This is a genomic window from Streptomyces thermoalcalitolerans, assembly GCF_039525155.1.
In the GTDB taxonomy this organism is placed as follows: Bacteria; Actinomycetota; Actinomycetes; order Streptomycetales; family Streptomycetaceae; genus Streptomyces; species Streptomyces thermovulgaris.
This window is the reverse complement of record NZ_BAAAHG010000042.1, coordinates 1-56,576: the sequence shown is the minus strand read 5'-3', so window position 1 is coordinate 56,576 and position 56,576 is coordinate 1. Positions and strand designations below refer to the sequence as shown.

Annotated in this window: 45 protein-coding genes, 3 tRNA genes and 4 pseudogenes; 30 read left to right on the top strand and 22 right to left on the bottom strand. The window is 72.2% G+C overall.

Annotated features, from left to right (window positions below; all coding sequences use genetic code 11):
* Window positions 1-247: pseudogene (locus tag ABD224_RS21785) on the top strand (histidinol-phosphate aminotransferase family protein); the annotation flags it as partial.
* A gap of 18 nt (window positions 248-265) precedes the next feature.
* Here the strand turns inward: ABD224_RS21785 and ABD224_RS21780 are convergent.
* On the bottom strand, window positions 266-919 hold the full coding sequence (locus ABD224_RS21780; RefSeq protein WP_344052440.1) for a DUF4360 domain-containing protein: 654 nt from the start codon (window positions 917-919) through the stop codon (window positions 266-268).
* Between the two features lie 293 nt (window positions 920-1,212).
* Here ABD224_RS21780 and ABD224_RS21775 point away from each other — a divergent pair, with 293 nt between their 5' ends.
* The 6 genes from ABD224_RS21775 to ABD224_RS21750 all read left to right on the top strand — a co-directional run bounded on the left by ABD224_RS21775 (window position 1,213) and on the right by ABD224_RS21750 (window position 10,054).
* Window positions 1,213-4,173 (top strand): glycoside hydrolase family 35 protein, encoded by a 2,961-nt coding sequence (locus ABD224_RS21775; RefSeq protein ID WP_344052438.1) that lies wholly within the window; start codon window positions 1,213-1,215, stop codon window positions 4,171-4,173.
* Between the two features lie 153 nt (window positions 4,174-4,326).
* The gene (locus ABD224_RS21770) at window positions 4,327-5,574 is read left to right on the top strand and encodes a DUF6545 domain-containing protein (RefSeq protein WP_344052436.1); all 1,248 of its coding nucleotides are present in this window, start codon (window positions 4,327-4,329) and stop codon (window positions 5,572-5,574) included.
* Window positions 5,575-5,672: 98 nt separating this feature from the next.
* Window positions 5,673-6,176: a toxin gene (locus ABD224_RS21765; RefSeq protein WP_344052448.1), complete on the top strand. Its 504-nt coding sequence runs from the start codon at window positions 5,673-5,675 to the stop codon at window positions 6,174-6,176.
* Window positions 6,173-7,342: an MAB_1171c family putative transporter gene (locus tag ABD224_RS21760; RefSeq protein WP_344052434.1), complete on the top strand. Its 1,170-nt coding sequence runs from the start codon at window positions 6,173-6,175 to the stop codon at window positions 7,340-7,342. Before ABD224_RS21765 ends, ABD224_RS21760 begins: the two co-directional genes overlap by 4 nt.
* Window positions 7,343-7,445: 103 nt before the next feature.
* Window positions 7,446-8,621 carry an MAB_1171c family putative transporter gene (locus ABD224_RS21755; RefSeq protein ID WP_344052432.1) on the top strand — a complete coding sequence of 392 codons (1,176 nt, stop codon included), beginning with the start codon at window positions 7,446-7,448 and terminating at the stop codon, window positions 8,619-8,621.
* 26 nt (window positions 8,622-8,647) lie between these two features.
* Window positions 8,648-10,054, top strand: coding sequence for an NAD(P)/FAD-dependent oxidoreductase (locus tag ABD224_RS21750; RefSeq protein WP_344052430.1), 1,407 nt, complete (start codon window positions 8,648-8,650; stop codon window positions 10,052-10,054).
* Window positions 10,055-10,168: 114 nt separating this feature from the next.
* On the opposite strand, the gene ABD224_RS21745 is transcribed toward ABD224_RS21750, so the two are convergent.
* Complete coding sequence (locus tag ABD224_RS21745; RefSeq protein ID WP_344052428.1) at window positions 10,169-11,014, bottom strand: SMP-30/gluconolactonase/LRE family protein; 846 nt, start codon at window positions 11,012-11,014, stop codon at window positions 10,169-10,171.
* Window positions 11,011-11,475 carry an IclR family transcriptional regulator domain-containing protein gene (locus ABD224_RS21740; RefSeq protein WP_344052426.1) on the bottom strand — a complete coding sequence of 155 codons (465 nt, stop codon included), beginning with the start codon at window positions 11,473-11,475 and terminating at the stop codon, window positions 11,011-11,013. The genes ABD224_RS21745 and ABD224_RS21740 overlap by 4 nt, the downstream gene beginning before the upstream one ends.
* Window positions 11,476-11,746: 271 nt before the next feature.
* Here ABD224_RS21740 and ABD224_RS21735 point away from each other — a divergent pair, with 271 nt between their 5' ends.
* From ABD224_RS21735 to ABD224_RS21715, 5 genes are all read left to right on the top strand, one after another.
* Window positions 11,747-12,346: a hypothetical protein gene (locus tag ABD224_RS21735; RefSeq protein WP_425581030.1), complete on the top strand. Its 600-nt coding sequence runs from the start codon at window positions 11,747-11,749 to the stop codon at window positions 12,344-12,346.
* 322 nt (window positions 12,347-12,668) lie between these two features.
* Window positions 12,669-14,135 carry an acyl-CoA synthetase gene (locus ABD224_RS21730; RefSeq protein ID WP_344052422.1) on the top strand — a complete coding sequence of 489 codons (1,467 nt, stop codon included), beginning with the start codon at window positions 12,669-12,671 and terminating at the stop codon, window positions 14,133-14,135.
* Window positions 14,128-15,495, top strand: coding sequence for a carboxyl transferase domain-containing protein (locus ABD224_RS21725; protein ID WP_344052420.1), 1,368 nt, complete (start codon window positions 14,128-14,130; stop codon window positions 15,493-15,495). Before ABD224_RS21730 ends, ABD224_RS21725 begins: the two co-directional genes overlap by 8 nt.
* 129 nt (window positions 15,496-15,624) lie before the next feature.
* Window positions 15,625-16,662 carry a rod shape-determining protein gene (locus ABD224_RS21720; protein ID WP_344052418.1) on the top strand — a complete coding sequence of 346 codons (1,038 nt, stop codon included), beginning with the start codon at window positions 15,625-15,627 and terminating at the stop codon, window positions 16,660-16,662.
* A gap of 174 nt (window positions 16,663-16,836) precedes the next feature.
* A complete protein-coding gene (locus ABD224_RS21715; protein ID WP_344052416.1) occupies window positions 16,837-16,998 on the top strand; it encodes a hypothetical protein in 162 nt (53 codons plus the stop codon).
* 201 nt (window positions 16,999-17,199) lie between these two features.
* Here the strand turns inward: ABD224_RS21715 and ABD224_RS21710 are convergent, their stop codons facing one another.
* Window positions 17,200-17,673: a MarR family winged helix-turn-helix transcriptional regulator gene (locus ABD224_RS21710; RefSeq protein ID WP_344052414.1), complete on the bottom strand. Its 474-nt coding sequence runs from the start codon at window positions 17,671-17,673 to the stop codon at window positions 17,200-17,202.
* Window positions 17,674-17,824: 151 nt separating this feature from the next.
* Here ABD224_RS21710 and ABD224_RS21705 point away from each other — a divergent pair, with 151 nt between their 5' ends.
* Together ABD224_RS21705 and ABD224_RS21700 are read left to right on the top strand one after the other, a co-directional pair.
* Window positions 17,825-19,039 carry an MFS transporter gene (locus ABD224_RS21705; RefSeq protein ID WP_344052412.1) on the top strand — a complete coding sequence of 405 codons (1,215 nt, stop codon included), beginning with the start codon at window positions 17,825-17,827 and terminating at the stop codon, window positions 19,037-19,039.
* Window positions 19,040-19,197: 158 nt separating this feature from the next.
* Window positions 19,198-20,025, top strand: coding sequence for an aldo/keto reductase (locus ABD224_RS21700; RefSeq protein ID WP_344052410.1), 828 nt, complete (start codon window positions 19,198-19,200; stop codon window positions 20,023-20,025).
* Between the two features lie 228 nt (window positions 20,026-20,253).
* Here ABD224_RS21700 and ABD224_RS21695 read toward each other — a convergent pair whose 3' ends face one another.
* Together ABD224_RS21695 and ABD224_RS21690 are read right to left on the bottom strand one after the other, a co-directional pair.
* Complete coding sequence (locus tag ABD224_RS21695; protein ID WP_344052408.1) at window positions 20,254-21,318, bottom strand: Lrp/AsnC family transcriptional regulator; 1,065 nt, start codon at window positions 21,316-21,318, stop codon at window positions 20,254-20,256.
* A 136-nt stretch (window positions 21,319-21,454) separates the two neighbouring features.
* Window positions 21,455-22,309: an enoyl-CoA hydratase/isomerase family protein gene (locus ABD224_RS21690; protein ID WP_344052406.1), complete on the bottom strand. Its 855-nt coding sequence runs from the start codon at window positions 22,307-22,309 to the stop codon at window positions 21,455-21,457.
* A gap of 295 nt (window positions 22,310-22,604) precedes the next feature.
* Here ABD224_RS21690 and ABD224_RS21685 point away from each other — a divergent pair, with 295 nt between their 5' ends.
* Together ABD224_RS21685 and ABD224_RS21680 are read left to right on the top strand one after the other, a co-directional pair.
* A complete protein-coding gene (locus ABD224_RS21685) occupies window positions 22,605-23,240 on the top strand; it encodes a TetR/AcrR family transcriptional regulator (protein ID WP_344052404.1) in 636 nt (211 codons plus the stop codon).
* 338 nt (window positions 23,241-23,578) lie between these two features.
* Window positions 23,579-25,072, top strand: a complete 1,494-nt coding sequence (locus tag ABD224_RS21680; RefSeq protein WP_344052402.1) for an MFS transporter — start codon at window positions 23,579-23,581, stop codon at window positions 25,070-25,072.
* 464 nt (window positions 25,073-25,536) lie between these two features.
* Here the strand turns inward: ABD224_RS21680 and ABD224_RS21675 are convergent, their stop codons facing one another.
* From ABD224_RS21675 to ABD224_RS21660, 4 genes are all read right to left on the bottom strand, one after another.
* On the bottom strand, window positions 25,537-25,746 hold the full coding sequence (locus tag ABD224_RS21675; RefSeq protein WP_344052400.1) for a hypothetical protein: 210 nt from the start codon (window positions 25,744-25,746) through the stop codon (window positions 25,537-25,539).
* A 748-nt stretch (window positions 25,747-26,494) separates the two neighbouring features.
* Window positions 26,495-26,568: transfer RNA gene (locus ABD224_RS21670), tRNA-Ile, on the bottom strand.
* 252 nt (window positions 26,569-26,820) lie between these two features.
* Window positions 26,821-26,893: transfer RNA gene (locus ABD224_RS21665), tRNA-Asn, on the bottom strand.
* Between the two features lie 5 nt (window positions 26,894-26,898).
* Window positions 26,899-26,971: transfer RNA gene (locus ABD224_RS21660), tRNA-Asn, on the bottom strand.
* Between the two features lie 145 nt (window positions 26,972-27,116).
* Between ABD224_RS21660 and ABD224_RS21655 the strand changes: the two genes are divergently transcribed.
* The 4 genes from ABD224_RS21655 to ABD224_RS21640 all read left to right on the top strand — a co-directional run bounded on the left by ABD224_RS21655 (window position 27,117) and on the right by ABD224_RS21640 (window position 32,976).
* Window positions 27,117-27,428, top strand: coding sequence for a YtxH domain-containing protein (locus ABD224_RS21655; protein ID WP_344052446.1), 312 nt, complete (start codon window positions 27,117-27,119; stop codon window positions 27,426-27,428).
* 188 nt (window positions 27,429-27,616) lie between these two features.
* On the top strand, window positions 27,617-29,071 hold the full coding sequence (locus tag ABD224_RS21650) for a xylulokinase (RefSeq protein WP_344052398.1): 1,455 nt from the start codon (window positions 27,617-27,619) through the stop codon (window positions 29,069-29,071).
* Between the two features lie 243 nt (window positions 29,072-29,314).
* On the top strand, window positions 29,315-31,048 hold the full coding sequence (locus ABD224_RS21645) for an ABC transporter ATP-binding protein (protein WP_344052396.1): 1,734 nt from the start codon (window positions 29,315-29,317) through the stop codon (window positions 31,046-31,048).
* Window positions 31,048-32,976, top strand: a complete 1,929-nt coding sequence (locus ABD224_RS21640; RefSeq protein ID WP_344052394.1) for an ABC transporter ATP-binding protein — start codon at window positions 31,048-31,050, stop codon at window positions 32,974-32,976. Before ABD224_RS21645 ends, ABD224_RS21640 begins: the two co-directional genes overlap by 1 nt.
* A gap of 60 nt (window positions 32,977-33,036) precedes the next feature.
* Here the strand turns inward: ABD224_RS21640 and ABD224_RS21635 are convergent.
* The 4 genes and pseudogenes from ABD224_RS21635 to ABD224_RS21620 form a co-directional block, all read right to left on the bottom strand.
* Window positions 33,037-34,286 (bottom strand): annotated as a pseudogene (locus tag ABD224_RS21635) (RNA polymerase sigma factor).
* Window positions 34,287-34,403: 117 nt separating this feature from the next.
* Window positions 34,404-36,320: pseudogene (gene dnaG, locus ABD224_RS21630) on the bottom strand (DNA primase).
* Window positions 36,321-36,375: 55 nt separating this feature from the next.
* On the bottom strand, window positions 36,376-37,641 hold the full coding sequence (locus ABD224_RS21625) for an NAD(P)/FAD-dependent oxidoreductase (RefSeq protein WP_344052392.1): 1,266 nt from the start codon (window positions 37,639-37,641) through the stop codon (window positions 36,376-36,378).
* 156 nt (window positions 37,642-37,797) lie between these two features.
* Window positions 37,798-39,216 carry a deoxyguanosinetriphosphate triphosphohydrolase gene (locus ABD224_RS21620; RefSeq protein WP_344052444.1) on the bottom strand — a complete coding sequence of 473 codons (1,419 nt, stop codon included), beginning with the start codon at window positions 39,214-39,216 and terminating at the stop codon, window positions 37,798-37,800.
* A gap of 195 nt (window positions 39,217-39,411) precedes the next feature.
* Between ABD224_RS21620 and ABD224_RS21615 the strand changes: the two genes are divergently transcribed.
* On the top strand, window positions 39,412-40,098 hold the full coding sequence (locus tag ABD224_RS21615; protein ID WP_344052390.1) for a SanA/YdcF family protein: 687 nt from the start codon (window positions 39,412-39,414) through the stop codon (window positions 40,096-40,098).
* Window positions 40,099-40,136: 38 nt separating this feature from the next.
* Here the strand turns inward: ABD224_RS21615 and ABD224_RS21610 are convergent, their stop codons facing one another.
* Both ABD224_RS21610 and ABD224_RS21605 read right to left on the bottom strand, forming a co-directional pair.
* Window positions 40,137-40,541, bottom strand: coding sequence for a PIN domain nuclease (locus tag ABD224_RS21610; protein ID WP_344052388.1), 405 nt, complete (start codon window positions 40,539-40,541; stop codon window positions 40,137-40,139).
* Complete coding sequence (locus ABD224_RS21605; RefSeq protein ID WP_344052386.1) at window positions 40,538-40,789, bottom strand: type II toxin-antitoxin system VapB family antitoxin; 252 nt, start codon at window positions 40,787-40,789, stop codon at window positions 40,538-40,540. The genes ABD224_RS21610 and ABD224_RS21605 overlap by 4 nt, the downstream gene beginning before the upstream one ends.
* 360 nt (window positions 40,790-41,149) lie before the next feature.
* On the opposite strand from ABD224_RS21605, the gene ABD224_RS21600 reads away from it, so the two are divergent.
* Window positions 41,150-43,363: a molybdopterin oxidoreductase family protein gene (locus ABD224_RS21600; RefSeq protein WP_344052384.1), complete on the top strand. Its 2,214-nt coding sequence runs from the start codon at window positions 41,150-41,152 to the stop codon at window positions 43,361-43,363.
* On the opposite strand, the gene ABD224_RS21595 is transcribed toward ABD224_RS21600, so the two are convergent.
* Window positions 43,266-43,760 (bottom strand): gamma-glutamylcyclotransferase family protein, encoded by a 495-nt coding sequence (locus tag ABD224_RS21595; RefSeq protein ID WP_344052382.1) that lies wholly within the window; start codon window positions 43,758-43,760, stop codon window positions 43,266-43,268. The genes ABD224_RS21600 and ABD224_RS21595 overlap by 98 nt on opposite strands.
* 207 nt (window positions 43,761-43,967) lie before the next feature.
* The gene (locus tag ABD224_RS21590; protein ID WP_344052380.1) at window positions 43,968-44,573 is read right to left on the bottom strand and encodes an ATP-binding protein; all 606 of its coding nucleotides are present in this window, start codon (window positions 44,571-44,573) and stop codon (window positions 43,968-43,970) included.
* Here ABD224_RS21590 and ABD224_RS21585 point away from each other — a divergent pair.
* From ABD224_RS21585 to ABD224_RS21570, 4 genes are all read left to right on the top strand, one after another.
* On the top strand, window positions 44,505-44,849 hold the full coding sequence (locus tag ABD224_RS21585) for a Scr1 family TA system antitoxin-like transcriptional regulator (protein WP_344052378.1): 345 nt from the start codon (window positions 44,505-44,507) through the stop codon (window positions 44,847-44,849). The genes ABD224_RS21590 and ABD224_RS21585 overlap by 69 nt on opposite strands.
* 2 nt (window positions 44,850-44,851) lie before the next feature.
* Window positions 44,852-45,046: a DUF397 domain-containing protein gene (locus ABD224_RS21580; RefSeq protein ID WP_344052376.1), complete on the top strand. Its 195-nt coding sequence runs from the start codon at window positions 44,852-44,854 to the stop codon at window positions 45,044-45,046.
* Window positions 45,047-45,296: 250 nt separating this feature from the next.
* Window positions 45,297-45,833 carry a hypothetical protein gene (locus ABD224_RS21575; protein ID WP_344052374.1) on the top strand — a complete coding sequence of 179 codons (537 nt, stop codon included), beginning with the start codon at window positions 45,297-45,299 and terminating at the stop codon, window positions 45,831-45,833.
* Window positions 45,834-45,952: 119 nt separating this feature from the next.
* Window positions 45,953-46,573 (top strand): class F sortase, encoded by a 621-nt coding sequence (locus ABD224_RS21570; protein ID WP_344052372.1) that lies wholly within the window; start codon window positions 45,953-45,955, stop codon window positions 46,571-46,573.
* A 66-nt stretch (window positions 46,574-46,639) separates the two neighbouring features.
* Here ABD224_RS21570 and ABD224_RS21565 read toward each other — a convergent pair whose 3' ends face one another.
* A complete protein-coding gene (locus ABD224_RS21565; protein ID WP_344052370.1) occupies window positions 46,640-46,810 on the bottom strand; it encodes a hypothetical protein in 171 nt (56 codons plus the stop codon).
* Entirely contained in the window at window positions 46,807-47,013 is a 207-nt protein-coding gene (locus tag ABD224_RS21560; RefSeq protein WP_344052368.1) for a hypothetical protein, read from the bottom strand. The genes ABD224_RS21565 and ABD224_RS21560 overlap by 4 nt, the downstream gene beginning before the upstream one ends.
* 247 nt (window positions 47,014-47,260) lie before the next feature.
* On the opposite strand from ABD224_RS21560, the gene ABD224_RS21555 reads away from it, so the two are divergent.
* Genes ABD224_RS21555 through nirD form a run of 3 tightly spaced genes read left to right on the top strand, consistent with a single transcriptional unit; the run spans window position 47,261 to window position 51,455 of the window.
* Window positions 47,261-48,481 (top strand): NAD(P)/FAD-dependent oxidoreductase, encoded by a 1,221-nt coding sequence (locus ABD224_RS21555; protein WP_344052366.1) that lies wholly within the window; start codon window positions 47,261-47,263, stop codon window positions 48,479-48,481.
* Complete coding sequence (gene nirB, locus ABD224_RS21550; protein WP_344052364.1) at window positions 48,481-51,084, top strand: nitrite reductase large subunit NirB; 2,604 nt, start codon at window positions 48,481-48,483, stop codon at window positions 51,082-51,084. The genes ABD224_RS21555 and nirB overlap by 1 nt, the downstream gene beginning before the upstream one ends.
* Entirely contained in the window at window positions 51,081-51,455 is a 375-nt protein-coding gene (gene nirD / locus ABD224_RS21545) for a nitrite reductase small subunit NirD (protein WP_344052362.1), read from the top strand. Before nirB ends, nirD begins: the two co-directional genes overlap by 4 nt.
* Before the next feature lie 71 nt (window positions 51,456-51,526).
* On the opposite strand, the gene ABD224_RS21540 is transcribed toward nirD, so the two are convergent.
* Both ABD224_RS21540 and ppdK read right to left on the bottom strand, forming a co-directional pair.
* Window positions 51,527-52,453 (bottom strand): oxidoreductase, encoded by a 927-nt coding sequence (locus tag ABD224_RS21540; RefSeq protein ID WP_344052359.1) that lies wholly within the window; start codon window positions 52,451-52,453, stop codon window positions 51,527-51,529.
* 156 nt (window positions 52,454-52,609) lie between these two features.
* Window positions 52,610-55,375 carry a pyruvate, phosphate dikinase gene (gene ppdK / locus ABD224_RS21535; protein ID WP_425581028.1) on the bottom strand — a complete coding sequence of 922 codons (2,766 nt, stop codon included), beginning with the start codon at window positions 55,373-55,375 and terminating at the stop codon, window positions 52,610-52,612.
* Window positions 55,376-55,994: 619 nt separating this feature from the next.
* Between ppdK and ABD224_RS21530 the strand changes: the two are divergent.
* Window positions 55,995-56,576, top strand: a pseudogene (locus ABD224_RS21530) (hypothetical protein); the annotation flags it as partial.

The window sequence follows — 56,576 nt, the reverse complement described above, 5'->3', positions numbered from 1 at the left end:
CCCGGCGGCCCAGCAGATGCCGGCGCCGTCCCCGGCACCCGCACCGGCTCCGCAGCCGGCTCCCGCGCCCGCCGCGAGCGGTCCCACCCCACCGGGCGTCCCCGCACGCGGCGGCCTCACGGCCGCCCAGGTGCGCGGGATGACCGCCCCGCCCTCGGACAACCCCAATCTGACCCCGGCCCCGGCCACGGGCTGGCCCAGCCCGCAGAACTGGCCGAACGCGGCGGGAATGGGGCAGGTGGGTTAGCCGGGGCGGGGCACCGCCTCAGGACGTCGGGCACTTCTGCCAGGCCAGGTGGTAGACCGTGCTGATGTCGCCGTCCGTGGAGTCCATGGTCATGAAACTGACCTTGTCGGGGGAGGAACCGGCGGTCACCCGCAGCTCGGTGTTGATGTTGAAGTTGCGGAGGACTCCGCAGGGCGCCCAGACCAGCTGGGCCCACTCGGTCTCGTCGGTGGCCTGCCAGTCGTCGTTGTAGGGCCCCTTGAAGGAGTGGTTCTTGAAGACGGTCTCCGGGGAGCCCTGGAAGTAGTACGAGGCTCTCTGCAGGCCGGTCGCGCCGGGCTGGAGCGAGGCGAAGCCCCGGTAGTCGGCGCTGGCGATGGCGTAGGTGAAGCCCTGCGGCACGTGCACGACCAGGTTGAGCTGACAGTTCTTGCGGAACGCCGTGGGGTCGGAGTTGCCGCCGGCCTGGGCGAGGTAGTCGCTGTAGGTGACCGTGAAGGCGGTGTTGTCCGGGGAGACGGCGACGGCCGCGGTGCCCTTGCGGCAACCGGAGCCGTTCACCGTAGCAATGTCGATGACGATCTTGTCCTGGGGCGGGTCGGTCACCACCGGGGAGGGGTGCGCGGGGAGCGCGGGGAGCGTGGTGGTCAGCAGCGCGGCGATCGCGCTGCTCATGAGCAGTCCACCTGCCATGGTTCTCCGTCCATTGCCTGGGGGATGAGGGATTTGTGGCATGTACCTGTCAATCCAGGCGCATCGTAGGGAAGCTTCCGGCAGGGCGAGAAGAGCGCTCTTCGGCCATTCACACCGGCCCCCGCGTCCACACGGCCGCAGGCGCCCCTGCCATATGCCGAACTGTCGCTCCCGCAAATATCCCTGCCGCGGCGCCCGTTCGCGCCCTGCTTCTCGCGCGTCCGCGGTGCATCGGGCCTCGAGGAGAATGACGGCAGCCGCGCCCCGTATGATCGCCGCCCGGGAGGACACCTTTGGCGCTCAGCAGACGTTCATTCAGCGCCCTCGCGGGCACGGCCGTGCTCGGACTCGCCCTGAGCGGCGCCCGTCCCGGGACGGAGGGCTCCTGGCCCCACGTCGCACGCTTCGCCCCCACGGGTCCGCCGCCGCAGCCGCCGAGAGCCGACGGGCGGCTGCACACCGTCGGTTTCGACCGCCACTCGCTGCTGGTCGACGGCAGACGGCTGGTGCTGTGGTCCGGCGAGATGCACCTCTTCCGGCTGCCCAGCCCCTCCCTGTGGCGGGACGTGCTGCAGAAGATGCGCGCATACGGCCACAACGCCGTCAGTGTCCAAGTGGCCTGGAACTACCATTCCCCCGCCCCGGGCCAGTACGACTTCACCGGTGTACGGGACCTGGACCTGTTCCTGCGGACGGCCGCCGAGACCGGCCTCTACGTCGTCCTGCGGCCCGGTCCCCGTCTCGACGCCGGGATCGACGGGGGCGGCCTTCCCGGCTGGCTGACGGCCGCTCAGGACCGCGCCCGGACCCCCGATCCCGCGTATCTGAGGCACGTCGACGAGTGGCTGGGCCGGGTGAACGCCATCGCCGCCCGGCATCTGTTCACCCGGGGCAGGGGCACGGTGCTGCTGTACCGAATCGACGACGGGTACGACGGGTACGACGGCGTGGACGAGCCCGCCGGGCGCGCCTACCTGCACCACCTGTACGAGAAGGTGCGCGCCGACGGCATCGACGTACCGCTCTTCCGCAACGACCAGGGCGGAAAAGGCCACTTGCTCCCCGGGACCTTCTCCTCCGGCGACCAGCAGGTCGACTGGCTGCACGGCTTCGACGGACCCGCCTCGCCGGACCAGTCCCCGCCCGTCCGGGAGTACCCCGGGACGGGCAGAAGGACCGGCGGGGCGAGCGCCGGCCCCCGTACGCCCGGGTCCGCACCGGCGTCCCGGGGCGACGACCGGTCCGACGCGCGGGGCGGGTGGTACACCGGGGTGCGGCGCCCCCGGGACGCGGCCCACGAGCGGCGGCTCCACCTGACCCACCTCGCCCACGGCATCACGGCCCATCAGGTCCGCACGGCCTTCGGCGGCACCTCCTGGGGCTGGCTGCCCGCGCCGTCCGTCCCCGCGTCCTACGACGACGGGGCCGCCCTCGACGAGAGCCGGCGGCCCACCGAACGGCTGGTCCCGGTGCACCAGATCGGGCACATGCTGCAACGCATCCCCGACTTCGCCAGGCTGGAGCGGGCGAACGGGGCGAAGGTGCCCGGCCTGAAGACGTTCCATCTGCGGAACCCGGACACCGGCACCCGGGTCCATGTGCTGCGCAACGACGGCGACCGGGAGGTCTCCTCGACGCTGCGCGCCGCCGGCTCCGACCTGCCGGTGACCGTGCCGGCCCGGGACGCCCGGCTGCTGGTCACCGGACTGACGCTGGGACGGCACAGGGTGCGCTGCTCCACCGCGCAGCCGATGCTGTTCCTGGCCGCCGGACGGCAGGACGTCGCGGTGTTCTGCGGACGGCGGGGCGAGATGGCGCGGGTGCTGCTGGAGTACGCCGAGGAACCGCGGGTCGACCGGCTGAGCCAGCAGGCCGCGTACGTCTACGACCGGGGCCTGCTGCGGGTGACCGTTCCCCTCGGTGCCGGGGGGCTGATCGGGGTCCGGGTGGAGGACGCCGCCGCCGAGCGGCCGCTGCTGCTGCTCTTCGCCGACGAGGCGACCTCGATGCGTCTGTGGCCGTACGACACCCCGTCGGGCTCCCTGCTGGTCCACGGCCCCGCGCTGCTGCGCACCGCCACCGTGCGCGGCTCCACCCTGCATCTCACCGGTGACACGGTCGCCGGGAGCCCGCTGGAGGTGTGGGGGCCGCACGGCATCAGCCGGCTGACGTGGAACGGCCGGGCGGTGCCGGCGTCGGTCACCGGCTCGGAGAGCCTGCGCGCCCACGCGCCGCTGCCCGGTGTGCCCGAGGTGCGGCTGCCCGAGCTCGACGGCTGGCGGATGCGCACGGAGAACCCCGAGGCCGGGCCGGGTTTCGACGACTCGGACTGGCAGGTCGCCGACCGGACGTCCTCCCTCGGGGCGACGCCCGTGCCGAAGGGGCAGCCGGTGCTGTTCGCGGACGACTACGGCTTCCCCTACGGGGACGTCTGGTACCGGGGCACGTTCACGGACGCCACCGGCATCGGCTCGGTCTCGCTCACGTACGACGCGGGCCCGCACGGGCTGCTCATGGCCTGGCTGGACGGCCACCCGCTGGGCACGCACCGGATGCCCGGGCCGGACATGAGCACGCTCCCCGAGGGGAGTGGGACGGGCACGGCGGTCTTCCCGGTGGATCCGCCGCTGCGCACGCCCGGCCGGCACGTGCTGTCGGTGCTGGTGCGGCGGACGCGGCACGACCGGGACGGCACAGCGCACGGCACCCGCGGGGCGGCGCGCGGGCTGGCGGCGGTCTCCTTCGGCGGGGGCACACCGAGGGTGCGGTGGCGGCTCCAGGGCACGGCGGCGCCCGACCCGGTGCGCGGGCCCCTGAACAACGGCGGGCTGTACGGGGAACGGGAGGGCTGGCACCTGCCCGGCTTCCCGGACCACGACTGGGAGCGGGTCGGCTTCCCCCGGGCCGTGCGGCGGCAGGGCGTGACCTGGTACCGGACCACCTTCGCACTGGACGTGCCCCCGGACGTCGACGCCTCGGTCGGGCTCACCCTGGACGACGACCGGTACCGCTCCTACCGTGTGCAGATCTTCCTCAACGGCTGGAACATGGGCCAGTACATCAACGGCACGGGCCCCCGGCGCACCTTCGTCCTGCCGAACGGCATCCTGCGCACCCGGGGCACCAACACCCTGGCCCTGGCGGTCCTTTCGGAACTCACCACGCTGTCGGGGCCGGGACGGGTGCGGCTGAGGCTGCTGGGCGCGGCGGCGGGCGGGGTGCCGGTGGAACCGGTGGACTCGCCGGGGCGCTGAGCCGGACCGGCACCGTGTGCGCGGAACGCGGCGGGCCGCGGTCGTTTCCGCTCAGGTCCCGGTCACCGGATCACCTGACGCGAGCAGCTCAAGCCGCGTAGGCTCGAACCGTCCGCCCAGCGGGAGGCACCGGAAGGAGCAGGGAGTGTGGTCATGGACTTAGCCGGGGCGGCCACCGGGCCCGTCCGGCTCGCCCTGGATCCCGCCGTGCTGGCCGGCCAGTCCTCCCTCTCCTTCTGGATCGCGGCCGCGGTGCTCACCGCCGCGCTGGTGATCAAACTGCCCACGATCATCCGGCTGTGGCAGGACCCGATGCTGCGCGCGGTCGGCGGACTGCTGCTGCTCGCCTGCGCGGTGTTCGTGTTCGTGGCACCGTCGACGATCCGCTGGACCAACCGGGTCACGGGGGTGCCGAACATCTCGGCGCCCTGGGTGTACTCGCTGCTCACCGCGTTCTGCGGGGCCTGTCTGCTGCTGATCATCGCCTGGCGGAACGGGCTGTCCGACCGTTCGGCCGCGACCCGGCGCGCCACGCGCTGGGTCGTCTCGGCCTACTCGGGGGTGATCGTCGCGCTGTGGGTGCTGTTCGCGTTCGCCGACGTGCCCGTGGAGCGGCTGCGGGACCTGGACACGTACTACGCCAACACGCCGTATCTGCGCGAGATGATCGTGCTCTATCTGCTCGCGCACTGCGTGGCCGTGCTCATCACCTCGCGGGTGCTGTGGAACTGGGTGCGCACCGACGGACTGGACGTCTGGCTGCGCTGCGGCCTGAAGTCGCTCGGCATCGGCTACGGCCTCAATCTGCTGTTCGACGCCTCCAAGTTCACCGCCGTGGCGGCCCGTTGGACCGGGCACGACCTGGACTGGCTGAGCACGGACGTGGCACCGCCCGTCGCCTGTGTGTCGGCCATCATGATCGCGGTGGGGTTCATCCTCCCGCACGCCGGCCAGTATCTGCACGACCGCTGGCATGTGCGGCTCGCCCACCACGAACTGCGGCCGCTGTACCTGCTGATGCGGACCGTGAACGGCCGGGGGCCGGCCCGGCTGCCGCGCGGCGGCCCGGAACTCAGGCTGACCCGGCGGGAGACGTTCATCCGCGACGTGCTGCTGCCGCTGGCCCGCCGCATCGACGAGGAGCTGCACCGGCGGGCGCACCGGGCCGCGCTGGAGCTGGGGTTCGCTCCCCAGGAGGCCAGGGCGCTGGCCGCCGCGGTGGCGATCCTGGACGTCGTGGAGCGGCGGGAGCGCCTGCCCGAGGACGACGGCGACCGTGACACCACGGAGCTGCTGCGGGAGATCGGCGCCGTCTCCCGGGCACTGCGCCACCCCGACCGTATCGCGGCGGTACGGCAGCGGGCCTCGGCACCGGCGGGGAGTGTGCCCGTCCATGAGTGAACGCGCTGCGCAAGCCTTTTCTCCGCACCCGGCACCCGGGAATGATGGGGACAGGCGCAAGAGAGCGACGGGGGAGGACGGTGCGTAGGAAGAGGGAGATGCGGCGGCTGGCCGATGCGCTCATCGACCCCATCCGGGTGCCGGTTCCCGCCGACCCCGAGACACTGTTCGCCGCGCTCGTCGACTCCGTCGGCGCCTGGCGGGGCCGCCCGGTCGTGGTCCGCCGGGAGGTCTTCCCCCCGCACACCGCCAGCGGGTTGTGGCTGGAGGGCGAGACACAGGACGTGGTCGTGGTGGACCAGCGGGCCGCCGTGTGGCACCAGATCGTGATCTTCTGCCATGAGGTGTGGCACATGCACCGACGGGCCGCCGGGGCGGACACCGCTCCCGTCGCGGGGCCGCCCCGGCCGGTGGCGGCGCGCACCGACTTCAGCCTGGCGGACGAGCAGGAGGCCGACCGGTTCGGCATGCTGATGGGCCGTCGGCTGCGGACCTGGCTGGAGGAGCCGGCGGACTCGGGGTCCGTCGGCGCCGACGGTGCGCAGGACCTGGCCGGACGCATCGGGGCGGCGCTCAACTACCGCGGGACTCGGGGAAGATGAGCGGCCTGATCAACTATGTCAGCTGTGGTGTGCTGTGGCTGGGGCTGCTGGTGAAGGCCCCGGACCTGCTGCGGCACCGGCGCGATCCGTATCTGCGGGCGATCTGCGCGGTGCTGGGCCTGGCGGGTTCCTGTTTCCTCCTCGGGGCGCCGCCGACGGTGGGCGCGATCAACCGGCTCAGCGGCGTCCCGAACCTCGCCGCGCCGCTGACGTACGCGTCGATCACCGCCTACAGCGCGGCCTCCCAGGTCCTCATCGTGTACTGGCGGGGCGGCGAGCGGGTGCACCGGGTGGCGCGGCGCTGGATCGTGGCCTACACGCTGGTGCTGATCGGCATCGCCGTCACCTTCGCGCTCGGCGAGGCGCCGGTGGAGCGGCGCACCGACCTGGACACCTACTACGCGACGACGCCGTTCATCGCCGAGATGATCGTGCTGTATCTGGTGGGGCACCTCGCCGCCGTCAGCGTCACCACGGTGTCCGCGGTGCGGTGGGCGCGCGAGGTGGACGGCTGGCTGCGTGCGGGGCTGCTGGTCCTGGGACTGGGGTCGCTGTGCGGCGCCGGGTACAGCGTGACCAAGCTCGTCGCCGTGGTCGCCCGCTGGTGCGGGTGGGACTGGTCGGCGCTCGGCACGAACGTCTCCCCCGTCGCGGCCGGGCTGGGCGCGCTGCTGACGTCGGTGGGCGTCCTGGTGCCGCTGACCGGGCCCCGGCTGACCGAGTGGCGGCGGGCCTGGCGGGCGTACACGCGGCTGGAGCCGCTGGAGCGGGTGCTGGACGGGGTGCTCACCCGCCGCCGGCTGCGGCTGCCCCGGCCGCGCTGGGCGTCCCCCGTCACCCGGCTGATGTGGCGGCAGACCAGCATCCACAACGCGCTCGGCCACCTGGACGCGTCCTTCGACCGCTCCCTGTACGAGCGGACCTGTGAGGCGGTGCTGGAGGCGACCGGCGACCGGGAGCGCGCCGAGGCCGTCGCCTGGGCGGCGGTCATCACCGCGGCGGTGCGCGACGATGCCACCGCCCCGCCGTCCGGCGCCCCCGCCCGCCTGGCCGTCCGGCTCCCGGATCCCTCCGCCCTCCTGCGCATCGCCGACGCCCTGACCGAGCCCCTGCCCGTTCCGCCGCGCCGCGTTCCCGCCGGCCCGACCCCCACGGGCACGGCATGAACGGTCCGCGGGCAGCGGGTCCGCCGCGGCGCGGGCCGGGCCGGACGCCCCCGGAGCGTCCCGCCGCGCCGGGCTCCGTCCCCCGCGGGCGGGGGTGGTCCGGGTGAGTCTTGTCATCTATCTGGCGGCCGGGATCTTCGGGATGTCGGCCGTCGTCCTGCTGCGCCGGCCGCGTACCGCCCTGCGCGATCCGCTGACCGTGTCCACCTGTGCGGCGATCGTGCTCGGCTCGCTGGTGTTCGTGTGCTCGGCGCCGCTGACCCTGGCGACGGTGAACCGGCTCACCGGCATTCCCAACTTCGGGGCGCCGCTGACGTACGGGATGCTCTCCGCGTACAGCTGCTCGCTGCTGATCCTGCTGATCCACTGGAAGGGCGGGCCTCCCCGGCGGGTGCGGCGGATGGTGCTGCGGAGCATCGCCGCGTACGGGCCGCTGATCGTCGTGATCGTCGGGCTGTTCGCGCTGGGCGACGCCCGTACCGAACGGCTCACCGACCTGGACACGTACTACGCCAACGCGCCGTATCTGCGCGAGATGATCCTGCTCTATCTGCTCGGGCACAGTGCGGCGACGCTGACGATGTGCGTGCTGTGCGTCAAGTGGAGCCGTGAGGTCACCGGGCTGCTGCGGGCCGGGCTGCGGCTGATCCTGGCCGGGTCACTGCTGGACGTGGTGGGCTTTCAGCTGGCCAAGTACACGGCCGTCGTGGCGCGTTGGTCGGGGCACGACCTGGATGTGCTGTCGACGAAGGTCGCCCCGCCGATGGCCTCGCTCGGCGCACTGCTGTGCTCCGCCGGTTTCGTCCTGCCCCGGCTGCTTCCGGCGGTGCGGGCGCAGGTGCGCAGCCTGCGGGACTACCGGCGGCTGGGCCCGCTGTGGGCGCGGGTCCGGCTCGGGTCCACCGCGCCCAGGCCGCCGAGCGGCTGGTGGCTGCTGCCCCAGGCGCGTCTGCAGTGGCGCGAGGTGTCCATCCACGACGCCCTGCTGGGCCTCGCCCCGTACTTCGACGACCGCGTCCGTGAGCGCGCGCTGGCCGCCGCCCTGCGCGCGGGCCGCACCGCGCACGAGGCCCGGATCGCCGCGGAGGCGGCCATGCTCGCCGACGCCGCGCGCCGTGCCGCCGCCCGCGAGGAGCCGCTCGCGGTGCCGAGCGGCCACCGCCTCCACGCCACGGAGGTGTCAGGAACCAGCGGGCTGGTGGAACTGGCGCAGGCGCTGGTCCGCTCGTCCGCCGAGAACACCGCACCAGAAGGAACACTGAGGACCTCCCATGGCTGAGCCCATGGCCGACTCCGAGGAGCCCCATGTCCCCCAACCACCGCAGAGCTGTCGTCATCGGTGCCGGTCTGGCCGGCATGCTGGCCGCGGCGGTGCTGTCCGACGTCATGGACGAGGTGGTCGTGCTCGAACGCGACACCCTGCCCGACAGACCCGAACACCGCAGGGGGCTGCCCCAGGGACGCCACGCCCATCTGCTCATGGCCGGCGGTCTGGCCGCCCTGGAGGAACTGGTGCCGGGCAGGAGCATACGCGGGCGGCTGCTGACCGCGGGCGCCCGGGAGATCTCGCTGGGCCGGGGCATGGTGGTCCTGACGCCCGAGGGCTGGTTCAGGCGCTGGCGGCACGAGGGACCGGTGATGCTCAGCTGCACACGCGCGCTGCTGGACTGGACGGTGCGCTCCGCCGTCCTCGCCCACACCCGTACCGAGATCCGCAAGGTCCAGGCCGTGGGCCTGATCGGTGACGCACGGCGTGTGCGCGGGGTGCGCACGGCGGCCCCCGCCGGGGAGGAGGAGCTGGCCGCGGACTTCGTGGTCGACGCGAGCGGGCGCGGCTCACGGGTCGTCACCTGGCTGCGGGAGCTCGGGATCACCGGGGTGCGGCAGCGGACCGTGGACGCCGGCCAGGTCAACGCCACCCGCCTGTACCGCACGCCCGCGGGAGCCGAGGAGTTCCCGCTGACGATGGTGCAGTCCGACCCGTACGGGGCCCGGCCGGGCCGCAGCGGCATGGTGCTGCCGATCGAGGGCGACCAGTGGATGGTCAGCCTGGCCGGCACACGGGGCGGCGAGCCGCCGTCGGACCCCGAGAAGTTCCTGCGCTACGCCCTCGACCTGCCCTCCCCGATCGTGGGCCGGCTGGTCTCCGGCGCCGAACCCCTCACCGAGGTGTACGTCAGCCGCAGCACCAGCAATGTCCGCCGCTATCTGGAGCGGCTGCCGCAGTGGCCGGAAGGTTTCGTCGCCCTCGGCGACGCGATCGCCACCTTCAACCCGACCTATGGGCAGGGCATGTCGGTGGCCGCGTTCCAGGCGCGGCTGCTGGGCGAGGAGCTGCGCCGCCTCGGCCCGGACGGCCCCGGTCTGGCCCGCCGTGTGCAGCGCGGCGCCGCCCGCCCGGTCGCCATGGCCTGGACGGCGGCCGTCAGCCAGGACGTCTGGTACCCGGACGTCCGCGGCGCCCGGCCCGGTCTCGCCGACCGGCTGGTCACGTCCTACAGCCGCCGTCTGACGAGGGCGGCCACCGGCTCCTACCGTGCCGCCGCCGCTCTGTGGGACGTCACCAGCATGCGCACCGGCCCCGGGCGTCTGCTGCACCCCGGCACCCTGCTCTCCGTTCTCAACGGCCCTCTTCTCCCGCCGCTCTCCGCTCCCCCGCTGACCTCGGACGAACGCAAGATCCTGAAGGAGCTGGACCGGACGGGAGGCTGAGCCCGCAGGGGCATCGCGCCGCGGAACGCCAGGGGGTGGCGCACCGCGGAGCACCGGGGGCAGCGCACTGAGGGGGCATCAGGGGCCGGGCGGCCGGGCACGGGGAGCCGGCCGTCAGCCCGCGAACGCCGGCGCGGGCAGGCCCCGGCCCGCGTCCCGCACCACCAGGAGCGAGCCGGACAGGGGATGGGGGTCCCGCAGGCCCGTGCGGGCCGTGGTGATGTAGAGGTCGGTCAGACCGGGGCCGCCGAAGGCGCAGGCCGTGGGACGGCGGACGGGCAGCGGAAGCACGCGGTCCAGGGTGCCGTCGGGGGTGTAGCGGCGGATCGCGGCGCCGTCCCACAGGGCCACCCAGACGCAGCCGTCGGCGTCGACCGTGAGACCGTCCGGGAAGCCGGCGCCCTCCTCGATCCGGGCCAGCGGCCGTCTGCCGGTGACCCGTTCGCCGTCGACGTCGAAGACGTCGATCCGGCGGGTCGGTGAGTCGACGTAGTACATCAGGCGGCCGTCGGGGCTCCAGCCGGTGCCGTTGCTGACCGTCACCTCGGGCAGCACCACCTCGGCCGTGCCGTCGCCGGTGAGGCGGACGAGGGTGCCGCCGCCCGGGGCCTCGTCGTAGCGCATGGTGCCGGCCCACAGGGAGCCGTCGGGGGCCACGGCGGCGTCGTTGCCCCGGCGGCCGGGGACCGGGTCGTGGTGCAGCATCCGGAAGGTGCCGTCGGGGTCCACCAGCCCCACCCCGTCGCGGAGGTTGAGGACGAGTCCGCCGCCGGCGCGGGGCTTGGCGGCGCCCACGTGCTGCTCGGTCGTCCGCACCGTGCGCCGGCCCGAGACGGGGTCGTAGGTGTGCACCCGGCAGGAGAGGATGTCCACCCAGATCAGCCGCCCGGCCGCCGCGTCCCAGGTGGGGCCCTCGCCCAGTTCCGCCCGGGCGCGGACCGCGACCTCGTACGCCGTCACGCCGTGCTCCGGTGTCCGAGGCGCTCCGGCAGTCCGGTGGCGTCCCTCACGGCGAGCTGCTCCGGCTCCGCCCGGCGCTCCTCGCTCCGGCGGATCGCGGGCACCGGGACGGACAGGGCCGTAACCACCTCTCCGGTGCGGTCGCGCACCGGCGCGGCCACGCACGGGACGTCCGGGCCGGACTCGCGGCTCTCCACGGCCACGCCCCGCTGCCGGATCCCGCGCGGGGCCTCGCGCGGGGCGGCCGGACCGGTGATGCCGTCCAGGGTCGTCGCGGCCGGCTCGGCGCCGTCCGGGATGCGTGCGACGGGCGTGGTGACCGGCTCGTGCACCGTGGTGCGCGGCAGGTGCGGCCCGCGCACGATCCCGGGGGCGGAGAGCGTCCCGTCCTCCTCCGGGAAGAGCTCGAGTATCTCGAGTACGCCGAGAGCCCGGGTCACGGCGGGTACGAGACGTCCCACGACCGGCCCCTCTCTGGAAACAGGCCTGTTCGCCGTACCAACAGGCTGTCGGCATGGCGAACACAGGCTAGTCACCGCGGGATGTCCGGGCAATGGGAGAAGGCCCGGGCAAGGAGGCCCGGGCAAGGAGGCCCGGGCAAGGGGAAGGTTTGAGCAAGGGGAGGGGAGTCCGGGCAAGGGGAGGGGAGTCCGGGCAAGGGGCGGACAGCGGGCCGCCCGGCGGCGGGCACGGACCGGACGGCCGAGGTCCGGGTGGGCGACGATGGATCCCATGCCGACGCCTTCCGGAAAGCGCCCCGCCGCCCCTTTCACCCCGCTCGACTTCCAGCTGGTGCTGCTGCGCCGCATGGCCGACCACAATCCGGACCTGGTGGAGGACGCCCGCCGTGCGCTGGGCGCCTCCTCCGCGGATCTGCGGGAGGCCAACAGGCGCTGGCAGGCGATGGTCCGTTCCCCGCGGTCCCGCTCGGCGGCGGCGCGCTACGGCTCCCTCCTCGGCGCCCCCGAGTCGACGGCCGTCCGCCGCGTCGGCGACCTGGACTGCGAGGTCCGGCAGTGGCCCGTCCCCCTCTGGCCCGATCTGCGTTTCGAGGTGCTGGTCGCCCCCGGCGGCCAGGTCTGGAACGAGTGGCTGGTCCGTGCCCCGGGTGCCGAGGGCCCCGACCTGCGCACCCTCGACGACCTCACCCCCTGGTCCTGCACGGTCGACGAGGTGGCCCGTGCCTTCGCCCCGGCCCGTCCTCTGGAGGGCACGGCCCCGACCCGCTGGGGGCTGGCGTTCCGGGCCCCGGACGCCCAGGGCGTGAGCCGTCGGGTCGTGGCGGAGTTCACCTGGGGGCTGTTGCAGCGCACGCGGATCGACGACCGCTGACTCCGGTGAGTTCGGTGACTCCGGCCGCAGGGTGTGATCCTCACGTCCGGGTGCGGACTCGTCTCCGGTTCATGACCGGCTTGTGCCCGGGCCCGGTGGCGGCGCGGTGCCGGGGCCGGGGGCGCGTGCCGGGGCCGGGGCGCGATCGTCCTGTGGGGCACGAAGACGGCGCGGACGGCGACCCGGCGTGACCAGGGCGACACGGCCGCGGCGGCAAACGGCGTCGGTCTTGGGTAGGACGGAGATGTCGTCCCCGGACGAGATGTCGTCCCCGGACGGCACAGCAGCCCACGAGAGCCACGGAGTCACCAGGAGTCGCCGCGTGTCCTCCCTCTTTCCCGCCCTGACGGGTGATTCTCCCGCCCTGACGGGCGGTTCCGGTGAGCGAGTCGCCCTGCGGTTCGGCGACCGGTCGTTGACGTATGCGCAGCTCGCGGCGGCGGCCGGGGCGGTGGCCGCGCGGGTGCGCGGACAGGAGCGGGTGGCCGTGTGGGCGACCCCGGAGCTGGAGACGGCCGTCGGAGTGGTGGGCACGCTGCTGGCCGGGGTGGCCGCCGTGCCGCTCAATCCGAGGTCCGGGGAGAAGGAGCTCGGGCACATCCTGGGCGACAGCGCGCCCTCGCTGGTGCTCGCGGCGGCCGGGGACGAGCTGCCGGCCGCGCCGGCCGGGCGGGAGCGTGTGGACGTCGACATCCGCGCGAGCGGTCCCGTTCCCGAGGACCACGCCGACGACGGCGACCCGGCGCTGATCGTCTACACCTCGGGCACCACCGGCCCGCCCAAGGGCGCCGTCATCCCCCGCCGGGCCGTCGCCGCCACGCTGGACGCGCTCGCCGACGCCTGGCAGTGGACGAGCGAGGACGTGCTGGTGCACGGGCTGCCGCTGTTCCATGTGCACGGGCTGGTGCTGGGTGTCCTCGGGCCGCTGCGGCGCGGCGGCGCCGTCCGGCATCTGGGGCGGTTCACGACCGAGGGCGTGGCACGGGAGCTGAACAGCGGCGCGACCATGCTCTTCGGCGTACCGACCATGTACCACCGGATCGCGGAGGCGCTGCCCGGGGACCCGGAGCTGGTCAAGGCGCTCGCGGGGGCGCGGCTGCTGGTCTCCGGATCCGCCGCGCTGCCCGTGCACGACCACGAGCGGATCACGGCCGCGACCGGCCGGCGGGTGATCGAGCGGTACGGCATGACCGAGACGCTGATGAACACCAGCGTGCGCGCCGACGGCGAGGCGCGCGCGGGGACGGTCGGGGTGCCGCTGCCGGGGGTCGAGCTGCGGCTGGTGGAGGAGGACGGCACGGAGATCACGGCGTACGACGGGGAGACGGTCGGCGAGATCCAGGTGCGCGGGCCGAACCTGTTCACCGGGTATCTGAACCGGCCCGACGCGACCGCCGCCGCGTTCACCGCCGACGGTTTCTTCCGCACCGGGGACATGGCGGTGCGCGACGGCGACGGCTGTGTCCGTCTCGTCGGCCGCAAGGCCACCGACCTGATCAAGAGCGGCGGCTACAAGATCGGCGCGGGGGAGATCGAGAACGCGCTCCTGGAGCACCCGGGGGTGCGCGAGGCCGCCGTCACCGGGGAGCCGGATCCCGACCTCGGCGAGCGGATCGTCGCCTGGATCGTGCCGGCGGACCCGCAGTCCCCGCCGGGCACCGAGGAGCTGGCCGGTCATGTGGCCCGGCGGCTCGCCCCGCACAAGCGGCCCCGCGTCGTCCGGGTCCTCGACGCACTGCCCCGCAACGACATGGGGAAGATCATGAAACGGGCGCTGACCCATGGCTGAGCGGGCCGAGCGGCTCTCCGCCCGGCAGGTCCTCGCCCTCGTCACCGACGACTTCCGCGAACTGCCCGGTGCCCCGGGGGAGCCGGGGTCCGACGGCCCGCTCGGCTGGCAGGGCTACGGCGCCTCGCGCGTCCGGGCCGCCCGGCGCACCGGCGAGCAGGAGTCCGTGGTCTGCGGCACCGCGCACATCGAGGGCACCCGGGCCGTGCTGATCGCCTTCGAGTTCGGCTTCCTCGGCGGTTCGCTGGGCCGGCACAGCGGCGACCGGCTGGAGGCGGCGTACACCCATGCCCGCGAGCACCGTCTGCCGGTCGTCCCGCTGATCGCCACCGGCGGCAGCCGGATGCAGGAGGGCATGCTCGCCCTCACCCAGCTCCAGCGGGTGGCCCGGCAGTCCGCGCTGGTCCGAAAGGCCGGTCTGCCGCAGACGGCGGTGCTGCGCGACCCGACGACGGGCGGCGGCTGGGCGGCCCTCGGGGCCGGTGCCGATGTGGTCCTCGCCCTGCCCGGCGCCCAGGTCGGCTTCGCCGGTTCCCGGGTCCGGCCGCCGGACGCCGACCCGGCGGCCTACACCGCGCGGGCGCAGCTGGCGGCCGGTGCGGTGGACGCGGTCGTCCGGCCCGAGGAGCTGCGCCGGACGCTGGGGCTGTGGCTGCGGCTCCTGACACGCCCGTCCACGGCGGCCGCCCCGCCTCCCCGGGCCCTCGGCGCACCGGGCCTTCCCGCCACCGGCTGGGAGGCCGTCGAGCGGGCCCGCTCTCCCCGGCGCCCGCGCGCCGAGCGCTATCTGGACGCCTACTTCACCCGGCGGGTGGCCGTCCGGGGCGACCGCTGCGGGGGCACCGACGACGGGATGCTGTGCGGCTTCGGCGAGCACGAGGGCCGTACCGTCGCCTACGCCGCCCAGACCGGCACCGCCACCCGGCCCGCCGGCTACCGCGTCGCCGCCCGGCTGATCCGGCTCGCGGACCGGCTGGGCATTCCGGTGCTGACCCTGGTGGACACCCCGGGCGCCGCGAACGACGCGGAGGCCGAGCGGCAGGGCGTCGGCGCCGCGATCGCCGATCTGTTCGACGCGGTGGCGTCCGCCCGTACGCCGCTGACCACACTGGTGATCGGCGAGGGCGGCTCGGGCGGCGCGCTCGCCCTGGCCGCGCCCGGCAACACCTGGGCCACGCCGGACAGTTACTTCTCGGTGATCGCCCCCGAGCTCGCCGCCGCGATACTCAAGCAGCCGCCCGAGCAGGTGCCGGCCGTGGCCGACCGGCTCCGGCTCCGCCCTCAGGATCTGCTCGAGCTGGGTGTCATCCGGGGGATCGTGGGCCACGAGACACACCGTCCACCTGATGAATCGTCATAAAAATTCATCCATTCGGCGGCACCTCTCCCGGCCCTCCAGAACGGGCGCCCCCTCCCCTTTTCCCCGCACGATGCCAGGGAGGCCGCCGTCCGGTGGCCGCGACGGTCCGCGCTCTCAGGAGGATCCGCCATGGCCGCCAGTCTGGAGCAGCTGCGCCGCTGTCACTTCGCCGTCGACCTGGGGGCGGCCCGGACCCGGGTGTACGTCAAGGGCACGGGGATCGTCGTCGACCAGCCCTCGGTCGCGGCGGTGAACACCCGCAACGGCGCCCTGATCGCGGTCGGGGAGCTCGCGGAGCGGATGACCGGCCGCACCCCGGCCCACATCCGTGTGGTCCGCCCGGTCTCCGGCGGCACGGTCGTCGACATCGAGATGGCACAGCGCATGCTGCGGCATCTGCTCGGCGAGGACATACGCCGCACCCTGCGCCGCAAGCCCCGGCTGCGGGCCGCCGCCTGCACCCCGCACGACGCCGATCCGCTGGCCCAGCGGGCCACCGTCGAGACCCTGCTCGGGCTCGGCGCCCGCCGGGTGGAACTCGTCGACACGCTGATCGCCGCCGCCGTGGGCTGCGGACTGCCCGTGGAGCGGGCCGAGGCCACCATGATCATGGTGTGCGGGGCCGCGGCCACCCAGGTGGCCGTCCTCTCGCTCGGCTCGATCGTCACCGCCGAGCGCATTCCCGTCGGCGGGGAGGCCATCGACCACGCGATCGTGCAGCACCTGCGCCAGGCGCACTCACTGGTGCTGCCCAGCCAGTCGGTACGGCCGCTGCAGCTCGCCCTGTCCGACAACGGGCTGGCCTTGGACGGCCCGGCCTCCACCGAGATCCACGGACGGGACGTGGCCACGGGCCTCGCCCGGTCCGTCCGGGTCGACACCGCCGCCGTGCGGAAGGCCATCCAGGCGCCGCTGACCGCCGTGCTCGACGGCCTCTACCGGGTGCTGCGCGAGTGCCCGCCGGACCTGGTGGCCGACCTCGCGGACCGCGGGATCATGATGGTCGGCGGCTCGGCCCTGCTCCCGGGGCTGGACCAGATGCTGCGCGAGGCGACCGGCATGCCAGTGCACATCGCCGAGCAGCCCGAGCTGTGCGCGGTCCAGGGGCTGGGCGCGATGCTGGAGGGCCGCATCGAGCCGCTGATCCTGGACCCGCTGGGGGCCTGAGGGGCCGGTCGTCCGGATCCCGCCGTGGCTCGCGGACCACGGCAGCGCACCCCGCCCGCCGCGTCAGCGCGGGCGCGTGGCGTCGGTGCGCGGGAGGCGCGGCGGTGGCGGAGTGTGTTCCGGGGTACCCGGTGCACGGACGAACGATCAGCCCCGTCCGCAGGAGTCACCGCCATGAGAGAGCGCACCCCTTCCCAGGCCGAGGGCGAACGCGACGACGCCGACTCGCAGTCCGCCGAAGCGCCGGACACGCCGTATCCGACTCCCTCCCAGGCCGAGGGCGAAGGCGACGACCTGCCCGACACCTCCGACGCCGCCGACGACGACGCCCCCTGAGGAATGTCCCCTTGATGAATGTCCCCTGAGGAACAAAGGCCCCGGACCGATGTCCGGGGCCACCGTCATGGCTGAGGCACTTTCCCCGTTTCCCCGCTTCCCCCCTCCCCCGCGGCCTGCCCGCCCATGACCCGGCGGTGATGCCCGCGCGGCCCTCTCCCCCGCCCGGGCCGCGCGCCGGACTCCAAGGCCGCGCCGCTTCTAGTAGGACGCAGCCGGCACTTGGCGGGGCAGTGATTCGACGGCCCGGACCAGCGGCTCGAGTCGGGGGTCCCGGGCGGCCTCGTCGAGCGCCTCGCGCAGTGCGGCGTCGTGCGTGGGCCGGGCCCGTTCCAGCAGCTCCAGACCGGCCGGGGAGACATCGGTGTAGATGCCCCGGCGGTCCGTCGGGCACAGGTAGCGCGACAGCAGTCCCCGGTCCTCCAGGCGCGTGACCAGACGCGTGGTGGCGCTCTGGCTGAGCACGACGGCGTCGGCGACCTGCCGCATCTGCAGATGACCGCCCTCACCGTCGTGCTGGCGGCTGAGCACGTCCAGCAGCGAGTACTCGCGCACGCTCAAGCCGTGCTCTGCCTGCAACGCCCGTTCGATACGGGCCTCGATCTTGTTGTGGAGCAGGGAGAGCGCACACCAGCCCTGGGCGAGGGCGGTGAGTGCGGGGTCGGTGGCGGTCACAGACGCTCCTCCTTCAGCGGGCCGCTCTTCCCATGCTTGCACACGGCGGCAGACCCGAAGCGACTTACCCCGCGTTTGCAAATATCCCGCGCATGCAATTATTGTCGTCGCCCGTAAACGCCTCACGCAATCATCTGGAAGGTACGTCCCCATGCCTCTCGCGCTCCTGGCTCTGGCCATCGGGGCCTTCGGGATCGGCACCACCGAATTCGTGATCATGGGCGTACTGCCCCAGGTCGCGGACGACTTCGGCGTCACCATCCCGACCGCCGGCTGGCTGGTGTCCGGCTACGCCCTCGGCGTTGTGATCGGTGCCCCGCTGCTGACCGTGCTGGGCACCAAGGTGTCCCGCAAGAAGATGCTCATGTTCCTGATGGGCCTGTTCGTCGCGGGCAACGCGCTGTCGGCGCTCGCACCGGTCTTCGGCGTCATGCTGACCGGGCGGATCGTCGCCTCTCTCGCGCACGGCGCGTTCTTCGGGATCGGCTCCGTCGTCGCCGCGGACCTGGTGGCCCCCGAGAAGAAGGCCTCGGCCATCTCGCTGATGTTCACGGGCCTGACCGTCGCCAACATCGTCGGTGTCCCCGGTGGCACCTACCTCGGCCAGGCCGCCGGCTGGCGGGTGACGTTCGCCGTCGTCGCCGCCCTCGGGGTCGTCGGCCTGCTCGGTGTGGCCAGGCTCGTGCCCGAGACCGGACGGCCCGAGACGGCGCGGGTGCGCACGGAGTTCGCCGCTTTCCGCAATGTGCAGGTCTGGCTCGCGATGGCGATGACCGTCCTGGGCTACGGCGGTGTGTTCGCCGCGATCACCTACATCGCTCCGATGATGACCGAGGTGGCCGGCTACTCGGACGCCGCCGTCACCTGGCTGCTGGTGCTGTTCGGCATCGGCATGTTCCTGGGCAACCTGCTCGGCGGCCGGTTCGCCGACCGCGCCCTGATGCCGATGCTGTTCACCTCGCTGGGCGCCCTGTCCCTGGCCCTGCTGCTGTTCACCGCGACCGCCCACGACAAGGTCCTCGCCGCGATCACGCTGACGCTGATCGGCGCCCTGGGCTTCGCGACCGTGCCCCCGCTGCAGAAGTGGGTGCTGGACCAGGCGTCGGCCGCCCCCACCCTGGCCTCCGCCGCCAACATCGGCGCCTTCAATCTCGGCAACGCCCTCGCGGCCTGGCTCGGCGGTGTCACCATCGCCGCCGGCCTCGGCTACACCTCGCCCAACTGGGTCGGTGCCCTGCTCTCCGGCTCCGCCCTGCTGCTGTCCTTCCTCGCCGCCTTCCTCGACCGCCGCACCCGCTCCCGGGTTCCCGACAGGATCGTGGCGGCCTCCCCCGCCGAGCGGACGACCGCTCCCCTGGGCCACTGACCCTCCCGCGGCCGGCCCGGTGCCACCGGCCTTCCGGTGGCCGCTCCCGGTGCCGCCCGCTCGTTCCCTCCGGGCGCGCAGCGCGCGCCGCGGACGCCCTGCCCGCCCGGTTTCCCCATCCTCCGCACCCTCTGCTCACCAGCCAAGGAGATCCCCGCATGACCGTCCCGGTCCCCACCGTCACGCTCAACAACGGCACCCGGATGCCGCAGCTCGGCTTCGGCGTCTTCCAGGTCCCCGACGCCGAGACCACGGCCGCGGTGACCGCCGCGCTCGAGGCCGGCTACCGCTCCATCGACACCGCCGCGATCTACGGCAACGAGGGCGGCGTCGGCAAGGCGCTCGCGGCCTCCGGGATCGCACGGGACGAACTCTTCGTCACCACCAAGCTGTGGAACGCCGACCAGGGCTACGACGCCACCCTCAAGGCCTTCGACGCCTCCCTGGCCAGGCTCGGCCTGGACTACGTCGACCTGTACCTGATCCACTGGCCCACGCCGGCCCGCGACCTGTACCGGGAGTCGTGGAGGGCGATCGAGAAGCTGGTGGCCGACGGCCTGGTCCGCACCGCGGGCGTGTCCAACTTCCAGCCCGCCCACCTGCGCCGGCTGCTGGACAGCGCCTCGCTCGTCCCGGCCGTGAACCAGATCGAGCTGCACCCCGGTCTGCAGCAGAGGGAGCTGCGCGCCCTGCACGCCGAGCTCGGCATCGCCACCGAGGCCTGGAGCCCGCTCGCCCAGGGCGCCGTTCTCGGTGACGCCACGATCACCGGCATCGCCGAACGCCACGGCAAGTCCCCCGCCCAGGTCGTCCTGCGCTGGCACCTGCAGCTCGGCACCATCGTGATCCCCAAGTCCGTCACCCCGACCCGCATCAGGGAGAACATCGACGTGTTCGACTTCACCCTCACCGACGAGGAGATGGACGCCATCGCCGCGCTCGACCGCGGTCTGCGCACCGGCCCCGACCCCGACACCCTCAACTGACGCCCGCTCAAAGACCCGTCCGGGGCGGTGGTCCACCGCCCCGGACCGCGTGCCGCCGGTCTCGTGCCCATGTCCGCACCGGCGGCAGCACGGCATCGTCCGGCGCGGTGCCCGCGCGTGCCCGCCGGCAAACGGCGGTCCCCGGGCTCCGGCTCGGGGCGCCGGCCGATCCCCGTCATGGGAGGCTTCCGCTTCCCGTCATGGGAGCGCCGCCCTTCCCGTCGTACGTCACTGGAGTGCTGCCGCGCGCCTGCGCTCGTGCAGCGCCTCCTGGTGCTCCGGGAGGTCGTCGGCCACCAGGGGGACAGCACGCACGGACCGCCCCTCCTCGTCGAGGACGCGGCCGAGCAGCTTCTTCGTGTACAGCACCACGGACCTGTCCTGGAACCGGAGCGAAGGAAGTTCCCGGCTCATGCTCCGCTCCAGGTCATGGGCTTCCTCCGTGGTGTGCAGCAAAGCATCGACGACCACGTTGTGGGGCCCCGCCACCAGGCTGCACGAGCGCACCCCGGAAAACCTGCGGATGCGGCCCTGGACGCTGTCCATGTCATGCGCCTGGAGTGAGCCGAACAGGACAGCGGCCACAGGACGCCCGGAAAGGAGGCGTGAGATGTCGCAGCGGAAGGTGATCAGACCCGTCTTCTGCAACCGGGTCAGCCGACGCCGCACGGCAACAGGTCCAAGCCCCACGCGCTCGGCGATCCGCCGCAGGGGCATGCGTCCGTCGTCGGCCAGTGCCCGGACAATGCGATGGTCGGGAGCTTCCAGGACAGCACCGCGCCCCGTGCGGGCCTCGGCCTCGGCCTCGGCTCCCAGGCGGCGGCGCTGCTCCGGGGACAGGGCGCCTTCGCGCCATCGGCTGGCGTCCAGGGCCGACCCTGTCACAAGGTGACTGCGCACACGCGTGATCCCCGGCACGCGGCCGACACGTTCCAGCAGGTATGCGGAGAGCCTGTAGAGGTCGGGCGCCTGGGCCAGCACCAGCAGATCCCGGGCACCCGCGGTCACCTTGACCGTGGCCGCCTGCACGTCGGCGGCCAGGACATCCGCCACTTCGCCGGACCGCCCTGGCAGGCAGACGATCTCCACCAGGGCGCAGGCGGGCGTGGCACTTCCCGCCGGATGCGCGGTGACCCAGGCGACTCCCTCCTCCCGCATGCGCGACCAGCGCCGGCTGATGGTTGCCGCGTCCACCCCCAGAACGGGTGCCAGTTCCCTCCAGCTCGCACGCGGAGCGCACCGCACAGCGTCCACGATGGCGAGATCGAGCTCGTCGAAGGTCGAGGTCCTCATGGATCCATGGCTCTTTCCCTGCTGAGTCCCTGCTGAGCGGCTGCTGCCGCGGACGTGAACCAGCACTCTCCGCGCTCGCCCGGCAGGCCGGCCGGACTCGACGGCATGGGCCCGGCCGGTCTGCCGAGACGCGGCGTCAGAACAGCTTGCGCGCCTCGGAGTCCGCAAGCAGCTCCGGATCGGGCACACGCGCCTTGCCGGCGACGTTGGCGAGCATCTGATGTGCCATGTGGAAGCCGAAGTCCTCGGTCACCGCCTTCTTCCAGTGCCGCGACACGATGTTGTGCGTGGCCCACCGTGTGTAGCGCGGCCGCTTCATGATGAACCGTGCGAGTTCCCAGGCCCGGTCGAGCAGTTGCTCACGAGGGAGCACATCGCTGACGATGCCCCACTCGAGGGCCTTGTCCGCCGGAATCGACTTGGCCGCATAGACGTAGTAGGCGGCGCGCTTGGGACCCATCAGAGCCTGAAGCGCCATGAACTGGCCGTCTCCGGGAGGAGAGCCGAGCCAGAAGTGCGGGTCCATGAAGTCGGCGTCCGGCGCCGCGAGCGTCACATCGCTCATCATGGCGAACTCGGTGTGCACACCGGGGCCGTTGACAACTGCGATCGTCGGGATGTCGATGCTGTGGGTGAAGCTCTCGATGAGTTTCCAGCCGTCCATCATCCGCTGATGAATGTGGTCGGGGTCCAGCTCGCAGGCGGGTCGGGGGTTGTGCCCCTTGGGGTCGCCCGTCATCCACCTGTCACCGGTGCCCGTGATGATCAGCACCTGGTTCTCGGGATCGTTGCCGATCTCCTGCCACACGCGCGCCCACGCATTGTGCGCGGCGTGCGTGTGGACGTAGGGACCGCCGTCGGTGTGCAGGCGGGCTTCGATGATGCCGTCCTCGCGTCGCATCCGGAAGAAGTCCGCATACCTGGCCGAGTACTCCTCGAACCTGGGCGGAGCGAGGTACCCCTCCCAGTGCTCGCTCGGGTCGAATCCCATGTGTCTACCTCCGTTGCAGAGGGCTGTCGCCGCTCGGACCGCACAGGTTCAGGTGGCACTCGTCCCTGTCGTCGGGTCCCCGCCCGCCGTGCGGCGTCCGGCACGCGCTTCTCGAGCGTTTCGAGCAGGGGAATCCCAGCCGCGCCGCCAGGGCGTGCACGCATGCCTCTCCAGACGGACGGCGGAAAGGTGACAAGAGGATCCGGGGCGGGCTTGTCGGTCGCGCACGCCGGCCGACCCGGTTCCAAAAGCACACTGACCGGTGTGCTTTTGGACTCTACAGTACGCTCGCACCATGTCCAGAGGCATCGCGGCGGTTCAGACTCCGGGACGACGACGGCGTTCGGAGGGCAAGAAGGCCGCGATCCTGGAAGCGGCGGAGGCGCTGTTCCTCGCCGAGGGGTACGAGCGGACGAGCGTCGACGCCATCGCGGCCCGGGCGCAGGTCTCCAAGCGGACCGTCTACGACCACTTCACCGACAAGGCGACGATCTTCCTCCGGGTGATCGAGCGGGCCCACGACGCGGTGGTCGGCACCGTTCGTGCCGCTCTCGAAGAGGAGTTGACGCAGGGCCGCGACCTGCGCGAAGCCTTGACGGCGTTCGGGCAACGGGTGGTCACCGAGGCCTTTCCGTCGTCCGCTTACGTGACCTACAGGCGACTGACCTCGCAGCGGTGGGCCGTCCCCCGGCTGGCCGAGGCGACACGTGAACGCCCCGAGCGGATGCTCGAGGAGCGCTTCGCCGCCCTGGCCGCGGCCGGCGAGATCCGGACGGCGGATCCCGGCCTGGCCGCACGGCACTTCACCGCTCTCACGGTCGGTCTCGCCCTGGACGCACTCGACGCCCGGGAAGACGCCGAAGCGGGGAAGCCGGAGATCCTGACGATCATCGCCGAAGGCGTCGACGCGTTTCTGCGGGCCTACCGCTGACCGGCCTGCCTTGCCGAGCCGACCGGCCTCCCTTCCGGTACGAGTGCGGTGGACACCAGCCGACGCGGGAGGGCGCACCGCACCCCCGGCACACCTGCGCCGGGACCAGCTCCGACGGCGATCACCGAGCGGACGGGCAGCACCCGGGGGACGGGCGACCGCTGGGTGAACTTTCGTGCACCACTCGGGCCGCCGCCGCAGATCTCATGCACCTCGAGGGCCTGAACCCGGCCTCGCCCTAACGTCCGACCGTCACAGCGGATCAAGCGGACCGACGCAGATCAGCGCAGATCAGCGCAGGTCAGCGCAGAGCAACCCAGAGCAACAAGGAGGCGCTCATGCACGACATGAGCTCCGGCATCACCACGGATGAGCCGACGGCAGTGCTGCACACCGGCTGGACCAGACGAGTCGTCGGCCATGCCGCCATCCTCATCCTGGTGAACGTCATGGTCGACACCGTGATCGCCTCGCCGACCTTCGTCCTTCCCGAGCTGAGCGACGCCTTCGACACCCATCAGTTCGCCTGGATCGACTCCAGCGCGATGCTGGCCGGAGCGACCTGGGCGCCACTGCTGGGCAAGAGCGCCGACATCCACGGCAAACGCACAGTCCTCATCCTCACGCTCCTCGTCGCCGGCACGGGCGGAATCGTGTGTCTGCTCGCGCCCCACATCAGCGTCTTCGTCCTCGGACGCGTTCTCCAGGGCGCCGCGGTCGCAGGTCTGTTCCTCACCGTCGCGATCGTCCGTGACCTCTGTGCGCCGAAGTTCGCCATGGTGGTGACCGGCGTCATCACCTCGGGCTCAGCGGTCTTCGGGATCGTCTCCCCGTTCGTCCTTGAGGTCGCCACCGATGCGTTCGGCTGGCGGGTCGTCTTCGTGCTCTCCGCCGCGTTCGCGGGCATGGCCGCGGTCTTCGTCCGTTGTGTGATCCCGGACTCCCGCAACCGGACACCGGGCAGGGTCGATGTCGCCGGGGCGCTCACTCTCGGCGGTGGCCTCGCGGGTGTTCTCGCGTACATCAGCCTCGGGCAGGAATTCGGCTGGCTGAGTGGCGCCTCGCTTGCCTTCCTCATCGGCGGTGTGGCCGCGTTGCTGGTCTGGTACGTCGTCCTGAGCCGCGTCCCGGAGCCCGTGATCGACATCCGTGGCATCTCGTCGGCCCTCGGGCTCGGCCTCCTCGTCGTCGTGATGGGCACCGGGGCTTACCGGAGCATGCTCCAGCTGTTCGGGCTGCTGGTCGACGTCGATCCCGACGACGGCCTCGGATACGGCATCGCCGGACCGGGAGCACTCGGTTTGATGTTCGGCATCCCCTCGGTCGGGATCATGCTCGGCGGCGTGCTGGCGGGCTGGATCGGAACCCGGGTGGGTCCCGCCTGGCCCCTCGCCGCCGGTATCACGCTCGGCGCGACGGCATCCCTCGTGATGTTCACCGCCGGCACCGACACCCTCCCGGTCGCGGTGGTCTGCTCCTTCATGTTCAGCCTCACCGCGGGCTCACTGGTCACCTCCGGCTTCAACCTCGCCTCCGTCCTCGCACCGCCCGAGAGGCAGGGCACCGTCTCCAGCATGGTCATGGTCATGGTGGCGATCGGTTCGGTGACGATGAGCTTCATCGGGTCGGCGGTCCTCGGGGCCCACGAGATCGTCTTCGAGGGCGAGAAAGTCAGCTCGTCGGCCGGCATCCACGCCTACATCGCTGTGGCGGGCTGCGTCTTCGTCCTCGCTGCCGTCCCCACGTTCTTCCTGGTGCGGACGATGCGCGGCCGGGTCGTCCCGGACGTGTCCGAGGTCACGCACAAGGACCTGGAACACGCGGGCAGGTGAACCGTCCCGCCCACCGACGCCCACCCGCCCGACCGCCTTCTTCACGGCGCCGCAGCCCCTCGGGAACGCAAACATGACGGACCCGCACCAGCCCGCCCCGCACAGGTACGGCTCCCCTGCACTCCGGTGCGCTCGACCGGGACCGGACTCGTCCGCACCTCCGTGGCGGCACGGAGGGGTGGCACCGGCGACAGGGCCGTCCAGGACCGGCGGTGATGCGCCAGGCGAGGGATTGTGTCCCGCCGCACGACGCGTGTCCCCGGCTCGTCCGCACGCTCGTGGAACACTGACTGCCGGAAGCCGCCCTTCTCCCACACAGTCGTTCCGGTCGGCGTTCCTGATTCCTGTCGGCCGGAACGATTCTGCCGGGAACGGACCATGGCCGCGCCCGGCTTCTCCCGCACGGGAGCGCCCCGCAGCGCATGGCTGCGGGGCGCCCTGTGCGTGAGGGAGCCGGCCGCGGTTCAGTCGACCTTCTCTCCGTGGTGCTTGCCGCCGATGCAGAGGTTGCCCGGCTCGTCGATCGCGGCCCTGCCGCCGCCCTTCTCGCACTCGTCGGGGGTGACGTAGGAGGGGGCATTCTCTGCGGCAGTGACGGTGGTGGCGCCTGCGAGGCCAGATCCGGCGAGGGCTCCCGTGGCGATGACGGTGGCGAGAATTCGTCGAATGCGCATGCGGTTCCCCTTTCAGGGATTGCCTCGTGGGGGCACTAGCCAGCCTGATCCGCCCCCCGATGGGGTGCATGTCACGTTCCGCCGTTCAGGTGACAGTGCCGCCGGCCGGCTGGGCGCGGACGCGCTGCCCGGGATGCGGGCCGACGAGGGCGAAGTCACCCCTGGGCACGAACGTGCGGACACGGACGCCCACGTCCCCCAAAAGCCTCGGCCAATGCACTCAGGCGCCCCGCCCTCGACAGGTCCAGGGCGCCCGCACGGATGCCGGCACCCCGTACGCACCTTCTGGCCGAAGCGGATGTCATGGGGCCCGAAGCCTGGCCGGGAGGCGCTGCCGCCACTGCCCCTCGGTCACCTCGCCGTCACCGCGACCGGCACCCCTGAGACCTTGCTCACCTCCCCAGCGGACCGGCCGCCGGCACTCCCCTGCACAGTGGCCGCTGTGGAGGGCGTTTCACCAGGGGACGTCCCCGGCATCGCGCTGCCGGTGATCGCGCCGTCGGGGGCGGTGCGGTTCGTCCCGGCCGCCGTGGCCCGGACCGTTCCGGCCGGGGCGGTCACCGTGCGGGCCGGGAGAGGCGCTCCAGGGCTCCGGAGGGTCGTCCGCTTCGGGCGGGCACCGGGCGTGCACAAAGCAACGTGCACAAAGCAAGCAGACGGTCTTGATCCGGTCGGGCGACCCCCTCGGCGTGGCGAGGGATCCGGCTCCGCCGCAGATGACAACGTATCCGCGGCGGAGCCCGCGCGGTGGGGCGGGTGGGACTCGAACCCACGGCCGACGGATTATGAGTCCGTTGCTCTAACCGGCTGAGCTACCGCCCCGTCACGGCGTGGCGCGTACAAGTGTGCGTGCCGTCTGCCGCAGCATAGCCGCTCATACGATCTCCTGCTTCGGATGGTCGTCTTCCGCGGCCTCTCCCGACCTTGAAGACTCCACCGCTGCCGCGGCGGTTCCCGCAGACCATGAAACCGGACGGAAAAATCGGAGGGGAAGCCGGGGGAGGGACCCGAGCAGGGAACCCGGGCATGAAACCGGACATGAAAAAGGACCCCGCAGGGTCCTCGTTCATCAGGCTCCCCCGACTGGACTCGAACCAGTAACCTGCCGGTTAACAGCCGGCTGCTCTGCCAATTGAGCTACGGAGGACCGAGCTCCCCCGACTGGACTCGAACCAGTAACCTGCCGGTTAACAGCCGGCTGCTCTGCCAATTGAGCTACGGAGGAATGCCTCGTTGCATCGAACGCACCTACCTGGGTGTCCGCCAGGGGGCGAGCGGTCGCTGCGACACATACATTAGCGCAAGCAGGGGGGTGCTCCGCCAACCAGTACCCCTGCGCGTGGCCTCGAGGCAAGGGAAGGGTGACCATCATGCGTTACCGGCTCGCGTTCTTCGCAGGGCTCGCTGTGGGTTTCGTGCTGGGCGCGAGGGCCGGACGCGAGCGCTACGAGCAGATCAAGGAGTCCGCCCGCCGGGTCGCCCAGAACCCCACGGTGCGCAACACCGCCGAGAGCGCCGCCCAGCAGGGCCGCCAGTTCGCGGACAGGGCCTACCACACGGTCACCGAGAAGGTCGGCGACCGTGTCCCCGAGGCGGTGGCCCACCGTATGCGCGCCCTGCGCGAACACGGCCCCAACGGCTCCCGCAACCGTGAGGACGACTGGGGCACGGGCACCACGTGAACGGCGCCCCGCGGGCAGCGGGCGCAGTCGCCCCGCCGGCGCTCCGCCGGGCGCGGGACCACCCCGGCGGCCTTGCCGCACCGGCGCGGCCGGCCACCGGGCGCCCGCGCTCGTACCGCCGCGCACACCCCTGTGGTACCGGGCGGCCATGACTCGGAGCGGCGCGGCGATACGGCAGAATTTTGGCCATGGGGATAGTCGCCGGGTTGGACAGCTCACCCGATTTCACTCGTATCGTCGTCTGCGACACGGAGACCGGCTCCGTGCTCAGGCAGGGATATGCCCCCCACCCGGTGGAGAGCCCCCAGAGCGGTGGGCGTCCCGCCGACGTCGATCCGCAGGCCTGGCTGCTGTCCCTCGGGGAGGCCGCCGGCGGCGGCCTTCTGGAGGGGGTGCAGGCGATCGGCGTGTCGGCGCAGCAGCACGCGCTGATCCCGATCGACGGCCAGGGCGTCACCGTCCGTCCCGCGCTGGTCGGCAGCGACCGACGGGCCCAGGTCGCCGCGGCCGATCTGATCGACGCGCTCGGCGGCCGTGAGGCCTGGGCGCAGGCGGTCGGCTGTGTGCCGCAGGCCTCGCTGCCGGTGACCAAGCTGCGCTGGCTCGCCAAGAACGAGCCCGAGGCCGCCCGGCGCACCGCGCTGCTGCTGCAGGCGCACGACTGGCTGGTGTGGCAGCTGCTGGGCCGGCCGCTGCGCCGCACCACCGACCGCGGCGGCGCCTCCGGCACCGGCTACTGGTCCGCCGCCACCGGCGCCTACCGCCCCGACCTGGTGGAGCTGGCGCTCGGCCACCAGGCCGCCCTCCCCGATGTGATCGGCCCCTCGGACGCGGCCGGCATGACCCCGGAGGGGCTGCTGATCTCGGCCGGGACCGGGGAGACCATGGCCGCCGCCTTCGGGCTCGGGCTGGGGCTGGGCGACGCCGTGGTGTCGCTGGGCGCCTCCGGCTCGGTGATGGCGGTCCACCCCGAACCGCTCGTGGACCAGACGGGGATGATCACCTCGCTGGCCGACGCCACCGGCATGCACCTTCCGGTCGTGACCACGCTGAACGCCGTACGGGCCCTGCGCGGCACCGCCGAGCTGCTGGGCCTGCCCGATCTCGAGGCCCTGTCCGAGCTGGCGATGAAGTCCACGCCGGGCTCCCACGGACTCGTCCTGCTGCCCTATCTGGAGGGCGAGCGCACCCCCAACCTGCCGCACACCGCCGGAACGCTCGTGGGTCTCAGACGCGAGTCCATGAAGCCGGAGCACCTGGCGCGGGCCGCCTTCGAGGGCATGCTGTGCGGGCTCGCGGACGCGCTGGACGTGCTGCGCGGCCGGGGGGTGGAGGTGCGCCGTGTCTTCCTGCTCGGGCAGGCCGCCGAGCTGCCCGCCGTGCAGGCCGCCGCGCCCTCGCTGTTCGGGGCGCAGGTCGTCGTGCCGCAGCCCGCGGACTACGCCGCGATCGGCGCCGCCCGTCAGGCCGCCTGGGCGCTCGGCGCGTCGCTGGGCACCCTGGACCCGCGCACCCCGCCGGCCTGGCAGGGCGCGGTCGCCCAGGTCCTGGAGCCCGGTGAGGACCTGGCGGTGGGTCAGGCGGTGCGGCAGCAGTACGTGTCGGTGCGCGAACAGATCCATCCGGGGGCGTTCCGGGCATAACACCCCGTAAACACCCCCCATAAATAACCCCCATAAGGGGGAATTCAGGGCAGATCGGTTCACTCGGACCGGTTCATCCGTGCGGTGGACCGAGAGGCGTGGGGGCCGTCGGCCGGGCGGGGCCCGGCGGCGGCCCCCGGCCGGGTCGTGCGGGGTGCCGGGCCGGGGTAACACGGGGAGGGCACCGGACGATAGGGGCCAGGGGACACAGCCGTCCCCTTCACCGACCCGAAAAGAAACAGCGTGCTCATACGACTTCTGCGAACCTATCTCAGACCGTACGGAAAACCCCTGGCCCTCCTGGTGCTGCTGCAGTTCCTGCAGACCTGCGCCACTCTCTACCTGCCCACGTTGAACGCCCGCATCATCGACAACGGCGTGGTGAAGGGCGACACCGGCTACATCCTGAGGTTCGGCGCCGTGATGCTCGGCATCTCGCTGGCCCAGGTGGTGTGCAACGTCGGTGCCGTCTACTTCGGCGCCCGGACCGCCGCCGCCCTCGGCCGGGACGTACGGGCGGACGTCTTCGACCGCGTGCAGTCCTTCTCCGGGCGTGAGCTCGGCCACTTCGGCGCGCCCTCCCTCATCACGCGTACGACGAACGACGTGCAGCAGGTCCAGATGCTGGCCCTGATGACGTTCACGCTGATGGTGTCGGCGCCCATCATGTGCGTGGGCGGTGTCGTCCTCGCCCTCGGCCTGGACGTGCCGCTGTCGGCCGTCCTGGTCGCCGTCGTCCCGGTGCTCGGCATCTGCGTGGCCCTGATCGTGCGCCGGCTGCACCCGCTGTTCCGGTCCCTGCAAAGGCGCCTGGACACGGTGAACCGGGTGCTGCGCGAGCAGATCACCGGCAACCGCGTGATCCGCGCCTTCGTCCGCGACGCGTACGAGAAACAGCGCTTCCGCAGGGCCAACGAGGACCTGACGGAGATGTCGCTGGCGACCGGCCGGCTGCTCGCGCTGATGTTCCCGATCGTGATGACGGTGGTGAACCTGTCGTCCATCGCCGTGGTGTGGTTCGGCGCCCACCGCATCGACAGCGGCGGCATGCAGATCGGCGACCTGACCGCGTTCCTCGCCTATCTGATGCAGATCGTGATGTCCGTGATGATGGCCACCTTCATGTTCATGATGGTGCCGCGCGCGGAGGTGTGCGCCGAGCGCATCCAGGAGGTCCTGGACACCGACTCCAGCGTCGTGCCGCCCGCCGCTCCCGTGACCGAGCTGCGCCGCCACGGCCATCTGGAGATCCGCGGCGCCGGCTTCCGTTACCCGGGGGCCGAGGAGCCCGTGCTCAAGGCCGTCGACCTGGTGGCCCGCCCCGGCGAGGTGACCGCCGTCATCGGCTCCACCGGCAGCGGCAAGTCCACCCTGCTCGGGCTGGTGCCCCGCCTGTTCGACGCGACCGAGGGCGAGGTGCTCGTCGGCGGTGTGGACGTACGGACCCTGGACCCGAAGCTGCTGGCGAGGACGGTGGGCCTGGTGCCGCAGAAGCCGTATCTGTTCTCCGGCACGGTGGCCACCAATCTGCGCTACGGCAATCCGGACGCCACCGACGAGGAGCTGTGGCACGCGCTGGAGGTGGCGCAGGCCAAGGACTTCGTCAGCCGGCTGGAGGGGGGCCTGAACGCGCCGATCGCCCAGGGCGGCACCAATGTGTCGGGAGGGCAGCGCCAGCGGCTCGCCATCGCCCGCACGCTGGTGCAGCGCCCGGAGATCTACCTCTTCGACGACTCCTTCTCCGCTCTCGACTACGCCACCGACGCGGCCCTGCGCGCGGCGCTCGCCCGGGAGACGGCCGAGGCGACCGTCGTCATCGTCGCCCAGCGGGTGGCGACCATCCGCGACGCCGACCGGATCGTCGTCCTGGACGAGGGACGCGTCGTCGGCACCGGCCGCCACCACGAGCTGATGGAGAACAACGAGACCTACCGGGAGATCGTGCTCTCCCAGCTGACGGAAGCGGAGGCTGCCTGATGGCCGGGCCGATGGGACGGATGATGGCCGGGGCCGGGCCCGACAACCGCTCGCTGAACTTCAAGGCGTCGGGCAGACGGCTCGTCGCCCGGTTCAGGCCCGAACGGGTCACGGTCGCTGCCCTGGTGCTGTGCGTGGTCGTGAGCGTCGCGCTCAGCGTGATCGGACCGAAGATCCTCGGCAGGGCCACCGACCTGGTCTTCGCGGGGATCGTCGGACGGCGGATGCCGGCCGGGCAGACCAAGGAGCAGGTCCTCGACGCGCTGCGGGAACGCGGGCAGGGCGAGATCGCCGACATGCTCCGCAGCACCGACTTCACACCGGGCCGGGGCATCGACTTCGACGCCGTCGCCGGCGTCCTGCTGCTCGCCCTGGTGACGTTCCTGGCGGCCGGTCTGCTGATGGCGGTGGCGACACGGCTGGTGAACCGGGTGGTGAACCGGACCATGTTCCGGATGCGCGAGGAGGTGCAGGCGAAGCTGTCGCGGCTGCCGCTGTCGTACTTCGACAAGCAGCAGCGCGGCGAGGTGCTCTCGCGCGCCACCAACGACATCGACAACATCGGGCAGACCCTGAACCACTCGATGGGCCAGCTCATCAACTCGATGCTGACCCTCATCGGCGTGCTCGCCATGATGTTCTACGTCTCCTGGGTCCTGGCCCTGGTGGCGCTGGTGACCGTGCCGCTGTCGTTCGCCGTCGCCCTGCGCGTGGGCAAGCGGTCGCAGCCGCACTTCGTGCAGCAGTGGCACTCCACCGGTGCGCTCAACGCGCACATCGAGGAGATGTACACCGGGCACACCCTGGTGAAGGTGTTCGGCCGGCAGGAGGAGTCGGCGCAGCGGTTCGCCGAGCAGAACCAGGCGCTGTACGAGGCGGGGTTCAGGGCGCAGTTCAACAGCGGCATCATGCAGCCGCTGATGATGTTCGTGTCGAACATCGGCTATGTGCTGGTCGCGGTCGTCGGCGGGCTGCGGGTGGCGTCGGGCGCGCTGTCCATCGGTGATGTGCAGGCCTTCATCCAGTACTCGCGGCAGTTCTCGATGCCGCTGACCCAGGTGGCGTCGATGGCGAACCTGGTGCAGTCGGGCGTCGCCTCGGCCGAGCGGATCTTCGAGCTCCTGGACGCCGAGGAGCAGGAGGCGGACCCGGTGCCGGCCGAACGGCCCCGGGAGCTGCGCGGACGGGTGGAGCTGGAGCATGTGTCGTTCCGCTACGACCCGCGAAAGCCGCTCATCGAGGACCTGTCGCTCACGGTGGAGCCGGGGCACACGGTCGCGATCGTCGGCCCGACCGGCGCCGGCAAGACCACGCTGGTCAATCTGCTGATGCGGTTCTACGAGGTCACCGGCGGGCGGATCACGCTGGACGGCGTGGACATCGCGCGCATGTCCCGCGACGAACTGCGCTCCGGGATCGGCATGGTGCTGCAGGACACCTGGCTGTTCGGCGGCACGATCGCGGAGAACATCGCCTACGGCGCCTCGCGCGAGGTCACCCGCGCGGAGATCGAGGAGGCCGCGCGGGCGGCGCACGCCGACCGGTTCATCCGTACGCTGCCCGACGGCTACGACACCGTGATCGACGACGAGGGCTCCGGGGTCAGCGCCGGTGAGAAGCAGCTCATCACCATCGCGCGGGCGTTTTTGTCCGACCCGGTGATCCTCGTCCTCGACGAGGCGACGAGCTCGGTCGACACCCGTACCGAGGTGCTGATCCAGAAGGCGATGGCCAAACTCCGGCACGGCAGGACGTCGTTCGTCATCGCGCACCGGCTCTCCACGATCCGGGACGCGGACACCATCCTGGTGATGGAGAACGGGTCGATCGTCGAACAGGGCTCCCACGACGAGCTGCTGGCGGCCGACGGGGCGTACGCGCGGCTGTACCGGGCGCAGTTCGCCCAGGCGGTGGCCGAGGTCGACTGAGCGCACAAAAGCCGCTGAGCGCACGGGGGGGGCCGCGGGCGGGCGGCCCCCTCTCGGCTCTCAGTCCAGGTAGCCCCGCAACTGGTCGGCATAGGCGTGGTCGCGGAGCTTGGTGAGGGTCTTGGACTCGATCTGGCGGATCCGCTCCCGGGTGACGCCGAAGATGCGCCCTATCTCCTCCAGGGTGCGGGGCCGTCCGTCGACGAGTCCGTAGCGGAGCTGGACGACCTTCCTCTCGCGCTCCCCCAGCGTGGACAGGACGGCCTCCAGGTGCCGGCGGAGCAGCAGGAACGCCGCCGACTCGACGGGCGAGGCGGCGTCGCCGTCCTCGATGAGGTCGCCGAGGGCCACGTCGTCCTCGTCGCCGACCGGGGCGTGCAGGGAGACCGGCTCCTGGGCCAGTTGCAGCACCTCGCTGACCCGTTCGGGCGGCAGGCCGAGGTGGGCGGCCACCTCGCCGGGGGTCGGCTCGCAGCCGCGCTCCTGCAGCATGCGCCGCTGCACCCGCACCACCCGGTTGATGAGTTCGACGACGTGCACGGGCACCCGGATGGTGCGGGCCTGGTCCGCCAGGGCGCGGGACATGGCCTGACGGATCCACCAGGTGGCGTAGGTGGAGAACTTGTAGCCGCGGGTGTAGTCGAACTTCTCCACGGCCCGGATGAGCCCGAGATTGCCCTCCTGCACCAGGTCGAGCATGGTGAGCCCGCGGCCGACGTACCTCTTCGCCACGGACACGACGAGCCGCAGGTTGGCCTCGATCAGGCGGCGCTTGGCCATCCGGCCCATCACGACGAGCCGGTCCAGGTCGAGGGCGAGCCGGCTGTCCAGGTCCGGGGTGTTGTTCAGCTTCTCCTCGGCGAACAGTCCGGCCTCCACCCGCCGGGCGAGGTCGACCTCCTCGGCGGCGGTGAGCAGCGGGATGCGGCCGATCTCCCGCAGGTACTGGCGGAACAGGTCGGAGGAGGGTCCGCCGCCGGTCCCGGTGCGCGGGGCGGCCGGCTCGGGGGGCTCGAGCGGAGCCGTCCCGGGGTGGTGCGCGGCCGGGCCCTGCGCGGGGACGCCCGCGAGGGCATCGGCCTCCGGGTCCGGCCCGTCGACGCCGAGGCCGGTGGGGGTGTCGGTGTGGACGAGGGTCTGGGTCTGCACGGGGGCGACCTCCAGGATGATCGCTGCTGGGATGTGCAGCAGCGGTACTCGGGGGGCGGAGCCGGCGGCCTCGCCGCTGTCCGTCCCGTACGGGAGGAGCGAAGCCGCGGGGAAGCGGACCCGTGGGGGACGGTTCGGCCGCGCTCCGAGGACTCAGGCACCGACCCCAGTGTGGAGTACGACACATCGCGGCCACGAGAGTCGTGCGGTGACTTTTTGCGTCCCGTCCGTGACAGGGCGCTGCCGGGCCGTGGGCCGCGGCCCCCTCACAGGACTGCCTACAGTGCTGCCGCACCCCGCTCGCGCAGCGCCTGGTCGTACTGCTGAAGGACCCACAACTCGTTCTGGGCGGAGGCCAGTTGGGCGGGGTCGCCGCCGGTGCTGAGGCGGGCCACCATGCTCTGGAGCTCGCGGACGCGGCGTTCGACCGCGCGGCGGCGGACCGTGACCAGCTGGGCGCCGGCGTAGGCCTCGTCGACCTCCCCGCGGATCAGGATCGCCTCCACCGCCAGCTCCGTGACCATCGCGCGGACCCTGTCGTCGGGGGCCGCCTCCCGGACGCGGGCGAGGTACTCCTGGGGGTCGCTCACGCCGCGCTCCGCACCGCCCGCGTCCAGGATCGCCTGGCGCACGGCGGCGTACGGCGGGGCGGTGAACTCGTCGACCCCGTAGGCGTCGAACGCGGGGGACACCAGTTCCGGGCGCTGGAGGGCCAGCTTCAGCAGCTCGCGTTCCGTGGCGTACACCGGGTTGCGCAGATTGAGCGCCGGGTTGCGGGAGGCGGGCCGGGCGGCGGCCTACGGCGGCGGGGGCTGGGGTCCGCGCTGCCGCCGGTCCGGCGCGGGGCCGCGTCCGCCCCGCTCGCGCGCCCAACGGGCCAGCTGGGCCACCCGTCTGACCACGAACTGGGTGTCGAGGATGCCGAGCAGCCCGGCGAGCTGGACCGCGACCTCGTGCTGGGCACCGCTGTTCTTGATCCGGGCCACGACCGGCGCCGCCTCGTCCAGGGCGGCGGCACGGCCGGCCGGGGTGTCGAGGTCGTAGCGGGAGACGATCTGACGCAGCGCGAACTCGAAGAGCGGGGTGCGCGGTTCGACCAGGTCGACGACCGCCTCGTCGCCCTTGGCCAGCCGCAGGTCGCAGGGGTCCATGCCGTCCGGGGCGATCGCGATGTAGGTCTCGGCGGCGAACTTCTGGTCCTCCTCGAAGGCGCGCAGCGCCGCCTTCTGGCCGGCCGCGTCCCCGTCGAAGGTGAAGATCACGCGGGCCGAGCCGTTGTCCATCAGCAGCCGGCGCAGGATCTTGATGTGCTCGCTGCCGAAGGCGGTGCCGCAGGTGGCGATGGCGGTCCTGACGCCGGCCAGATGACAGGCCATGACGTCGGTGTAGCCCTCGACCACGACCGCGCGGGAGGTCTTCGCGATCTCCTTTTTCGCCAGGTCGATGCCGTACAGGACCTGGGACTTGCGGTAGATCGGCGTCTCGGGGGTGTTCAGGTACTTCGGGCCGCCGTCCTCCTCGTACAGCTTGCGCGCGCCGAAGCCGACCACCTCGCCGCCGATGTCGCGGATCGGCCACATCAGCCGGCCGCGGAAGCGGTCGATGGGGCCGCGGCGGCCCTCCTGGGCCAGGCCGGACAGGAGCAGCTCCTTGTCGCTGAAGCCCTTGCCGCGCAGAAAGCGGGTGAGGTGGTCCCAGCCCCGGGGGCTGTAGCCGACGCCGAAGTGGACGGCGGCGGCCTGGTCGAAGCCGCGCTCGGCGAGGAAGATCCGGCCGGCCTCGGCCTCGGCCGAGGCCGCGAGCTGCTCGGCGTACCACTCGGCGGCCAGCCGGTGCGCCTCGATCAGGCGGATGCGCTCGCCGCGCTGCTGGGCGGGGTTGTACCCGCCCTCCTCGTAGCGCAGGGTGATGCCGGCCCGGGCGGCCAGCCGCTCGACCGCCTCCGAGAAGGAGAGGTGGTCGATCTTCATCACGAAGGTGATGGTGTCGCCGCCCTCCTGGCAGCCGAAGCAGTGGAAGAGTCCCTTGCTCGGGCTGACCTGGAAGGACGGCGTCTTCTCGTCGTGGAACGGGCACAGGCCCTTCAGGTTGCCCCCGCCCGCGTTGCGCAGCTGGAGGTACTCGGACACGACGGAGTCGATCGGGATCGCGTCCCGGACCGCCTTCACGTCCTCGTCGTTGATCCGTCCTGCCACGCCTGAAGTCTACGAAAGCCGGCGGCGCTCCGATCCGGTCGTCCGGCCGCCCGGGTCACGGGGCCAGGCTCTCCAGCGGAACGTTCGGGTCCGCCAGCGCCTCCGTGTCCACCTGCGCCTTTGTGCGGATCAGGTGCTGGATCGGCTCCGTGACGTCCCATACGTTGACGTTCATCCCGGCGAGCACCCGGCCCTCCTTCACCCAGAAGGCGATGAACTCGCGCCGTCCGGCGTCCCCCCGGATCACCACCTCGTCGTACGACCCCGGCGGCGCCCATCCGCTGTACTCCATCCCCAGGTCGTACTGGTCGGTGAAGAAGTAGGGCACGCGGTCGTAGACGACCTCCTTGCCGAGCATCGCGCGGGCCGCGGCCGGGCCGCCGTTGAGCGCGTTGGCCCAGTGCTCCACCCGCAGCCGGGTGCCGAACAGCCGGTGCGGGAAGCAGGCCACGTCGCCGGCCGCGTAGATGTCCGGGTCGGAGGTGCGCAGCTGTTCGTCCACCACGATGCCGCCGCCGTGGGCCCGGTCGGCCAGCTCCAGGCCCGCCGCCTCCGCGAGGGCGGTGCGCGGCGCGGCGCCGATCGCGGCGAGCACCTCGTGGCAGGGGTGCTCCTCGCCGTCGTCGGTGCGGACGGCGAGCACCATGCCGTCCTGGCCGACGATCTCGGTGAGCCGGGTGTTGAAGCGGAAGCGGACGCCGTGCTCGCGGTGCAGCTCGGCGAAGAGCTGGCCGAGCTCGGGGCCGAGCGCGTGGTGCAGCGGGGTGGCGGACGGTTCGACGACGGTGACCTCGGCGCCGTAGGCGCGGGCCGCCGCCGCGACCTCCAGGCCGATCCAGCCGCCGCCCGCGATCACCAGGTGGCCGTTGTCCCGGCCGAGGTGGGTCAGGACGTTCCTCAGCCGCTCCGCGTGGGCCAGACGGCGCAGATGGTGGACGCCCATGAGGTCGGTGCCGGGGATGTCCAGGCGGCGCGGCTCGGCGCCGGTGGCCAGCAGCAGCTTGTCGTAGCGCACCTGGGTGCCGTCCTCGCCGTAGTGGACGGTCTTCGCGGTCCGGTCGATGGCGTCGACCGTCTGGCCGAGGTGCAGTTCGATGTCGTTGCGCGCGTACCAGGCGGGCTCGTGCACGAAGACGCCGCCGCGTTCCTCCTTGCCGAGCAGATAGCCCTTGGACAGCGGCGGACGTTCGTAGGGGTGGTCGCGCTCGTCGCAGACGAGGATCACACGGCCGGTGAAACCCTCCGCGCGAAGGGTCTCGGCCGCCTTCGCACCGGCCAGGCCTCCTCCGATGATGACGAATGTCTGATCCGCGTCGACCACGTGTTGCCTCCTCGTCAGGGTGCCGCCACATGCGAGCGTCCCGCACGGAGCGGGTCACGGGAAGGGGGAGTGGCCCGATCAGGCCATGGATGGTCACATGTGTCCCAGTGCTTTCATCCGAATATCGATATAAGCACTACTCTTGTCACGTTCTCGTCATACATGCCCCGTCAGCCGGGCGTGCAGAAAGCGGGCGGAGGCATCGGTCAAGGAGGCGATCTGGTCGACGAGCACCCGCTTGCGCGCCCGGTCGTCGCCGGCCCGGTCGAACAGGGCGCGGAACTGCGGGTCCAGGCCCTCGGGGGCGCGTGCGGTCAGCGCCTCGGCGAGCTCGGCGACCACGATCCGCTGGTCGGCGCGGAGCCGCTCCTGCTCGGCGCGCTGCATGACGTACAGGTCGGCGACGGCCTTGAGGACCGCGCACTCCATCCGGGTGGTTCTGGGCACGACGAGCTCGGCGCCGTACCGCGTCAGGCGCGCGCCGTCCCCCCCGGAGCCGGGACGGCCCGGGCGGTTCCCCCACCTGCGCCGTGTGGCGCCCTCGGCGGCCAGGCAGAAGCGGCCGATGAGCTGGCTGGTGGCGTCCTTCAGCCGGGCCTGGGCGATCGCGGAGCCGTCGTAGCCGTGCGGCCACCACTCCTGGGCCAGGAGCCGGTCGAGGGCCTCGGCCAGCTCCTCGGTGTCGGTGCCGGCCGGGACGTAGCGGCCGACGGCGACCGCGAAGACCGCCTGCCGCTCGGGTCCGGAGTGCAGGACCCGGGGGTCGATGTGACCGGCGTGCAGGCCGTCCTCCACGTCGTGCACCGAGTAGGCCACGTCGTCCGCCCAGTCCATGATCTGGGCCTCGAAGCAGGTGCGGGTGCCGGGGGCGTCCTTGCGCACCCAGTCGAAGACCGGCCGGTCGTCCTCGTAGACGCCGAACTTGGGCGAGTCCGGGTCGGTGGGGTGGGCGCCGCGCGGCCAGGGGTACTTGATGGCGGCGTCGAGGGAGGCGCGGGTGAGGTTGAGCCCGACGCTGACCGGTTCGCCCGTCTCCGGGTCGGGGACGAACCGCTTGGGTTCGAGGCGGGTGAGCAGGCGCAGCGACTGGGCGTTGCCCTCGAAGCCGCCGCAGTCCTCGGCGAACTCGTTCAGCGCCTGTTCGCCGTTGTGCCCGAAGGGCGGGTGGCCCAGGTCGTGGGCGAGGCAGGCGGCCTCGACGAGGTCCGGGTCGCAGCCGAGGGCGGCGCCCAGCTCACGGCCCACCTGGGCGCACTCCAGCGAGTGGGTGAGCCGGGTGCGGGGGCTGGCGTCCTGGGCCCGGACGGGGGCCTCCCGCGTCCAGGAGTGGCCGGGGACCTGGGGGAGCTCCCCCGGTGTGACCACCTGTGTCTTCCCCGCCAGCCGCCTGAGCGCCGCGGAGTGCAGCACCCGCGCGCGGTCGCGCTGGAAGGCGGTACGGCCCGGCCGCTTGTCCGGCTCGACGGCCCATCGCTCGACGTCCGCGCTGTCGTAGCCGGCCGGCAGCACATGGTTCTCGTACGACCGGGCGGCCTGCCCGTACGGCCCGGCCGCCCCGGATGCGTTCCCTTCCATGCGTCCCATGCGTCGACAGTAAGGGCACACACCGGCAATCGGGACATCACCTTCCGTTTCCGCCGGGTCGGTGAACCGGGCCGCCACGCGCCGCGTCCTTGTTCCCGGCGTCGTTCTCAGCGCCGTTCTCGGCGTCCTCATCGAGCTCATCGAGTGACGCCCCGCCGGAAGCCGTCCGGGAAAGGAGACCGTCCGATGCGCCGACCGTGGTGGACACGACCGCGTCTGCCGCGCACCCGTGCCGGGCGCCGGCGGCTGGTGCAGGCGGTGGTGGCCGTGTGCGTGCCGGCGCTGCTCCCGGCGGCGTGGACGCATGTCACGGCCGGTGACCGGCTGCGGACCACGGCGGATGCGCCCCGCACCGAGGTGGCCGTCGTCTTCGGTGCGGGCCTGCGGGACGGCAAGCCGTCGCGGTACCTGGCGCACCGGCTGGACACGGCGGCGAAGCTGTACCACGAGGGCCGGGTCGAGGTGCTCCTGGTCACCGGCGACAACAGCCGCGAGGACTACGACGAACCGGACGCCATGCGCGCGTACCTGATCAGGCGCGGCGTGCCGGGCATGCGCATCGTGAGCGACTACGCCGGCTTCGACACCTGGGACTCCTGCGTCCGGGCGAAGAAGATCTTCGGCGTGGACCGTGCGGTTCTGATCACCCAGGATTTCCACGTCCGGCGGGCGGTCGCCCTGTGCCGGGCGGCGGGCGTGGACTCCTACGGCGTCGGTGTGCCCGCCGAGCACGATCTCACCTGGTACTACGGCGGCACCCGCGAGGTGTTCGCGGCCGGCAAGGCGGTCCTGGAGGCCGTGTTCCGGCCGGACCCGACCTTCCTGGGGCGCAAGGAGCACGGCGTCGCCCGAGCACTGGCCGACGCCCGCTGAGGCCCGGCTCACGGCGGGCCCATAAAACCAGCTCGCCCTCACTCCACGATCCGGCGCACGGGCTGCCCCGTGACGCGGGCGATGACCTCGAAGTCGGCATCCTCGTGGAGCACGGTCAGTTTGTAGTGCTGGGCAGTGACCGCCACCAGGAGATCGACCGGGCTCGCACACTGATGCCGGCCCCGGTCGGCGAGGGCGCGCTGCAGTGCGGAGGCGTCCTCCCAAGCGGAGTCCCGCATCGCGTAGTACGGAAAGGTTTCGTGGAGCAACCCCTCCGCCTCGTAGTACGCAGGGCGACCGCCAACCGCCCGCAGATACTCCTGCCGCACTGGCTCGCAGAGCCCGACCAGACCGGAACAGACGGCCTGGTCCCACTCCGCCCCGCTCTGTCCCCGGTAGAAGCGGATCGGCGCGCTGGTGTCGACGAGAAAAAGCTCCCTCACGCGGGGTGATGCTCCCCCTCGGCACCGGACACACCGGGACGGGGTTCCTCGGTTTCCTCGATCGCCGCCAGGTCGATCTCTCCTGCGGCGACCATCTGCCTCATCCGCTCCACAGCGGCCGCTCGTCTCCGCCGGTCCGCGACTTCCCTGAGCGCGGCGTTGACCGTGTCTTTCTTCGTCGTCGTGCCCAGAAGACGCGCAGCCTCGGCAAGCGCCTCGTCGTCCAGATCGATCACGGTGCGGCTCATGGCGCCTCCCGACGGGCATTTACAAACCTCCCAAAGGAGATATCACGCAGGGGTGCGTCACCCTCGAAAGACCACGTCGGACGCGTGCACTGCCCGAAGATCACCCCGGGCAGGCCGCTCTCCCGCCGCCCGATTGTCCGTCCGACCTCCGCGCCCTGCCCTGTTGCAGTTTTCCCGGCACTGGTCAGCACAGGCGTCGAGATCCGGATACGCTCCGGCCGCTTGTCCGGCTCGACGGCCCATCGCTCGATCGCTGAGGCCCGGCTCACGGCGGGCGGGGGCGGGTGGAGAGGTTGCCGCCGCGTCCTTGTAACAGCGGGCCGTCCGGCGGCGTAACACGGCCGACGCAGGCTGAGCGGCATGCAGACCTCCGCCACACCCACGCACTGTCCGTACTGCGCGCTGCAGTGCGGGATGACCCTGACGCCCGTCCCCGGCGGGGGCGCGGAGGTGACCGAGCGTGCGGACTTCCCGGTGAACCGGGGCGCGCTGTGCGGCAAGGGCCGTACGGCGCCCGCGGTGCTCTCCTCCCGGGTGCGGCTGACCTCGCCGCTGGTGCGCTCGGGAGACGGCACGCTCGTTCCCGCCGGCTGGGAGGAGGCCCTGGACCGGATCGCCGGGGCGCTCGCCCGCACCCGCGCACAGCACGGCCCGGACGCCTGCGGGGTGTTCGGCGGGGGCGGGCTGACGAACGAGAAGGCGTACGCGCTCGGCAAGTTCGCGCGTGTGGTGCTCGGCACCTCGCAGATCGACTACAACGGCCGCTTCTGCATGTCGTCGGCGGCCGCGGCGGTGACGAGGGCGTTCGGCCTGGACCGGGGGCTGCCCTTCCCGTTGGCGGACATCCCGAGGACCGGGTGCGTGATCCTGGTCGGATCCAACCCGGCGGAGACGATGCCGCCGTCCCTGCGGTACTTCACCGAACTGCGCGAGAACGGCGGCACGCTGATCGTCGTCGACCCGCGCCGCACCCGCACCGCCGAACAGGCCGACCTGCATCTGGCGCCCCGCCCCGGCACCGACCTGGCTCTCGCCCTGGGCCTGCTGCACCTGGTGATCGCCGAGGGCCGCACCGACGAGGCGTACATCGCGCAGCGGACGACCGGCTGGGAGGAGGCGCGGGCAGCGGCCATGGCGTACTGGCCGGAGTACGTGGAGCGGGTCACGGGGGTGCCGGTTCCGCAACTCCGCGAGGCCGTGAGGATGTTCTGCGCGCCCCGGTCGGCGATGGTGCTGACGGCCCGTGGCCCCGAGCAGCAGTCCAAGGGCACCGACACGGTGGGCGCGTGGATCAACCTGTGCCTGGCGACCGGCCGGGCGGGCCGCCCGCTGTCCGGGTACGGTTGTCTGACCGGGCAGGGCAACGGGCAGGGCGGGCGCGAACACGGCCAGAAGGCCGACCAGTTGCCCGGCTACCGCACGCTGACGGACCCGGCGGCGCGGCGGCACGTGGCCGGGGTCTGGGGGGTGGACCCGGACAGCCTGCCGGGCCCGGGACGCAGCGCCTACGAACTCCTGGACGCGCTCGGCACGGACATCCGCGCCCTGCTGCTGATGGGCTCCAACCCGGTGGTGTCCGCGCCGCGCGCCGCGCACGTGGAGCGGCGGCTGCGGTCGCTGGACTTCCTCGCGGTGTGCGACGTGGTGCTGTCCGAGACGGCGGCGCTCGCGGACGTCGTGCTGCCGGTCACGCAGTGGGCGGAGGAGACGGGCACGGTCACCAGCCTGGAGGGCAGGGTGCTGCTGCGCCGCCGCGCCCTCGCCCCGCCGGACGGGGTCCGCAGCGACCTGGAGGTCCTGCACGAACTGGCCGCCCGCCTGGGCGTGGAGAAGGGCTTCCCCACCGATCCGGAGGAGGTCTTCGACGAGTTGCGCCGGGCGTCGGCGGGCGGTCCGGCGGACTACTCCGGGATCACCTACCGCGAACTGGCGCGGGAGAACGGCGTGTTCTGGCCGTGCCCGGCGGAGACGGAGCCGGACGACCCGGAGGACGCCTGCCTGGACGTGTACGCGCAGGACCCGGCCGGGGACGAGGACATGCACGAACCGGACCTGCCCGGCACCCCCCGCCTCTTCCTCGACCGCTTCGCCACCGGGGACGGCCGCGCCCGGTTCGCGCCCGTCTCGCACCGGCCGAGCGCCGAGGAGCCGGACGAGGAATACCCGCTGCTGCTGACCACCGGCCGGGTCGTCGCCCAGTACCAGTCGGGCGCCCAGACCCGGCGCGTCGACGAGCTGAACGCCGCCGCCCCCGGCCCCTTCGTCGAACTGCACCCGCGTCTGGCGGCACGCCTGGGCGCGGCCGAGGGCGACCTGCTGGCCGTGGTCTCACGGCGCGGGCGGGCGGTGGCCCCCGCCCGGATCACGGCCGGCATCCGCCCGGACACGCTCTTCATGCCCTTCCACTGGCCGGGCGAGGGCCGTGTGAACACCGTGACCAACCCGGCCCTGGACCCAACCTCGCGCATGCCGGAGTTCAAGGTGTGCGCGGTGCGGGCGGAGGTGGTGGAAACGGCAGCGGACGGGCGGCCGGCGAGAGCCGGTTCCGCAGGGTCCAGTCCCCGCCTTCGATGAGCCTGCCCGTGGCCCGCAGCCGGGCCGTGACGGACGGTCCGGCGACGTACACCCACGCCCGGACGGCCACGCCGTCGGTCTCGCGGACGACCTCGCGCTCGACCCGCTCGTAGAGGCTGCGCGGGTCGCCGGGCACATGGCCCTCCAGCCGGTCCAGGGCGATGAGCACCTCCCCGTACTTCTCCGGGAGGACGGCCACGAGGTCGCCGCGGACCACTCCGCCGGGCTCCTCCACGGCGTACGGGTAACCGGGGCCGTCGTAGAGCACCGCGCCGGCCAGCCGGGCGGGTTCCGCGGAGCGGATGCGGCCGTGCAGGAACGCGCCGTGGTTGCCCTCTCCGGGGCGGAGAGTGCCGTAGACGAAGAACGGGAGCGGTGCGGGCGTCGGAGGTGTCACGGGAACGATTTTCCCGCCTCGCACATCGCTACGTCTTGGCTACGAACATGACATGCCATGTCCCTTTATGTCTCAGGCGGCAGCGCACCCCACGCGCGCCGAGGGCGCTCGCGTTCAAGGGACCGATGAGGCCGACCGCGGGACGCGGACGCCGACTACCGCGCAGGCACGACGTCACCGCCCGCCATCCGCGTCACCGTCCCCGTTTCACGGTCGGCGCGGCAGTCGCACGTCGGGGGCGGCAACCGGTAGTACGTCAGTGCCTTCGACGGCCACGACATCCAGTTCGCACCACACAGATTTCCCGACGGTGAGCCGGTCCACGCCCCATCGGTCGGCGACCTCCCGGACAATGAGCAGCCCGCGCCCGAACACATCGTCCCGCGTGGCATCACGCGGGGTCGGGAGCACCTCTCCCTTCGGGTCGGAGACGGAGACGTGTACGACCCGTTCGGTGAGGGCCAGTTCGACACGGAAGAGCCTGTCCTGCAGGCATCCATGCAGTACGGCGTTGCCTCCCAGCTCGGAGACCACCAGGGCAACGTCGGCGGCGAGTTCGGGATGACCCCAGTCGGTGAGCAGGCGGTGGGCCCGGCGCCGGGCGAGAGTGACGCTCCTGGGGAGCGGGGGATAGTCGAGGCGGTCGTACTGGAGCGGGTTGCAGGGGGCGACCATGTCGCTCACCTCCGGGCAGGGGGCAGCACCAACACCTGAACTGATGAGCAGCCTCTCACCCTCCGAGCAGTGATCTACGAGGCCGTCCTCCGGAACATCCCCGGCGGCGCGAATGCGGCTCGCGGTCAGTTGGAACACCTTGCGAAGATGGCGGAGCAGCCGAACATCACGCTGCTGATCTATCCCTTCAGTGCAGGCCCGCACGTGGGACTGAGCAGCGCGTTCAACGTCATCTCGTTCGCCGAGCCCGGAGCCATGGACGTGGTCTACTTGGAAATCCCCTTCACCCGTCTGTGGATCGAGGGCGGTGACAAGGCCGCGGCCCACGACAAACTGTTCGAATCCCTCGCCGAGCGCTCTCTCGGCGAACGCGAATCCGTCCTGCTCCTCCACCGACTCCGCAAGGGACTCTGACCGTGCCCGACTTCCAGTACCGAAAGTCCAGCCACAGCAATCCCGAACGTGAGTGCGTAGAAGTGGCCACCAACGTCCCCACCGTCGTCGCTGTACGGGACTCCAAGCGCCCCGCCAGTCCGTCCCTCCGCTTCGCTCCCTCCGCGTGGAGGGCGTTTCACGCCTCGCTTCTGAAGGGCGATACGCCGACCGTGTGACTCACCCCCGGGCCCCGCACTCTTCCGGGTGGTTCCGGCCTTACGGCAGCACGGCGGCCTTGACCTGCCCAAACACAGCCCTTGGGCCGGTTCGGGCCCGACGCGTCGACACCCGTTCATCCTATTTCTGACGCTCCTTCAGAGAGCGGAAGCGGACGCGGGCCATTTACCTCGAAAGGGCAGGGCGCAACCGACGGCGGCACACGCGGTGTCGCGGGACGTGCCCGTTGCAGAGCCCGGAGGAAGACCGATGCGACGTACCGCCGCCCGCCCGCAGGCCGGGGCCATGGCCGGGGCCGCGCTCGCCGTCGCCGCCGTGGGCGGTCTGGCCGCGCCCGCCCATGGAGCGGAGGGCAACGGTCTGGTGGTGTACCCGTACTCGGTCGTCCCGGGCGGCCATGTCACAGTGAACACCAAGGGGTGCGGCGAGAAGGCGGCCGCGGCGGGCGACGCCAGCGCGGTCGGCGCGGGTGCCTTCATGCTGACGCCCAGCTCGCGCGCGGGCGAGGCGGTCGGGCAGTTCCAGGTGCCGGAGAGCGCACAGCCGGGGACGTACGAGATCGTCGCCCAGTGCGCCGACGGCGACCGGGAGGTCAGGGGCGACCTGGTGGTCACGCTGACCGCCGCGCAGGGGCAGGTGCAGCCCCGTGGAAGTGTGAAGACGGGGGTCGGTGGTGCGCTCGGCACCGACCCCGTACGAACCGCGGCCGGTGTGGCGGCGCTCGCCGTCGCCGCCGCGGGCGGTACCTGGCTCCTGCACCGCCAGGCGAGAGGCGGCGGGATCTGACGGGCATCTCCCCACTGCCCGTCCGCCGGTACCGCAGACCCTCTCCCCCTCCGGGTGCGACGCCCCTCGCGGCCCGGAGGGGGTCGGGGCCACCGGGCCCGTCCGGGAGAGAGGTTCGTATGCGCAGGATCGGCAACACCTCCATAGCCACCGTCACCGTGGTTGCCCTCTGTTCCGGCGCATGGCTCCTGCACAGCGGCGGCGTGATGCACGCCCCGCCCCGTCCCGGCGCGGCCGAGGGGGTGCCCGACCCCGGCGCGGCAGGGCTCTCCGCCCCCGCGCTGCCGCCGTCCCCGCCTCTCCGGATCCGCATCCCCTCCATACGGGTGAACGCCCCGCTGATCGGCCTCGGCCTGACGGAGTCCGGCAGCCTGGACGTCCCGCCCGCCGACGACAAGAACCTGGCCGGCTGGTACGAGGCCGGCACCACCCCCGGCGAGACGGGCACCGCGATCGTCGCCGGGCACGTCGACACCGACCGGGGACCCGCCGTCTTCTACGACCTCGGCGTCCTGCGGAAGGGCAACACCATCGAGGTGGACCGCCGGGACGGCAGCGTCGCGGTGTTCACCGTGGACGCGGTCGAGGTGTACGCGGCGAAGAACTTCCCCGACGACAAGGTCTACGGCGCCGCGAGCCGCCCCGAACTGCGCGTCATCACCTGCGGCGGGGACTACTCCAAGGCCACCGGCTACCAGGGCAACGTGGTCGTCTTCGCACACCTGACCAGCAGCCGCTGAGCGTCATCGGGACCGTGCGGGGGCGGCGTACAAGGCCGCGTCCCGGCCTTTGACGGCCGAGGGCGTTCAGGTGTCGCCGAAGAGGCGGGTCCCCATGGGGTCGAGTCCGGCCACGACGAGCGGCGGCACCACGACGAGGTCCGCCGCCGCGCCCAGTGCGTGCGCACAGCCGTCCGAGTCCGGGTTGTCCTCGTCGTAGGCCGCGAGGAACGCGCAGGTGCCAGTGGCGACGATCACGCTTCGGCGTCCCTTTCCCGCCTGCGCGTGACCCCTTCGACGACGGCGTCCCGGATCGTCTGCCGGTCGATCCGTGCACCGCCGCTTTGGAATTTCCGCGTCACGAACGGCTCGTCCCAGGTGCGCTCCGACAGCGCCGCGAGGTGGATCGCCCGGCGGATTGTCCCGGCGTCGGAGTACATATTGGTCCGCCTGAGAGTCATGTGCCGAACGTAGTACACATACCGGCGTCGGAGCCGTCCGTGCCGACGATGAGTGCCCCCCACGAGGAGTCGGCGTCCTCGTGTCCGAGGGACATCCGAGGTGCGACGGCCGTCACACGGCTGTGGCCGGCCCGGAAGGCACCCCACCACCCCTCACAGCCGCCACCCGCCCCCGCTGAGCGCAGCGTTCCTCAGGGGAAACAGCGGGGATCCGGATGGGTAACGTGCACGGCGCACGCTCTGGGGCATGACCTCGAACGGGCGTGTGGTGGTGATCGGCGCCGGGCCGGCGGGCGTGGCGCTCGCGCGGCGGCTCGGCGAGCTCGGGACGCCCGCGGTGGTCGTCGGCGAGGAGGAGCACCGGCCGTACAACCGGGTGCTGCTCGCCGAGGTGCTGGCCGGGCGGTACGCCCCCGAGGCGATCGCGCTGCCGGTGCCCCCCGGGCTGGTCCGCGGCCGGGTCGTCGGCATCGACCGTGCCGCGCGTCAGGTGCGGTGCGCGGACGGCTCGGTGCTCGGATACGGCACGCTGGTGCTGGCCACCGGCGCCAACCCGGTGCTGCCGCCGCTGCGCGGTCTGTTCGCCCGGGGGAACGGGTTTCCCGAGGGCGTGCACGCCTTCCGCACCATGGACGACTGCCTGGGCCTGTCCGGGGCGGTACGGCCCGGGGTGCGGGTGGTCGTCGTCGGCGGCGGGCTGCTCGGGGTGTCCGCCGCCCGTGCGCTCGCCGTGCGGGGCGCACAGGTGGTGCTCGCCCAGCAGGCCGAGCGGCTCATGGAGCACCGGCTGGACCCGGCCGCGTCCGCCCTGGTGCTGCGGCATCTGACGGACCTCGGTGTCGAGGTGCACACCGAGTGCCGGGTGCGGGGCGTACGCTGCGCGGGCGGCGCGGTCCGTTCGGTGGAGCTGGCCGACGGATACCTCCTCGACACCGACCTTCTGGTCCTGACCTGCGGGGTCCGTCCGCGCACCGGCCTCGCCGAGGACGCCGGGCTCGCCGTGCGCAGGGGCGTCCTCGTCGACGACGCGCTGCGCACGTCCGACCCGCACATCCACGCCATCGGCGACTGCGCCGAACACGCGGGCACGGTGTACGGGCTCGCCGCACCGGCCCTCGAGCAGGCGGGCGTGCTCGCCGAGGTGCTCGCGGGACGGACGGACTCCCGGTACACCGGCACCCGCTCCCTGACCCGGCTCACCCTCGCCGGCGGGCCTCACCCGCCCTTCGACCTGGCCGCGTTCGGCGAGACCGAGCCGCGCGCCGGTGACGACGTCGTGCGGCTCACCGACGCCACCCGCGGCACCTACCGCAAGGTCGTCGTCCGCGACGGTCGCCTGGTCGGCGGGGTTCTCGTCGGCGCACTCGGCACCGTCGGCGCACTCGCCCGCGCCTGGGAGGGAGAAGAACCGCTCCCCGCCGACGGCGGTCCCCCGCTCCACCTGCTCACCCACGACGGAGGCTCCTGATGTCCACGACCGCACTCGCCGGGGACCGCCCCCGCCCCACGATCGTGCTCGTCGGCCACGGCATGGTCGGCCAGCGCTTTCTCGAAGCGCTCGCCGAGCGCGGTCTGACCGCCACGCACCGCGTGGTCGTGCTGGGCGAGGAGCCGCGCCCGGCGTACGACCGTGTACGGCTCACCTCGTACTTCTCGGGCACCACTCCCGAGGAACTCTCCCTGACGGACAAGGAGTTCATCAGCGCGCACGGCATCGAGCTGCACACCGGCGACCCGGCGGAGAGCATCGACCGCGAGGCGCGGACGGTCACCGCCCGCTCGGGATTCACGGTCGGGTACGACGTGCTCGTGCTCGCCACCGGTTCCTTCCCCTTCGTACCGCCGGTTCCCGGCCGGGACGCCGAGGGCTGCTTCGTCTACCGCACGATCGAGGACCTGCTCGCCATCGAGGAGTACGCCACGTCGCGGGCGAAGACCGGTGCCGTGGTCGGCGGCGGGCTGCTCGGCCTGGAGGCCGCCGGTGCGCTCAAGGGCCTCGGACTGGCCACGCACATCGTGGAGTTCGCGCCGCGTCTGATGCCGGTGCAGGTCGACGACGGCGGCGGCGCGGCGCTGCTGCGCACCATCGAGGGCATGGGGCTGACCGTGCACACCGGCACGGCCACCCAGGAGATCGTGACCGGCGAGGACGGCGCGGTGAGGGCGATGAGACTGTCCGACGGCTCCGAACTCGCCACCGACATGGTGGTGTTCTCCGCCGGTGTCCGCCCCCGCGACCGGCTCGCCCGGGACTGCGGGCTCGCGGTCGGCGAGCGCGGCGGCATCGTCGTGGACGCCCAGTGCCGCACGGTCACCGACCCGTGCGTGTTCGCCGTCGGCGAGTGCGCGCAGGCGGTGGACGGCCGGGTGTACGGCCTGGTCGCGCCCGGCTACGAGCAGGCCGAGACGGCGGCCGCGGCCATCGCCGGCGACGAGGCGGAGTTCACCGGCGGCGATCTGTCCACCAAGCTCAAACTCCTCGGCGTGGACGTGGCCTCCTTCGGCGACGCGCACGGCACGGCCGAGGGCAGCCTGGACGTCGTCTACGCCGACTCCCGCTCCGGCGTCTACAAGAAGCTGGTCGTCGGCCCGGACGGCACGCTGCTCGGCGGCATCCTGGTCGGCGACACGGAGGCGTACGGCACACTGCGGGCGCTCACCGGGTCGGTGCCTCCCGTCTCCCCCGAGCAGCTGGTCCTCCCCGCGGGCGCTCCGGTGCAGCTCGGGCCCTCCGCCCTCCCCGACGATGCGGTGATCTGCTCCTGCCACAACGTCACCAAGGGCACGATCCGCCGCGCGGTCACCGAGCACTCCTGCACCTCCGTGCCGGAGGTGAAGAAGTGCACCAGGGCCGGAACCGGCTGCGGCAGTTGCGTCAAGGTGCTCGGGCAACTGGTCGACGCCGAGCTGGAGGCGGGCGGCATCGAGGTCGACAAGGGCCTGTGCGGCTGCTTCGCCCAGACCCGCCAGGAGCTGTACGAGATCGTCCTCGCCCTGCGCCTCACCTCCTACCAGGACCTCCTGGACCGCTGTGGCCGCGAGGGCGCCCGGGGCGGCGACGGCTGCGAGATCTGCAAGCCGGCCGTCGCCTCGATCATCGCCTCCCTCGCCCCGACGATCGGCGCGAGCGGCTACGTCCTGGACGGCGAACAGGCCGCCCTGCAGGACACCAACGACCACTTCCTGGCCAACCTGCAGAAGAACGGCTCGTACTCGGTCGTGCCGCGCATCCCCGGCGGTGAGATCGCCCCCGAGAAGCTGATCGTGCTCGGCGAGATCGCCCGGGACTTCGGCCTCTACACGAAGATCACCGGCGGCCAGCGCATCGACATGTTCGGTGCTCGGGTCGAGCAACTGCCCCTCATCTGGGCGCGTCTGGTGGACGCGGGCTTCGAGTCCGGGCACGCGTACGGCAAGGCGCTGCGCACGGTGAAGTCCTGCGTGGGCCACACCTGGTGCCGGTACGGCGTCCAGGACTCCGTCCGCATGGCGATCGACCTGGAGCTGCGTTACCGCGGCCTGCGCTCCCCGCACAAGCTGAAGGCGGCGGTGTCGGGCTGCGCCCGCGAGTGCGCGGAGGCCCAGTCGAAGGACTTCGGCGTGATCGCCACCGCGAACGGCTGGAACCTGTACGTCGGCGGCAACGGCGGCGCCACCCCGCGCCACGCGGACCTGCTCGCCCAGGACCTCTCCGACGCCGAACTGGTCCGTCTGATCGACCGGTTCCTGATGTTCTACATCCGCACCGCCGACCACCTGGAGCGCACCAGCGTCTGGCTGGAGCGCATCCCCGGCGGCCTGGACCACGTACGGGACGTGGTCGTCCACGACTCGCTCGGCATCTGCGCGGAGCTGGAGTCCCTGATGGCCGCCCATGTCTCCCACTACCGCGACGAGTGGGCGGAAACCCTCGACGACCCGGAGAAACTGGCCCGGTTCGTGTCCTTCGTCAACGCCCCCGACACCCCCGACCCGGTCGTCGCCTTCGTCCCCGAGCGCGACCAGATGAAGCCCGACCTGCCCCTGCTGTCCATCGGCCGCCGTCCCCTGGAAGGAACGACCCAGCGATGACCCTGGCTCCCGAGACGACCGCTCTGAAGGTCCAGCTGCGCCTCGGCGACGGCTGGTTCACGGTCTGCGACCTGACCGCCCTGATCCCCGGCCGCGGCGTGGCGGCCCTGCTCCCGGACGGCCGGCAGGCGGCCCTCTTCCGCGCCCGCTCGGGCAGCCTCCACGCCATCGACAACCGCGACCCCTTCACCGGCGCGGCGGTCCTCTCCCGGGGCCTGACCGGCACCCGTGCCGGCCGTCCGTTCGTGGCCTCCCCCCTGCTGAAGCAGCGCTTCGACCTGGCCTCGGGCCAGTGCCTGGACGACGAGCGGGTGCGGGTGGCGACGTACGCGATCAGGGCGTCAGGGCCTTGTGACGAACTGACGGACTGACGGACTGACGGACTGACGATCCGACGGTCCGGCCGCACTGGCGGTCCGATCGCGCCGGCCGACGGGCCGGCTCAGTCCCTCAGCGCGTCGTACGTCACCTTGGTGAGCCGTTCGGAGGCCTCCCACAGCAGCCGGCCGGCCCTGTCGTCGAGGGTCCAGGGCGCCCGCCGGGACGGGGCGGGCGCGCCGCGCCACATGGCGAAGGAGGGTCCGGTGAAGGAGTCGGGCCGCACTCCGGGGGCGGTGGCCGCGTACAGCGTGGGCAGCGCCCCCTTCTCCGGCGACTGGGCGAAGATCCGGTTGCCCGCCGCCATGAGCCGTTCGGCGGCCCGGCGTCCCTCGGCCCGCGGCCCGGCGGTCTGGAGGTTGGTGGCGGCGTACCCGGGGTGGGCCGCGGCGGCGACCAGGCCGGCCCCGTGCCGCGCCAGCCTGCGGGCCAGCTCGTGCGTGAACAGGAGGTTGGCGGTCTTGGAGCGGGCGTAGGCGATCCAACGCCCGTACCGCCGCTCGCTGTTGAGGTCGCGCAGATCGACGTTGGACAGCATGTGCATCAGGCTGGACACGGTCACCACGCGGGCGCCCGGGGTGCCGAGCAGCCTCGGGAGCAGCAGCCCGGTGAGCGCGAAGTGCCCCAGGTGGTTGACTCCGAACTGCGTCTCGAACCCGTCCGCGGTCGTCCCGTACGGCAGGGCCATCACGCCCGCGTTGTTGACGAGCAGATCCAGCCGTTCGTACGCCAGCCCGTCCGCGAACTCCCGCACGGACCCCAGGTCTGCGAGGTCCAGCCGCCCGACCTCGACCTCGGCGCCCGGTACGTCGTCCGTGATCCGGCCGGCCGCAGCCCTCCCCCGCGCCTCGCTCCGGCACGCGAGCACCACCCGGGCCCCCTTGCGCGCCAGTTCCCGCGCGACGACGAATCCGAGCCCGCTGTTGGCCCCGGTCACCACGGCCGTACGGCCGCTCTGGTCGGGGATGTCACGCGTGTTCCAGCCGGGCATGGACGGCTCTCCCTGGGGGCGGTGGACCGGATCGCTGTGATCCCACCGTAGAAGAGGGGCGGCATTCCCGCACAGAATGCCGCCCCTGTCATTGCACCGGAGTCCTCACCGGATCGGTCTGAGGGTCGGGGACCACGACGAGGACTCCGGAGTCTTTCAGCGGTGGTCGCTGCCCTCCGCCTCGACCGCCGCACGGCCGGCCTCCAGACGGGCGACCGGGATGCGGAACGGGGAGCAGGACACGTAGTCCAGACCGACCTCGTGGAAGAAGTGGACGGACTCGGGGTCGCCGCCGTGCTCGCCGCAGACGCCGAGCTTGAGGTCGGGCCGGGTGGCACGGCCGGCCTTGACGGCGGACTTGACCAGGGAGCCGACGCCGTCCTTGTCGATCGTCTCGAACGGGCTGACGCCGAAGATGCCCTTCTCCAGGTACGCCGTGAAGAAGCTCGCCTCCACGTCGTCGCGGCTGAAGCCCCAGACCGTCTGGGTCAGGTCGTTGGTGCCGAAGGAGAAGAACTCCGCCGCCTCGGCGATCTGCCCCGCGGTCAGCGCGGCGCGCGGCAGCTCGATCATCGTGCCGATCGGCAGCTTGAGCTGCTCGCCCGTCGCGGCCTCGACCTCGGCGATGACCTTGTCGGCCTCCTCGCGGACGATCTCCAGCTCCTGGACGGTGCCCACGAGCGGGATCATGATCTCGGCACGCGGGTCGCCCTTGGCGGCCCGGCGCTCGGCGGCCGCCTCGGCGATGGCGCGGACCTGCATGGTGAACAGGCCGGGGACCACCAGGCCCAGGCGGACACCGCGCAGACCCAGCATCGGGTTCTGCTCGTGCAGACGGTGGACCGCCTGGAGCAGGCGCAGCTCGTTCTCGTGCGGTTCCTGGCGGGCCTCGGCCAGGGCGACACGGACCGACAGCTCGGTGATGTCGGGCAGGAACTCGTGCAGCGGCGGGTCGAGCAGGCGGATGGTGACCGGCAGGCCGTCCATCGCCTCGAAGAGCTCCACGAAGTCCTGCTTCTGCAGCGGCAGCAGCTGCTTGAGGGCCTCCTCGCGCTCCGCCTCGGTGTCCGCCAGGATCAGGCGCTCGACCAGCTCACGGCGGTCGCCGAGGAACATGTGCTCGGTACGGCACAGGCCGATGCCCTGGGCACCGAACCTCCGTGCCCTCAGCGCGTCCTCGGCGTTGTCGGCGTTGGCGCGCACCCGCAGACGGCGCTTGCGGTCGGCGAAGGCCATCATCCGGTGGACCGCCTCGACCAGCTCGTCCGCGTCGTCGGCGCCCGGGTGCATCCGGCCCTCGAAGTACTCCACGACCGGGGACGGGACGACCGGGACCTCGCCCAGGTAGACCTTGCCCGTGGAGCCGTCGATGGAGATGAGGTCGCCCTCCTCGACGACCCGTCCGTCCGGGATCGTCATCCGGCGGCGCTTGGTGTCGACCTTCAGCTCCTCCGCGCCGCACACGCACGTCTTGCCCATGCCGCGGGCGACGACGGCCGCGTGGGAGGTCTTGCCGCCGCGGGAGGTCAGGATGCCCTCGGCCGCGATCATGCCGTCCAGGTCGTCGGGGTTGGTCTCCCGGCGGATCAGGATGACCTTCTCGCCCGAGCGGGACCACTTCACGGCGGTGTACGAGTCGAAGACCGCCTTGCCGACCGCGGCGCCCGGAGAGGCGGCGATGCCGCGGGCGACCTGCTCGACCTTCGCCTGCTCGTCGAAGCGGGGGAACATCAGCTGCGCGAGCTGGTCGCCGGTCACCCGCTTCAGCGCCTCGGCCTCGTCGATCAGGCCCTGGTCGACGAGCTGGGTGGCGATGCGGAAGGCGGCGGCGGCGGTGCGCTTGCCGACACGGGTCTGCAGCATCCACAGCCGGCCGCGCTCGATGGTGAACTCGATGTCACAGAGATCCTTGTAGTGGTTCTCCAAGGTCTCCATGATCTGCATCAGCTGGTCGTACGACTTCTTGTCGATCCGCTCCAGCTCCGCCAGCGGGACGGTGTTGCGGATGCCCGCGACCACGTCCTCGCCCTGGGCGTTCTGCAGGTAGTCGCCGTAGACGCCCTGCTGGCCGGAGGCGGGGTCGCGGGTGAAGGCGACACCGGTGCCGGAGTCCGGGCCGAGGTTGCCGAAGACCATCGAGCAGATGTTGACGGCGGTGCCGAGGTCGTGCGGGATGCGCTCCTGGCGGCGGTAGAGCCTGGCGCGCTCGCCGTTCCAGGAGTCGAAGACCGCTCTGATCGCGAGGTCCATCTGCTCGCGCGGGTCCTGCGGGAAGTCCCGGCCGGTCTCGCTCTTGACGATCTTCTTGAACCTGGTGACCAGCTTCTTCAGGTCGGCCGCGTCCAGCTCGGTGTCGTCGGTGACCTTCTTGGCCTGCTTGGCCTTGTCGAGGGCGTCCTCGAAGAGGTCGCCGTCGACGCCGAGGACCGTCTTGCCGAACATCTGGATGAGCCGGCGGTAGGAGTCCCAGGCGAACCGCTCGTCCCCGGCCTGCTTGGCCAGGCCCTGCACGGACTTGTCCGACAGGCCGATGTTCAGGACGGTGTCCATCATGCCGGGCATGGAGAACTTCGCACCGGAGCGGACGGAGACGAGGAGAGGGTTGTCCGGCTGGCCGAGCTTCTTGCCCATCTTCTGCTCGAGCGCCTCGAGGTGCGCACTCACCTCGTCACGCAGTGCCGCCGGTTCCTCGCCGCTCTCGAGGTAGACCTTGCAGGCCTCGGTGGTGATCGTGAAGCCCGGAGGGACCGGAAGGCCCAGGTTGGTCATCTCGGCGAGGTTGGCACCCTTGCCACCGAGGAGGTCCTTGAGGTCTTTGTTGCCCTCGGTGAAGTCGTAGACGTACTTCACGGCCTTTTCGGCCTTCACGCTCTCAACGCTGTTGCCGTCCTCGGCTACCTGGGGATCTTTGTTTTCCGACACGGGTCTCGACTCCTCGAGGACGCGGTGGCTGCCCTGACGGCGAGGAAGATACCCAGATCAAAGGTCTGTGGGTACGTCCACTTGCGCGTCATGTGCTTGTAACCAGTCGTCCGCCAGCGGATCGAAAGTCAAGGCTTGGCAAGGCGTCAGGGTTTGATGTTTTCACTTCTTGAACGAATCCGCATCAGCAGATCCGTTCACTCGCTCAGATGAGCGGATCTCGGCGCGTTTGATTTCGGCCGATGAACGATCATCTGCTGGCACTGAGTGCCACTCTTTGGAGAAGTGCAGCCGCTCATGATCCGCTCATCTGAGCGCAACCCTTATCAAGGGTGGCGAGAATCACGCTGCCACAGCCGGAGGGATTCCACCATGCGGACGCCCTCGCTCCGCCGGACCCAGGAGCCGGCGGAGCCGGAGAAGGCGGCGTCACGCCACGGACGAAAAGGGATGATCCACGCCTTCCGGAGGCAAAAGGCCCCCTCTTCTCCTGTGTTTCTGCTGTGTTTGCCTCCGGGCGTGAACAGGGGCGCCGATCACGTCGTACGACAGTGAGGCGGGTCCTGCCTCCCCGCGTGGCCCGCCTCCTCAGCCACATCCGCGCAGGGAAGGACCCCGGGTGCCTCAGCACACGAGCACACATCAGTCATCGGGCACGACAGGGGCAACCGGGCACGGCATCCCGTCCCCGCGGAGGGGCGGACCGGCACCGCACAAGGACAAGCCCAGGACCGCCCCCGCCCCGGCCGGCCGCACAGGGGACACCCCCGCCACGGACGAAGCGCGGGCGGCCGCGTCCCGGGACGAGGACGCCCCCGCCAGGACGGCGGACGGCACCGGCGCGGCCCGGACCACCGGGCCCGGGACCGCCGCGGCCTCGGCCACCCCCGCCGACCGGGCCACGGAGGCGTCCCCGGAGGCCGACGCACCGGCCGGCACCGGCACCTCCCGCTCCGAGGCCCCGTCCACGCCCGACGCGCCGGCGGACACCGGCACACCCGCCGCCGAGACCACCGAGCGCACCGAGAAGACCACCGAGTCCTCCGAGACCTTCGAGACCTTCGAGACCTCCGAGACCGCCAAGTCCTCCGAGCCCTCCGAGCGCGCCGAGACCGCCGAGACCGGGGCGGCCACCCCCGCCGGCCGGACCGCGGACGCGCCCGCGGAGGCCGGCGAGCCGGCGGACCCCGCCGCCGCCCGG

What these genes read in the sequence shown, in the direction of transcription:
- nirB (WP_344052364.1), top strand. Translation starts at nt 48,481, where the DNA reads ATGTCCACGACCGCACTCGCCGGGGACCGCCCCCGCCCCACGATCGTG.
- ABD224_RS21650 (WP_344052398.1), top strand. Translation starts at nt 27,617, where the DNA reads ATGGGGATAGTCGCCGGGTTGGACAGCTCACCCGATTTCACTCGTATC.
- ABD224_RS21780 (WP_344052440.1), bottom strand. Translation starts at nt 919, where the DNA reads ATGGCAGGTGGACTGCTCATGAGCAGCGCGATCGCCGCGCTGCTGACC.
- ABD224_RS21575 (WP_344052374.1), top strand. Translation starts at nt 45,297, where the DNA reads ATGCGACGTACCGCCGCCCGCCCGCAGGCCGGGGCCATGGCCGGGGCC.
- ABD224_RS21750 (WP_344052430.1), top strand. Translation starts at nt 8,648, where the DNA reads ATGTCCCCCAACCACCGCAGAGCTGTCGTCATCGGTGCCGGTCTGGCC.
- ABD224_RS21735 (WP_425581030.1), top strand. Translation starts at nt 11,747, where the DNA reads ATGCCGACGCCTTCCGGAAAGCGCCCCGCCGCCCCTTTCACCCCGCTC.
- ABD224_RS21570 (WP_344052372.1), top strand. Translation starts at nt 45,953, where the DNA reads ATGCGCAGGATCGGCAACACCTCCATAGCCACCGTCACCGTGGTTGCC.
- ABD224_RS21760 (WP_344052434.1), top strand. Translation starts at nt 6,173, where the DNA reads ATGAGCGGCCTGATCAACTATGTCAGCTGTGGTGTGCTGTGGCTGGGG.
- nirD (WP_344052362.1), top strand. Translation starts at nt 51,081, where the DNA reads ATGACCCTGGCTCCCGAGACGACCGCTCTGAAGGTCCAGCTGCGCCTC.
- ABD224_RS21615 (WP_344052390.1), top strand. Translation starts at nt 39,412, where the DNA reads ATGCGCCGACCGTGGTGGACACGACCGCGTCTGCCGCGCACCCGTGCC.
- ABD224_RS21655 (WP_344052446.1), top strand. Translation starts at nt 27,117, where the DNA reads ATGCGTTACCGGCTCGCGTTCTTCGCAGGGCTCGCTGTGGGTTTCGTG.
- ABD224_RS21600 (WP_344052384.1), top strand. Translation starts at nt 41,150, where the DNA reads ATGCAGACCTCCGCCACACCCACGCACTGTCCGTACTGCGCGCTGCAG.
- ABD224_RS21715 (WP_344052416.1), top strand. Translation starts at nt 16,837, where the DNA reads ATGAGAGAGCGCACCCCTTCCCAGGCCGAGGGCGAACGCGACGACGCC.
- ABD224_RS21705 (WP_344052412.1), top strand. Translation starts at nt 17,825, where the DNA reads ATGCCTCTCGCGCTCCTGGCTCTGGCCATCGGGGCCTTCGGGATCGGC.
- ABD224_RS21725 (WP_344052420.1), top strand. Translation starts at nt 14,128, where the DNA reads ATGGCTGAGCGGGCCGAGCGGCTCTCCGCCCGGCAGGTCCTCGCCCTC.
- ABD224_RS21640 (WP_344052394.1), top strand. Translation starts at nt 31,048, where the DNA reads ATGGCCGGGCCGATGGGACGGATGATGGCCGGGGCCGGGCCCGACAAC.
- ABD224_RS21695 (WP_344052408.1), bottom strand. Translation starts at nt 21,318, where the DNA reads ATGAGGACCTCGACCTTCGACGAGCTCGATCTCGCCATCGTGGACGCT.
- ABD224_RS21605 (WP_344052386.1), bottom strand. Translation starts at nt 40,789, where the DNA reads ATGAGCCGCACCGTGATCGATCTGGACGACGAGGCGCTTGCCGAGGCT.
- ABD224_RS21560 (WP_344052368.1), bottom strand. Translation starts at nt 47,013, where the DNA reads ATGACTCTCAGGCGGACCAATATGTACTCCGACGCCGGGACAATCCGC.
- ABD224_RS21675 (WP_344052400.1), bottom strand. Translation starts at nt 25,746, where the DNA reads ATGCGCATTCGACGAATTCTCGCCACCGTCATCGCCACGGGAGCCCTC.
- ABD224_RS21540 (WP_344052359.1), bottom strand. Translation starts at nt 52,453, where the DNA reads ATGCCCGGCTGGAACACGCGTGACATCCCCGACCAGAGCGGCCGTACG.
- ABD224_RS21620 (WP_344052444.1), bottom strand. Translation starts at nt 39,216, where the DNA reads ATGGAAGGGAACGCATCCGGGGCGGCCGGGCCGTACGGGCAGGCCGCC.
- ABD224_RS21765 (WP_344052448.1), top strand. Translation starts at nt 5,673, where the DNA reads ATGCGGCGGCTGGCCGATGCGCTCATCGACCCCATCCGGGTGCCGGTT.
- ABD224_RS21700 (WP_344052410.1), top strand. Translation starts at nt 19,198, where the DNA reads ATGACCGTCCCGGTCCCCACCGTCACGCTCAACAACGGCACCCGGATG.
- ABD224_RS21680 (WP_344052402.1), top strand. Translation starts at nt 23,579, where the DNA reads ATGCACGACATGAGCTCCGGCATCACCACGGATGAGCCGACGGCAGTG.
- ABD224_RS21720 (WP_344052418.1), top strand. Translation starts at nt 15,625, where the DNA reads ATGGCCGCCAGTCTGGAGCAGCTGCGCCGCTGTCACTTCGCCGTCGAC.
- ABD224_RS21770 (WP_344052436.1), top strand. Translation starts at nt 4,327, where the DNA reads ATGGACTTAGCCGGGGCGGCCACCGGGCCCGTCCGGCTCGCCCTGGAT.
- ABD224_RS21555 (WP_344052366.1), top strand. Translation starts at nt 47,261, where the DNA reads ATGACCTCGAACGGGCGTGTGGTGGTGATCGGCGCCGGGCCGGCGGGC.
- ABD224_RS21690 (WP_344052406.1), bottom strand. Translation starts at nt 22,309, where the DNA reads ATGGGATTCGACCCGAGCGAGCACTGGGAGGGGTACCTCGCTCCGCCC.
- ABD224_RS21685 (WP_344052404.1), top strand. Translation starts at nt 22,605, where the DNA reads ATGTCCAGAGGCATCGCGGCGGTTCAGACTCCGGGACGACGACGGCGT.